This is a genomic window from Paenibacillus sp. EB106-05-06-XG162, from assembly GCF_058791655.1.
This window is the reverse complement of sequence record NZ_JBYTDT010000015.1, coordinates 1-57671: the sequence shown is the minus strand read 5'-3', so window position 1 is coordinate 57671 and position 57671 is coordinate 1. Positions and strand designations below refer to the sequence as shown.

Genomic DNA, 57671 nt, shown 5'->3' with positions numbered 1-57671 from the left:
ATTCCCAGAAGGAGTTACTCTAACGGGCAGACTGTTAATACCCTATATAACATATGCAGAAACTAAGATTGGAAAAAACATACAAGACCAATCATTTATGATCTTTAGGGCAAGAAATAATAATAGGTAAAATCCAAAAGGAACCGTTACAAAATGGCGGTTCTTTTTGTCAAGAAAATTGAACTTATTTAGGGAGTGCTATTATGCTTAGTTATAAGAACACGACAACGGAAATTTCAAATAGTGGGATTGATACAGTTGTTCTATCGGTTGGAGCAACGGAACAGTTTGGACCTAACTTGCCAATGCATTTAGATACGCTTATCGCAGAGCTATACGCCGATGCTTATGGAAGAGAATTAAATGCTTACGTGTTACCTACAATTCCGTTTAATACCTCTGAAGAACATGCCAATTTCAAAGGAACAGTTACGGTAAGCCCCAATATATTAACAACCATGCTCGAAGAAGTTATGATTTACTTGATAAGACAAGGCTTTAAGAAGTTTTTGGTCTGCACTGGACACGGTGGTTCATATTGGGAGGGAGCATTCGTCAAGCATATGAATTACAAGTACCCACAGATTATCTTAATTTCCGCAAATCATAACAATCGAAACGGCAGGGTTACAAGGCTTAACGAAATGCACGGTGGGTTATTGTCCGTTTGTACAGCGATGTGGCTTTGCCCAGAACTAGTTAAAACAATATCAATGGGTTCAGATATACCTTCAGAAAACCGTCTTTATGCAGATTACTTAGGATGGGATAAACTAACTCAGGATGGTTGTTGGGGAAAGTTTGAAGAAGGAAGTTATTCACACGAGGAACTAGCTGAGAAAGGAAAGCTATTTTGGAACACATTTATTAACAAAAGGACTCAAGGCTTGAAACAAATCCTAGATGAGGGGTACCGTCGAAAAACTCAAGCATGATACATCAGGACATGATAGTTAATCAAAACAAGGATCAGAGCGCCGCGCCATATGCTCCTTGTTTTATTAGCGAACGTGTTATAAGCGGTTTGAAATCTTAAATAAAATTATATATTAAAATATTGATTTTCTTTGTCGCTCTTTAGCATGGAACCTTTTCTAGCAGATTGATAATCCGAACTTTATTTTAAATCAACAGTATGTTAATATATAACCGACAGGCAGTCGGTCTATAGATTGGAGATGTAAAAATGAGAGTTGTAAAAGAAGCGGAGGAACGCAGGAACGAAATACTTGACGCGGCGGATGAGCTTTTCGGTCAGAAGGGCTTTGACGGCACAAGTACAAACGATATTCTCGAAAAGGTCGGAATTGCGCGGGGAACGCTTTATTACCACTTCAAGTCGAAGGAGGATATTATGGACGCGCTGATAGAGCGGTATAATGTCCGTATTTTAGGTGCGGCTCAGGAAATCGCTGTAGATAAAAGCATACCCGTAATCGAGCGCGTGATCCGCGCTGTAATGGCACTGAACATAAGTGGCGGAAGCAGCAAGGAAATTATGGACCACATTCACAAGCCACAGAACGCGCTTATGCATCAGAAAATACAAAAGGTCATCATCAACGGACTTCCGCCGATACTGACGGGAATCATCCGCGAGGGCATTGAGCAGGGAATGTTCAGCACACCGTTTCCGTATGAATGCATGGAGATGGTTGTGATCTATGCGAATACCGTTTTTGATGATGATATGGTTACAATGACGAACGAGGAGCGCGGTTCACGAATGCTAGCGTTTGTTTGCAACGTAGAAAGGCTGCTCGGTGCAGAAAGCGGAAGTCTTATGGAGACTATGCAGATGTTTGGTAGAGGTGATGGAAGCAGCGATGAATAAGTCGGGCAATGGCAGAGGAACGGGATTTCTCATTATCATCGCTGGGATGCTGTTATGTGTGACTTCGGTCATTCTGTATAACTTAAAATCGGTTAAAAAGCTTGAATACAGAGGTGACTTATGTATTTCAGAATAATTCGCAATGACATATCAAAAAGCAAACTGATCACGTTGACAACGATGATATTTGTTGCTGCCGCGGCGATGCTTGTTTCTCTCGCGGCTATACTCGTCGTCAATCTTTCGGGCGCGATAGATACGCTTATGACGAGGGCGGAAACTCCGCATTTTATGCAGATGCATTCGGGTGAAATGGATACTAATCGGCTAACGAAATTTGCGGAGCAGAACAGCAATGTCGATGAATTTCAGGTGCAAGAATTTCTCAACATGGACGGCGCGCGGATTATATTAGGCGATAGTTCGCTTGCGGATAATGTTCAGGATAACGGATTCAGCATCCAGAGCAAAAAATTCGATTATCTTCTTGATCTTGACGGAAACATCATAAATGTATCCGACGGCGAGCTTTATGTTCCAATAAATTATATGAGGGACAACACCACAAAGGTCGGCGACAAGGCAGTAATAAGCGGGAAGGAATTTACCGTTGCGGGATTTCTCCGCGATTCGCAGATGAATTCCATGCTCTCCTCCTCAAAGAGATTTCTTGTAAGTAGAAATGATTACGCGGAAATTAAAAACCTTGGAAGTACGGAGTATCTGATTGAGTTCAGATTAAAGGATTTGTCGGCACTCGGCGCATTCGAAACCGCTTATGCCTCCGCAGGACTTGAAGCGAACGGACCAACGATTACATATCCGCTTTTCAAAACGATCAACGCAATTTCCGACGGGATGATGATTGGAGTAATCCTTCTTGTTAGCGTGCTTGTCGTTGCTATCGCTTTTATGTGCATACGCTTTACGCTGCTTGCGAAGATCGAAGACGACTACCGCGAGATAGGCGTTATGAAGGCAATAGGGCTGCGTGTTTCCGACATAAAGAAGATTTATCTTGCCAAATATGCGGCTATTGCGGCGGCAGGCTGTATTCTCGGTTTTGCACTCTCGTTCGTATTCAAAGGTATGCTTCTTGAAAATATACGGCTTTATATGGGTGAAAGCGATAATTCTTCTTTTGCCGTGGCTTTCGGAATAATCGGCATACTGCTTGTATTCCTTGCAATTATTGCTTATGTAAGCGGAGTGCTGAGACGTTTTCGGAAAATATCCGCTGCGGAAGCCATACGCTTTGGCACTTCACAAGAAAAAACTGCAGGTGCAAATCGTTTTTCCCTGAGCGGAAACAGGTTGTTTAATACGAATATTTTTCTCGGTATCAAGGATGTTCTCGCAAGGAAAAGACTTTACGCCACAATGCTTGCGGTTCTGGTGATTTCGGCATTTATCATGATTGTTCCGCAGAACCTCTACAACACGATTTCCTCAAAAAGCTTCATCAACTATATGGGGATAGGAAACTATGATCTGCGCATTGACATTCAGCAGACCGATAATATATCTGAACAAGCCGCTGAAATATTAATGACGATGAAAAGCGACAGTGCCATTTCACAGTATGCCGTGCTCACGACAAAAACTTTCAAAGCAAAGACGGCAGACGGCTCGGAAGAGAATATAAAAATTGAGCTCGGCGACCATTCGATATTCCCTATAGAATATTCCCAGGGCAGAGCGCCCGCCGCAGAAGACGAAATTGCGCTTTCGGCTTTGAACGCCGATGAGTTGAGCAAAAAAGTTGGCGAAGTCATTCCTCTGGTCATTCAGGGGAAGGAGAAAAATCTCACGGTAAGCGGAATTTATTCCGACATCACTAACGGCGGGAAAACCGCAAAGGCTGTTTTCACCGACAATTCGGCCAACATGTGTGGTTTGTTATCTGCGCGGAGCTTTCGGATCCATCTCTTGTCGACGAAAAAACTTCGGAATATGCGGATAGGTTTGTTTTTGCAAAAGTTTCAGACATTGATAAATTTGTTGCACAGACATTCGGCTCGACAATAAGCTCCGTCAAAAAGGCCTCCAATGCCGCAATTGCCGTTGCGCTGATGATAACGGTACTGGTTACACTGTTGTTTATGAAAATGCTTGTCGCAAAAGACAGGTATTCCATTGCCGTCATGAAAGCGTTCGGTTTTACTAACTCGGATATTACGGCACAGTATGTTTCGCGTTCGGTATTCGTTCTGACTGTCGGAATTCTTCTCGGCACGCTTCTGGCGAACACGCTCGGAGAGATGCTCGCGGGCGCGGTCATCTCCACGTTTGGAGCGTCGACATTTCATTTTGCGGTCAATCCGCTTTCGGCGTATCTGCTTAGTCCGCTGATGATGATAGGCTCGGTACTTATCGCAACAATGATCGGCACATCGGGCGCAGGACAAATTAAAATTTCCGAAAATATAAAGGAGTAAGCATATGAAGAAGATTATTATCGGTGATCATATCATAAAATCTTTCGGCAAGGACGATGAGAAGCGGAATGTTCTCGACGGAGTGTCCATTGAAATAAACGAGGGTGAGTTCGTTGCGGTTATGGGACCTTCAGGCTCAGGAAAATCGACGCTGATGTTTGCGCTGAGCGGAACGGATGGTGTTAGTGGCGGAAAGGTCGTTTTTGATGGCAGAGATCTATCGGCGGCCTCCGAGAATGAGCTTGCAGATATACGTAGAACAAAAATGGGATTTGTTTTTCAGCAGCCAACGATGCTAAAAAATCTGAATATCCTCGACAACATCATTCTTCCATCCATGCGCGGTAACAGAAAAAACGCTGCAAAAATAACGGAAAAGGCAAGAGCGCTTATGAAAAGGACAGGCATTGCGGAGCTTGAGAAGCGCAACATTACTCAGGTGTCGGGAGGTCAGCTTCAGCGTGCGGGAATATGTCGTGCACTTATGAGCAATCCGAAAGTTATTTTCGGTGATGAGCCGACTGGCGCACTTAACTCAAAAGCTGCGCAGGAGATCATGGACATCTTTGCCGAAATCAACGCGGAAGGTACTGCGGTTATGCTTGTAACTCACGATGCAAAGATTGCAGCGCGGACAGAACGTATTATGTTTATGCGCGACGGAAAAATCGTGAGCGAAATGCGACTTCAGAAATTCAGCGGCACAGATGTTGATGACAGGATGGAAATAGTCACAGCGAAAATGCGGGAAATAGGAATATAATTTGTTGTTTCACGATCATTGCCGATTACAATCAAGGTTTGATTCCTGAGTCCGAATTTGCAAAGGCTGAAAAATTACTTAAAAAGCATCCGGAACTAAAATATAAGAATCCTAAACCTTACAAACAAGAATAAAAAACAAGTTAACACAAAAAAGGCTGCCTCAAACGTCATCTTGGATGACTTTTTGGCAACCTCCTCCTTAATCCCTTATCATTTATGGTTCTGGCATACCGTAATCACATTAAAATCATCATCACGCATGTTGAAGAAAGATACGAACTCGTTCCGGATGATCCCACCATAAATGATTTGGAATCCCAAACTTTCTATTAAAGCAGCCGCTTCATCTATATCATCAGCGGGTACAAAGCAAAGCGGCGGAGCCTTATCTGGAATTGGAACATGATTCATTCCATTGGCATCGATCATAACGTCCGTTCCGTTAGGCAAATGCAGGATATGCATGTGACCGAAACGCTCCTGCTGCTCGCTTGAAAGGTTAAATAGCCTGCTGTACTGCTCTGCCGACTTATCCAGATTTCTGGACCATAGAATTACGGAACTGATCTGACTCCGAATGGGATTCTTACTTTCTACAGGTCTCATCATTGTGGTCTTCCTCCTTGTTTTGGAATAATTTTACTTATCATGATCTCAGTATAATTTCGTCACATAGAAAGGAATCCCTGCATAATCTACATGCTTACTTGTACATAAATTAGGCCTACAATCATACTGAAGTGTTGGCTAGCTATATATTTCAATTAGTTATCAAGTAATCAGTTGAAGGAGGGTAAAGATTGAATAATAATGCCGCAAATGACAAGCTCCATGCAAAGTCTATATTATGACCTTGGCGGTTCTTTGTATGGAGCTTAATAAAAGTAACCGCATGTTTTCATTCTGATTTGTATGGTGAATACAGTTCATAGTATAGGTTTTGCTACCTTAAAATTCAATTTAATTTTAAGGAGTAGATCTATTTTGAAATATACAAGTGCTGAAGCTATTCTGCCAAAAGAATTGCTTAAGGAAATACAGAAGTATGTGGAAGGTCGAATGATATACATCCCAAACGCAGAAGGGTCTCGAAAAAAGTGGGGGGAAAAGTCAGGCAACAGAAATTACCTGATCCTCAGAAACAGCGAGATTCGCCAGCGATTCAATGATGGATCGACGATTGATCAACTCACTGAACTGTTCAGCCTTTCCCATGATAGTATCAAAAAAATTGTGTACTCAAAAAATAGCTAAAACCTAAGGTTTGTGGGGTTAAACCCGCAAGCCTTTTCTATGTGTTATACGAGTAGTAATTGTTTTTTATATAGTTTAAATGCAGTCAATTCTATACATTAAGTTTAGAGGATTGATTAAATAAATGACCCAAAATCGAAAGTAGGAGTTAAACATGGAACATATTTTTGGATTAGAAAAATTATATAGTGAAGAACCGACGATACTTGAATTACAGGATGCGATGTATAAGGGGGAAGTTACTTCAAGAGAACTTGTTATGTACTACATGTATCGGATCGCAACGTACGATCAGAGTGGACCTATGATCAACTCTATTATGGAAATGAATCCTGATGCGATTTTTGTTGCTGAAGCATTAGATCAAGAGAGAAAATTAGTAGGAGCAAGAAGTCTATTACATGGTATCCCAGTTTTATTGAAAGGAAATATTGAAACAAATGACAAGATGCATACAAGTGCAGGTGCATTAGCTTTGGAGAACCATATTAGCTCAAACGATGCTTTCCTTGTTCAAAAACTAAGGAATGCAGGTGCAATTATTCTTGGAAAAACAAATATGACAGAGTGGACAAATGGTATGTCGACATCGATGTGGGCTGGATACAGTGCAATAGGAGGACAAACAAAGAATCCATATGGGGATTATTTTCCTGGTGGTTCTAGCACGGGATCTGCTGCATCCGTTACAGCAAATTTTACTACAGTCGCCGTTGGTACAGAGACATCTGCGTCTATTTTAAGCCCATCTGTACAGAACGCAATTGTTGGTATAAAGCCAACCGTAGGTTTAATAAGTCGATCAGGAATTATTCCGTGGAGTTATTCTCAGGATACAGCTGGACCTATGGCAAGAACTGTGACAGATGCAGCGATCTTATTAGGTGCTCTTACGGGAAAAGATGAAAGTGACCCTGCTACTTGGAAGAATGAATGTTCTAATGTCGACTATACAGCATTTTTGGATAAAGATGGATTAAGCAATGCAACCATAGGTATTTTCAGGAATATTCCGCCTGAGAAATATCGTGACATTGGAGAGTATGATGAAAAATTATTTAATGATGCTGTGGCCATACTTAAAGATTCTGGCGCTAATGTAATAGAAGAAATTGAAATCCCATCGTTCAATAGAGAGTGGGAATATAACAAAATGAACATTGAATTTAAGCACGCTGTTGAACACTATTTGCAAAGTCTCCCTCCCCATTTACCCATTCATACTTTGCAAGAGTTGATTGAATGGAATGAACAGAATACGGAGAAGGCTTTGAAATATGGTCAAGATGCATTGAAGTATCGAACACAATTAGAAAACCCATTGAAGAGTCAGAATTACATTCTAGAGTCTATCAATGATTTATATTACTCGCAAAATATGGGTATAGATCATGCTTTAGAAAAGTATGGATTGGATACAATCCTGTTTCCTTCTTATGTCGGAGCTGATATATGTGCGAAAGCGGGTTATCCATCCATCGCAGTGCCGGCAGGATTCCAAGATAATGGAAGAGCATTCGGGATTACATTCGCAGGAACGGCATTTAGTGAACCGACACTCATTCGTGTTGCATTTGCATTCGAACAAAAAACGAATCACAGGAGAATGCCAGATTTAAAGCAATAAACAGATAAAGCTCTATTCTATTCTCAAATTGAGATTTCTAATAAAACTCGTTCAGACGGAACACGAGAGTTGAGGAGCTTGCCTGAGGGCAGCTCCTTTTTGATATGTTAAAGTAACGGACAGGATTTTTTTGAATTAATGTAGAAAGGGTAGGTAATAGGTAAACTAATTAAGAGATCATTCAAAACACGTGAGGTGCGATTTGAACTTAATACAAACGATCATAAGAAGATTTAACCTTAATGTTTTAAGTATAGATAATGTTCCTGAGTCCTTTAGTTCACAAGTATACAAATTGGATCTTACCAGTGGAGAAACTGTATACGCGAAGATCCCTTATAATAGGGATAAACTGTATCGTGAATATCGTATGCTTGAAATGTTGAGCGAGGTATTACCGGTTCCAAAAGTATTAGACTTCTGGAGTGGGGATGACTTCATTTCTGGTGCCTTACTTTTATCTCAGATTCAAGGAATACCGTGTACAGGTAATATTGACGATGAACTGGCATTTCAAATCGGAGTACATCATGCAAAGTTGCATGATGTTAAAATGCCGAGGTATGGTGTTGAAGGAGTAGATGGTTTTCAATTTCTTCATCAGAACAATTGGAGACTTTACATAAAAAATAACTTTGAAAAGTTGACAGAACCTTGTAAGGAAGTCCTTGAGAGAGGGCTTTTTGAAAAATGTATTAATCATTTTGAGAATGCCTTCTCCGTATTACCTCATCCTGATGGACCATGTGTCGTACATATGGATTTCCGACCAGGTAATATACTTACAAATAATAATGAAGTCGTTGGAATTATTGACTTTGAGAGTGCACGGGGAGGATCCACTGAAATAGATTTCACAAAACTTAATCGGTATGTTTGGGAAGTAAATCCTCAAAGTAGAGTTTCGTATAAAGAGGGGTATTCAACAATTCGTCCCTTAATGGAGTTGGAGACAATACTTCCCTTTTATGATTTTTACGACGCTTTTAGCGCTGTTGTCTGGTGTAAAAACAGGGGAATTGAAAAAAATAAAGCGTTCCTCCAGGAAAGTATTTCTATTTTGAAGAAATCCGTAGGTTGTTGAGCTAACGGGCAGTTTAGTGCGTTGGGAGGATTAATTAGAGGTAGGCGTATGGTATAATTTTACAAAACGGTGATTTGGGGTGTATGACGAATGAAGGAACTCATCCAATTAATATAAACAACATATTTTTATGGAGGTATAGTGTATGAAGAGTATGTTTACAAGAAGAATAGGAACGGTGAAACGTTTTACTCTATTTGTAGTCTTTTTCCTCTGCACAGCGATGTTGATACCCATCACAGCCAGTGCAGCATATTACAACACCTACACCACCGTCGCAACGCTCGACAATGCAAATAATTCTTACGCCACACAGGGATTTGCAGTGGGATCTACCTACACCTACTCCGTAAAAGTCAACAGTGACAATACTAAGGCAGTCATTTACCGTACCAAAATGAGCGACGGAACCACTACGCTCATGAAAAACGGTGATAATGGGACATCTTATACTACCTACCTGGGCCATGCCAACGATTTGGTGCTTAGCACAATCGACGGAAATTATTATATGTTCGTCGTCACCATGAACGCCGGCAGTATGAGTCTCGTGAAACTGAAGTATGTAGGAACGACATATTACAAAGTTGGTAACTACACAATCAAATACAAAGGTGTAGACAAGTCAATGTCGGGTGTGAAAATTACTAGCAAAGAGGCTAACAGCATATACTTTCTCTTCAAATCCGGTCGAACCTTATACAGGGGTTCACTCCCACTTACCGCAAACAGCGGTACAATTAATGTAACCGATGGCTTTAACCTAAATATTGAAGATGCACGGGTCAACGGCAGTACCATATCTAACATCACCTCGTATGCTTTCCAGGGTTTCGGTTATTATAACGACACAATATATGTTCCCCTGACATATAAAAACATCAGCATTGTACTTGTTTATCGTAATATATCTACTGCCTCGGGTACAAAAAATGCAGATAATAATCTGTCATTCCGCGTTACGTCCGCTGCATACCCTGACCTTTTTGAGATAGAGGGCGTCGGAATCGCCAACGGGGATAAACTCTGGTTCAACACCAATCGAAGAACAAAACCGGGTGATACCGCTCACGACGGAGTGCACTATTTCAACGATTACAGCGCCTCCTAATAATAAAATAGCCTCCCGGCATTCGCCGAGGCAGATGGTGATCGAAATATACAAACACCCTCTTTAACGGCCCTGGCATGGGTTGGGTTTATTTAACAAAAGTATCACAAGTCATGGAGATGTTGTTCAGCTAACGGAGTACGCTAGTTCAATACAACAGATTAAAACCTCTTATTAGAAGAAAACCTAGATTTAATAGGACTAATGGGAGGTTTTATTATGAATATAAGCCAATGGTGGAAACAGTATGAAGCCGATAAGCGTATAAAATGTTGGTTAATGAACTTAGCGATATCCATAATTCAGATGTTACTTTACAGCCGTTAAAGGAATATTTAGCAAAACAATCTGATCGATTGAAGCCAAGTAGTTTAGGGCATCGTATCCAAAACATATTCCGAAGTTTTTAATGGAGGAAGATGTGACCCATCTGAAGATCTTGTCTATCCATGCGGGTACGAGTTCTTCTAGGGTTCCTGTACATGACGTTTAATTCTGAAGGTGCATTCACCGGCATCCTGTTCCAATATAGCAATGTTTTGTGCGGTACGTTTCTTATCGATTACTATATATAACAGAATTATCATTGGAAATTGGTGGTACAATATTCTATGTACGATTATCATTACGGGGAGGTCAATACAGTGTTACAAATTGTCCTGCTGGTTCTACTGCTGGTTATCATTATACTGCCGCCGATCATTTTTATCGGTTATATGTATGCCTTATCCAAAAAACCGAAGCATTCCATCATTCGCTCACACCCGTTTCTTGGCTGGGTACGTTATTTGCTTGAAAAGTTGGGGCCTGAGTTCCGTCAATATTGGTTTGACAGCGATACGGAAGGGAAGCCGTTCTCGCGGGCCGACTTTGTCGGTCTCGTATATGCTGCGAAATACCGGACGGATCTTATCTCCTTCGGCGGCAGGCGCGATTATGAAAAGCCCGGCTTCTATTTATCCAATGCCATGTTCACGAAATTGACAAGCGAGCTAAGGGTGGATAACGAAGTCCTCGTACCAGGAAAGAAATATGTCATTACCGACGAAGGGCTGTTTACAAGGAAGGAAAAATACGTAGAAGAACAGGTCAAACAATGGCTTCTACATGACGATGATGTCATTATGGTCGGCGAAAAAAGTGAACACCCATGGCGGCTCAAAGGCATGTTCGGCGCTTCAGCTACTTCCTACGGAGCAGTAGGTGAGCATTATATTCAGTCTACGGGAAGCGGCGCATTCATGGCAGGCGGCTCATGGATCAATACAGGTGAAGGAGGAGTTGCGGATGTACATCTTGCCACAGACGTCGATATCGTCTCGCAAATCGGGCCAGGCTTGTTCGGCTTCCGTGATGACACTGGCCGCTTCTCCATTGAAGCATTCAAGCACAAAGCTAGCATCCCGAACATTAAGGCGTTCGAACTGAAATTTCATCAGGGTGCCAAAATACGCGGCGGGCACCTCGAAGGATCTAAGGTCACCGAAAAAGTCGCTGCAGCTCGTTTAGTGCCTATCGGGAAAACAGTGAATTCACCGAACCGGTTCGAATTTCTAACCAATCCAGAGGAAGCGCTTCGTTTCATAAGCACCTTGCAAGAAGAAGGCGGCAAACCCGTGGGCATCAAAATCGTTGTCGGCGATCCGAAGCGGCTCGAGCCGTTTTTTCAGACTATGCTTGAGCTAGAAATTTTCCCGGATTTTATTACCGTAGACGGTTCCGAGGGAGGTTCTGGAGCTACGTTCAAAGCAATGGCAGATGGCATGGGATTGCCGCTCTTTAACGCGTTGCTCATCCTTGACGACATCGCAAGGAAATTCGGCGTGCGCGAGCGTTTCAAAATCTTCGCTTCCGGCAAACTCATTACGCCTGACAAAGTGGCAATCGCCCTGGCGCTGGGCGCGGACTGCGTCAACTCTGCACGCGGCTTTATGATGGCCAACGGCTGCATCATGGCTCTGCAATGTCATACGGGCAAGTGCCCAACAGGGATTACGACTACGGATTCTAAGTATCAAGAGGCACTGGCGCCCGAAGAGAAACAGTGGCGCGTAATGAACTATATTCTTCAGATGAGGGAAGGCTTGTTTTCGCTGGCTGCCGCCTGCGGCTTAGAGAGTCCCCGCGAATTAAGGCGAGAACATGTGGTGTTTACGAACGAAAGCGGACAAAGCTTCCGAATCGTGGATTTGTTTCCTTATCCGGTGCTTGCAGAATCCGGAGATATATAGGGCGATATCCTCCACCTACTCTAGGAACACACGCTCCGATTATCCCCTACTGAAGACGGTCGGCTCGGTTATCATCTGGCCGTCGGCTCCCGTCTTCTCTGATGCCATATTTCGGATCAACGCCTCCGCCATTCTGCCTGTTAGAATCAAAATTCGCTCAAAAAGTGGAATTCCTCGTTTTTGGAAAGGACTTGTCGGTACAGTCGGAATAAAAGAAATGGAGAACAAAACGGGGAACGAGAGTTGAGGAGCTTGCTTGGAGGCAGCTCTTTTTTGCTTGTTGAAGTAATGGGCAGCATAGTTGAAAAGACATCCTCTCTTTTATTAATATGACACAAGGTGACATATTTAAGGTCTATAATAGGTGGTAGATCAACGAAAGGAGTAACCACTCATGAAACGAAAAATAATTCTAGATCTAGCAGTTACTTTAGATGGTTTTATTGAAGGGGAAAATGGAGAAGTTGATTGGTGCATTATGGACGCTGATATGGGGTTTATTGATTTCTTAAATCAAATTGACACGATTCTATATGGGCGAAAAAGCTATGATTTATGGGGACAATTTACACGAGAAATGGAACACTCTGATAATGAAAAAGAAATGTGGGGATTAGTTCATAGTAAAGAAAAATATGTGTTTTCCAGAACGCAAAAAGGGACGGATAGTAAAGCAATATTCATAAACGATAATATTCTTGAAGAAGTAATAAAATTAAAGAATAAGCCTGGTAAAGACATCTGGCTATATGGTGGAGCAAGTCTTATTACAACTTTTATCAATTTGGGGCTTGTTGATGAAATTAGATTATCTGTTCACCCTGTTGTTTTGGGAGAAGGGAAACCGCTGTTTGTGGATATAAATCAGAGGTTGAATTTAAAAATGGTTAATACAAGAACATTCTCCTCTGGCGTTGTGCAACTAATCTATCATTTGAACGGGAATAATATTGCACATTCCAATAATAAAATATGATCAGAAAATACTGGCAGTAATTGTCACTTCTTTCAGCTAACAGGACACGATAGTTCGATACATAAGGGCTGCCAAGTGGCAGCCCTATGTACCGCTAACGGGTATACCCGGATCCGCTGGCGGGATGAGGGGGCCGCTATAGCACTTACCTCTTTACGCCCCGCCACGCATCCAACTGCTTCTGCACTTCTTTCCGTACCTCTTCGATGCCTGCTTGCTTGAGCTCCTTGTTAAACTTGGGAAGGATCGTCTCAACATCGACGGTGCCAGTCATGAGGCTTGGATAGTATTTCTTCCATATCATCTCGATATTATCGGTTTGGGCGGTCAGCTTGGATAAATCGGGCGTAAAGCCGAGAATGGTGGACTTGATTACTTCAGCGTTGTATTTGCGGAATTGATCCCATTTGTCGAGGGGTTCCGGGTTATCACCGCCCATGGTTTTCAGGATAAACCAGTTGCCCAGTGTGTATTGTACTCCTGCATAGCTTGCTGGTGCATCCGAGATCGGCTCGCCGTGGCTGTCTTTGCCGGGAATTGGAGCAACTTGCCCATGTTCATCCAGTGTGTAATGCACGCCTTCAATACCATAATTAAATAAGTTTCGTATTTCAGGGTCGGTATTGAGTAGATTCAGAAACTTAATACACGCAATGGGATGCTTGGTATTGGCATTAACAGCCATGATTCCTCCACGGACTGATTCCGTGGTGACGACGCTAGGGGATACGGGATTCGATACAACCTTGTAGCCGCGATCCTTACTCCAAGTCGTCTCTGAGAGTGGGCCACCACCTGAGGACTTCCAGAACACTTTATCCCAACGCTTAAGTCCGCCAGTCTCCCGCAGCGCGGCGTCCTTGTTAATGAAGCCCTCCTTATAATAACGCCGTAATGTGTTTAATACTTGCCGTGCTTCATTTGTTTCGAAGATATTCACGACCTTAGCGTTAGGGTCCAGTGATTTCACCATTAAGGGAACTTTATGGTTCATAATATATTCGTAGCCGTAGAGAGCGAAGAAATTGTGTGAATCCCGATCCAATTCCATTGGTAAGTATGCAGGCTCATCCTGTTGAATCATCCGGAGCAACGGTTCAAGCGATTCCAGCGTATTGTATTTGGTAATATCAATATTGTACTTTTTCACGATTGAAGCAGGGTACATCCAATGATCACGCACGGCCAGCTCTTTATTGGTCGGTACACCATAAATGCCTCCATCATTCATTCGTACTCCTTGCCAAAAGGTTGGGTCAATGGTGTCGTACAAATCCTTACCCAGACTCGTAAGATAGTCATCAAGTCTCAGCCATGCGCCGCGCATAGCGGTGGTTGCATAATTGGGTGCAAAAGCAATGTCGAAAGGACTTCCTGCGGATATAAGTGTGTTCAGCCGATCTTCATACTCCTGCCAACCTACCTTGATATAGGTGATCGTCACGCCAATTTTACGAGCCATGATTTCATTGATTTTATCATTTACGAGCTGCAGATCCTTGTCAGGCTCTCCAATCGTGTAATAAATCAGATTTTCAGTGTCACCTTGATAGTTATCATTGTCGTTCTTGCTAGGCTGCCGGGAGCAACCGGTCGTATACGCTGTGAGCAGCAGTATAAGACTGATTGTTATGAAGATACATCTGTGTCTAGAGCGCTTTAGCATCGATATCATCCTCTTTCTGCCGAGTTCGTTGTTAACCTTTTCCCCGCAGATCAGAGGGAGATTTTCCGAAAAAGCTATGGAAATGCGTATAAAAATAATTGAGGTTGTTATAGCCAACGGAAAGTGCGATATAAGAAATCTTCTCGTCTGTCGATTGAATTCGTTCTTGTGCGAGGAGCATTCGGTAAGCCATGAGGTATTCTGAAAATTTCATGTTGGATTCTTTAAGAAATAATTGTCCAAGGTAGGTACTGTTCATCTGGAAGCGCTCTGCCACTGATTTTAAGGTGATATTCTGAGCATATTCCGTCTTGATCATCAGCAGAATGCGGTTGACCAGCTTGGATAAGTTGTCATAACTTACACTCAGCACCGGATCCTTGTTCATACTCTCGCTGTTCATATTTCCTATCGTACCATGGAGATCTTCAACAATAATCTTCTCAATCACATGCTGAAGCTTTGTACGTTCTACAGGCTTGAGCAGATAGTCTTTGACACCACAGCGAATGGCTTCTTGAGCATACTTGAATTCACTATAGCCGCTCATAATAACATATTTCGTAGGGATATGGAGCTCGTTGAGTCTGTGGATCGTTTCATATCCAAGATTCTCGCCAATACAGACATCAAAAATTGCGACATCTGGCAGCAGGTCTACAGCCTTGGATATGGCCACCTCCGTAGATTCGCAGGTTTCGATCCGACTGAAGCCGTATCGTTTCCAGTCCAGGATTCGCTTCATTCCCTCCAAAATCTGAGGTTCGTCATCCACAATCATCAGCTTGTACATGTTCAATCACCTCTTTTGAAATACGTACTGAAATTTTGACTCCAGCTTCCTCATTGTTCTCAATCTCTATAGAAAAGTTGTTCCCATAGAAGTAATGAAGTCGTGTGTATACGTTGCGCAGACCAATACTATTGGAAGAGGTATCATCATGGCTCAAGAATGTGCTTCGAACTGTATTTAAACGCTCGGCGTTCATTCCACGTCCATTGTCCACGAATTCCAATGCATAATGGTCTTCAGCTTCCCAGCCGTTAACGACATACAGGTTAAATTCATGACTAGCGTTAAAGCCATGAATGAAAAAATTCTCAGCCAAAGGCTGCATCCAGAATTTCACGGTAGGGATCGAGAGGAGGCCCTGCTCTACATTGACTTGATAATAAAAACGCTCTGGATACTTAAACTCCATAATCTCTAAATACTTCTGAAGTAATTCCAGCTCACTAGCAATCGAGATGATATTCTCTTTTTTGACCATATCCCGATAGAGCGCGCCCAAGGTAGCAATGGCATCAGCGGTGTCCATATCCCGGTTAACAAGAGCAGTGGAGCGGATAACCTCTAACGTATTGTAAAGAAAATGGGGGTTGATCTGATGCTGAAGCGCTTTCATTTCTGTTTCTTGCTGTTTGAGCTTAAGTAAATATTCATTACGGATATGTTTATCTAATTGTTGAATCATATCGTCTAATTCCCTTGCGATCATGCCATATTCATTTCGACGATAACGAGCAGGGCGATTAGGGGTGAAATTGGCTGTTTTCACGCGTCCAATCGATTGAATAATACGGTGTAGGAAGCGGGAATCATCCCGCAAATTGTACACAATGAGCAGCAGAACGCTAATGATGGTCGTTAATACGATTAGAAAGATGGTGATTAGCATCCTAGCATGCTGCCGAATCAGCATAGATAAATCAACGATGCTAACGAATTTGAAATTGAACTTGGTGGATGGAAAGGTGACGAAAAATATATGCTTGAAAAAACCCTTCGAAATATAACCATGACTGCGTCCATTCGCCGTCGCAAGACGGGATAGTTCCTTCAAGTCTTGGTCCGGTCCATTACCGATAAGGTATATCTCACCAGAAGCACTGACTGCAGCAGCCTTTCCTAATCGATAATTTTGTATAGATTTAAAGATTTGATCACTGCTGACCAAGAAGCGCAGCTCCCCGAATTCCTTAGGGCCCAGTGCTCCATCCGATAGTTTCTTGCGATATACGAATCCCTTTAGAATGGTATCGTGAAAAGCCTCATCTGTATTTGGAAGACCGAACATGAAGCTTGCAATTCCGTTATCGTTAAAACGTACGACATTGCCATACTGGTTGGTATGCAGACTAATCTGCGTTATTTCACCTCGCGCCCAGCTGTACAGGTAGGTTTTAATATCCTCTGGGAAGGATACCAGCGGCTGTGAGAATTGGCTGTTTTGCAGACTATTGGTTAAGTAGCCTTCAGCACTGCTGCTTAAGAAGCTGCGAGCATCAGCCATAAGACTATGATTGGAGTATATACGCTGCATATAAGCCTCAATTCGGTCGGCATCATACTGCAGCTCATTCTCTACACCAGCGAAAGCATTAGCAGCCTCTATACGGGCATCACCAACCCATTGATTCAGCAGCATTGCACAGGTCAGAAAGCCTAGCGTGAGTCCAATGGTCACGACGAAGATGACATAGGCAATAAACTTGTGACGATAAATTTTGATTTGTAAAAAAGAGCTCATACGACACCTCAATTGAAGTAGCTCGTTGAATGTAATCATATACCATACCACTGTAACATGATTAAGCAAAGCTTCATAGATAGCAAGAAAAAAGCATCCCATACTGAATGTCTCAATAAGGGATGCTCGTGAATTTAATCTTACTTAAAGTAATTATTAATTTGCTCTTGAGCAGCTTTCATAATCGTGTCCATACCTGCGGATTTTAATTCAGCTGCAATCTTCGGAACCATTTTCTCCGGATCGGATGCGCCTGTCATGAGTTCATATTTGTATTTATCCCATACAGCTTGGCAATTCGCCGCTTCGGTCTGAAGATTGCCGATGTCCAGTGCGAAACCAAGTGCGGTGGAAGATGTCGCTGCATCATTCAGCTTCTTCACCTGTTCCCATTGATCTACAGGAGCACCTTTTGTAACCGCTAGATTAAAGAATGTACCTTGGGTGTAGGCAGCTAGCGGCCAAGTATCGGATGTACGCTCGATTACCTTTTCACCATCGACGTTTTTGTAGTCTACGCCTAACTCCCCGAATGCCAGCATATTACGGAGTTTTGGATCTGTGTTGACTAATTCGAGATACTTCAATGCTTCCTTCTTGAATTTCGAATTCGCAGAAATCGCGTTAAGGGAGCCTTGGATTGTGCTCGTTGTATAAATAGGTCCATAGTGCTGAACCATATCATACTTTTGAATCGCATCATTGATTTGCCAGCTTACTTCTGCACCTGGAAATGCCTGAGCTGCAAAGAATGGTCTGCCTTTTTCGTTCTCTGTTTTAGTCGGAGCATCCGGGTTGATAATGCCATCCTGATACCATTGATGCAGGAGCTTCAGATTTGCCATAACATCAGGCTGCTCGAGAACAGAGACAACCGTGCGTGATGCATCGTCAGCTTTTACACCAACTGGAGGGAAGCCAAGTGTTAAATCGTCATACTCGTTTAAGAAACCGTTCAAGCCTTCACTTTGCGTCATTGGCAATGGGTAGAAGCTCTTGCCTTCAGCCTTCATAGCGTGCAGAGGCTTATCAAGATCCTGCAGTGTTTTGATATTGTTGATATCCATATTATACTTTTGCACATATTTATCATCGTATACCCAATACTGCGTTAGTGCTGAATCCTTATAAGTAGGAACGGAATAATACTTGCCGCCAATTTTCGTGCCTTCCCATACCTTCTGAGGAATCACTTTATATAAGTCAGGTGTTTCACTTTGAACCAGATCAGTGATATCGGCAAAAGCACCCATAGCCACTTGCTTGCTGTATTTACCACTGTTCGTGAACATAATGTCGAATGGTTCGCCAGTATTCACAATGGTGTTTATTTTTGTGTCCCATTCACCCCAGTTAGCTACCTTGATGTCAATTTTCACACCAATCTTCTCAGCTGTGTATGCATTCATGGCATCAATCGCTTTGCTGAAGTTATTAGGTACTTGGCCGCCGATGGTCCACCAGACCAAAGTCGGAATATCCTTACTGGCTGTTGGGGTGTCCTTTGATGTGTCTGGAGTCGTCGTAGCCCCATCTGTTGTAGATGCAGGCTTCGAGCCGCCGCAGGCTGCAAATGCAGTTACCATTAGTGTTAGAACACAAAGTGTAGAGATGAGCTTCAAAGATTTTTTCATTCCATTTCCCCCTTTTTGAAGTTATATCACCATAAGCGTGATACAGTGATCTATCATAAACCAAGCTTGCTTGGCTTATTTCGTTTATTAACCTTTGACAGCACCGACCGTTAGTCCAGAAATAAAATACTTCTGGAAGAACGGATAAGCGAAGGCTACAGGCAGAACAATGAGAATGGCTACAGCCATACGTGCAGATTCCTTCGGCATCGTTGCGACGAGTACTGCGTAGCTAACGCCCATACTTGCAGCATTCTTGGCAAGTGCATCCACATTGCTCATCAAGCTGTTTAGCAGTGCTTGCAGAGAATACAGGTTCTGGTTGTCGATATATAGCATCGATTGGAACCAGTCATTCCAGTATGCGAAGCATAGAAACAGTCCAATGGTTGCGATTACCGGTAAGGAGATGGGTAGGATGATTGAGAAAAAGATTCGTAGCTGGCTCGCGCCATCAATTTCAGCAGATTCAATCAGCCCATCGGGAATCGTACTTTTGAAGAATGTTTTACAAATGATAACGTTGAACGATGAGACAGCCAGCGGTAGAATAAGTGCCCAGACACTATCTTTTAGTCCTAATAGATTTGTATTGATGAAGTAGCTGGATACCAGACCGCCATTGAATATCATAGGGATGAATACGACCCAGGTCAGAAACCCCTTCAGCTTGTATGAGGGGCGAGAGAGCACATAGCCCATGGAGGTCGTAAGTAATACACCGAGTACCGTACCAACCACTGTAACGAGTACGGATACGCCGAGCGCTCGCAGGATCATGGTTCCTTGGTTGGCAATATAGGCGTAAGCCTCTCCTGACCATGCAATCGGAATCAGATGATACCCTGACTCGCGTATGGAGGCCTCACTGGAAAATGAAATGGATAGAACGACAACGACAGGGATGACACAGATCAGAGCCAAGATGATAAAAATCAGGTTGAAAAGGATATTTACGACTTTGCTTGTACGGTTAAACTTCTCAAGGCCCGTGGTATAAGCAATTCTTGTTGCCATCGTCTTACCTCCTTACATCATCGCGCTATCAGGATCAATTTTGCGAACAATCCAGTTAGCGATTAGAATTGTTGCACAGCCCAGGACGGACTGCACAAATGCTGCAGCAGATGCCATGCCTACTGTAGCGGACTTAAGTTGTTTAAACACCATGACATCGATGGTGGTAGAGACGTTGAACAGAGAATTGGAATCTCGCGTGACCTGATAGAACAAGCCGAAATCGGTGTAGAATATGCGTCCAACTGCTAAAATGAACAGCATGACAATAACTAGCTTGAGCATGGGCAATGTAATAAATCTTGTCTGCTGCCAAATGGAAGCGCCATCAATAACAGCTGCTTCATAATATGTGCTGTCAAGGCTAGTGATGGTTGCCAGATAAATGACCATACCATAGCCGAGGCCTTTCCAGATATTTAATAGAATCAGTAAGTATGGCCAGTATTCCGGTGCCATATACCAGTTAATAGGATCGCCGCCCATACTGACGAGCATTTGATTGACAATCCCTTTATCAAAGCTTAGGAACGCCCAGCCTACAGCAGATACGACAACCCAAGAGAGGAAATAGGGGAGGAACATCATCGTCTGATAGACTTTACTTGCTTTGCGGCTGTGGAGTAGTCCGATCATAATCGCGAATAGAACGGGCAGCACAATGCCTAGAACGATAAAAATAATATTGTATCCAATGGTGTTTCGAATAATAATCCAAGCGTCATTCGACTTGAATAAGAACTCAAAGTTTTTGAAGCCTACCCATGGACTGTTAAACACATTGCTCAAGAAGCCGCCGCTAATTTTGAAGTTTTTGAAGGCAATGATGATCCCGAACATTGGTAAGAAACAAAACAGTATGTACCAAATCGTCGTCGGCAATGCCAAGAGGGTTAGTTCCGTATCCTGCTTACGCCAACGAACTTGTAAGCGCTTACGTTTAACTTTTTGTTCAGCCTTAGAACTCATGTCTGTCACTCCTTCCGGTGGTTATTGCACTTGTTAAGTTCATTGTATTATAGGAGGATTCGATGCAACTAGATAACAAACTTGATACTATAGTCAACAAACGTTAGATTCGTAAAATTAAGAATGGGAGACGAGAGATACAAGAACCCATAAGAAGGAATAAATTAACTATTGACTACTCCATCAAGACTGTGTAATATGAAGTTAACTTCACGTGAAATAAACTTCACATTGTGAGATGTTAGGGGTGAATTGCTTGAAAAATAAATTTACAGAGCTATATTTATGCTCACTAGCCCTTCTCATCATGGGGTTATTTGAAATCATTTGGAATCACACGAAAGCTAATACAACAGAAGGATTGGTTTCCGGGATTTCAATATTGTTGGTAGGAGTAGGACTTTTAACTTTCGCTATAACTTCTCAGGTTAAATATAAGGCGAATAGAAAACAGTTGGATCGAGAGATGTCCAAAGAATATGACGAACGAGATGATATCATCGAAGGAAAAGCTTCACAATTTACGATGAGACTAATCATGTTGGTGACGCTCCTGATGATGTTTCTTTCAAATTGGCTTGCAATCCCAACGAATACTGCCTTAATTGTGATTATCGTATTGTGTGCGGGTACGAACTTATTAGCCAAAAAATATTATAATCATGTTCTTTAATTAGGAGTAGGCTATGAAAAATAGAATAAAGGAGTTACGTATAGAACGTGGTATCAAACAACAAGAACTAGCAGATAAAGTAAGTGTTTCTTCAAGAACAATTATATCTTTAGAGAAACAGCAATATAATCCATCTGTCTTACTAGCTTATCGAATATCTTCAGTTTTTAACTTATCGATCGAAGAGGTTTTTATATTTGAGGAAGATGACTGATCATCGTATACAAATATAATTAGTGGGAAAAATTCAATATAGAAATCATACATCATGGGGGTCAAAAAAATGGCATTAAAATTATTGTTTATCCTATTTGGAGTAGTCTTAGTATTATGGGGCATCTATAGAATGAAAACGGATGATGCGTTTGTCGGAAAGAATCAGAAGAGAAAAAATTTATTTAATCTATTAATACTTGGACAAGCCTCAGGGATTGGACAGTTCTTAAGTGGGATTTTATGCATAATATTAGGGATTGTATCCTTTTTCATTAAATAATGATACACATTCGTGCCCTCGGGCTGTCGAGAATTTGAGATTATCCCCTTTAAGTAGACACATACAAAGTAAGGATGTATGGTGTTCACTTAAGGGGGATTTTTTATTTTAAGGATATAAGTTATTCTCCAATATTTCATGGAAATACATGTTAAAAAAATCATTTACAATTCGGAACATACGTTCTAATATGGAGTGGTGATCATATTACATAGGAGGTTCATGATATGATAAACCGGATTTCAACACCATTTAGCTACTCAGCAGCTGTTTCGGCAGGAGATTATGTGTTTCTTGGATTACATAGAGGCTTTGGACAAACCTTTACTGAGCAAATACATGATACTTTATCACATTTAAAAGACACACTTAATCAACTTGATGTACCACTTCAAAACCTTGTAAAAGTTAATGTCTACCTCAAAAGTATTAAGGATCTACCCGAAATGGAACAAGTATTTTTTGATTATTTTGAAAAGGATAATTTCCCTGCAAGAATGACATCCACAACAGAGTTCATTGATTCAGACTGTCTTATGATGATTGACGGTATAGCATACCAAGGATTGGGACGGAAAACGATGGATTGAAGGTTCGAGGATACCCTTCATCCCGATAGCACGTTAATAAACTTTTACGTTTTGGAGCAGCGTCATTAAGGTGAGCAATGTTCCATAAACAGAACCGAAGCCTGTTGCGATGCCGTGTATTAGGAAATAAATCCTTTCTGCTTCAGCAAATCTTCTGTGGCCTTCCACAGCTTGTGCTGCGTAGTGGCATCCCCCCCGGGCGACACTGGTTCTATAGATTTTCCGGTTCCAACGTTAAAGTATCCGCCAGTCATTTTTTGATATTCTGGCTCCACAATTAAACGGGTGATAATACCTGCTCCTCTTCGTGGATCTCCAATACGAAGGGCTTTCAACAATCGTTCTAATACGGAAGCAAACCAAAGTTCTCGTCCTAGTCCGGTAACATTAAATCCTGGATTTAGTGCATTTACGCTGATTCCCGTACCTGCCCACCGTCGTGCCAGTTCAGCAGTGAACATAATATTAAATAATTTGGTTTTTCCATAGATGGAGGATGAGCCGCGAGCGGTAAAGGGAGTGGTATCCGTTAAATCCTCGGGGAGCTTCAAAACGCCGTGACGGTTTGAAGCTTCAGAGGCAACATTAACAACTCTGGCCTTACCTGCATTCTGCAGAGACGGTATTAGTGAATGTGTCAAAAGCCACGGCGCTAAATAATTGACAGCAATCATTTCAGGAAGCCCCTCGAGAGTGATACGGGGCTCAAAAGCATGGATTCCCGCATTGTTCAAAAGGACATCAATTTTAGGGTAAGCAGAGGCTATTTCACTCCCAACCCGTTTAACATCCTTCAATAGCGATAAATCTCCATAAAAAAAATCAATCTTGACTGATGGTGTAATCGCCTCAATCTGTTTTCTCGTAGCTTCAGCGCGTTCTTTACTCCTGGAAGTCAAGACAAGGTCAAATCCGCGTCTTCCTAATTCAATCGCGACTAGCTGTCCAAGACCGTTGGTGGCACCGGTGATGACAACAGTTGCTTTATTTGGCATCGTCATTTCTCCTTCATGTGATATAATTTTTTGAAGTAATCTATCTAAACAGCGTAAAGGCAGGGTGTTTAGTTGACATATATCCACTATAATGATTTGATTGATATATGTCAATCAATTTTGAGTTGTTTTTTGATCTAGAGAAAGGTGATTGAGGATGAAGTATAATGAATTCAAAAGTGAACCGAGGGAGAAACTGGAGATTGAATTGGGCGAGCAGCTTAACGCCCTCATCAGTGCTTCACATGCCTTGAATGTCAGAGCTGCTGCTAAATTCGATTCCTCCTTACAGCCTGCCGCCTTCCATATTGTTCGTTGGCTGTACTCCTACGGTCCAACAAATGCCGCCACTTTAGCAGAATCAACTGCGATGGATCGAAGTTCGGTCAGTCGCCTTGTCAAACAGCTCCAGACTCTGGGGTATGTGAACAGAGAAACGTCTCCTAATGATGGGCGGGAAATTGTGTTGTCTCTTACCGAGTATGGACAACAAAAAATAATTGATGCGCTTAAGGAGAAAGAGTCCGTTTTTTATGAACGACTCTCTGAATGGAAAGATGCGGAGCTTCATGAACTCATCCAAATGCTTAGGCACTTTAATGGATTCAATTGACGGATGAGAACAATTAATTAAAGCACAAGGTGTATTCAAAAAAGAATAGACCTGCGGGTGGTCGTGATATCCCACTATATGATGTGATGGTAGAACCGTAATTGGTGTATTTCATGATGGATAATAGATACTGTTTAATCACTTGAAAAGTTTAATAAAACAGCAACTTTTTAAATTTGTTGTTAAGCTTAACATTCCTGTTAGGGCTAAGAAATAGACTTTGCCAAAAAAGGAGCGCCTCGGTATGATGGGTTTGTCCACGGGTTCGAAACCCAACACCATCAAGGAGGCGCTCTTATCATGAAGTTTAAACAATCAGAAGCACAAAATCAACGAATTGAACGAATTACCACTTCTTATCTTGTAGTAGGCATCGATATGGCCAAGGAAACACATGTAGCACAGGTAACGAATTATCGTGGAATCGTGCTGACGAATCGGCATCTATCGTTTAGCAACACCATTGAGGGCTTTGAAAGGCTGCAACGTTGGATGGAAGCCATCCAGCAAAAGCACCGTTTAAGCAGCGTAATCATTGGTATGGAGCCGACAGGGCATTATTGGTGGAACTTGGCCAACTGGCTTACACATAAAGGATTGCAAATCGTCTTAGTCAATCCAGCAACGACCAAGCGCAATAAAGAAAACCGTGACAATTGCCAATCGAAGAGTGACCCAAAAGATGCACTTGTCATTGCAGATGTAGTAAGCCGTGGCTACTACTATGAACATACGAAACAGACCGACGTGTTCCAGCGGTTGCGAACCCTGATGAGCGATCGAGAATTTTGGGTTACGAATAGTGTTCGGTTACAAAATCGCATCATTCGTTGGCTGGATATCCGCTTTCCGGAGTACAGTTCAGTTTTTAAGGATTGGACCTGCAAACGTTCGATGGCCACACTGAAGGAGTTTCCTACGCCTCATGATCTTGCAGGGCGGTCTATACCGGAGATCATTGCGATATGGAGAAAACATATGCAGCGAGCAGGCGGTTCTTCAGGCACACAAAAGGCGGCTGAGCTCATTGCATATGCTAAGCGGAGTGTAGGGGACGTTACAGCTTTAACCGAAGCAAAGCAAGATTTTGTACGTCTAATCACGGAGTTCGAACGAATCACGGATATGTTAGTAGACATCGAAAAGCAACTCCGCGCATTGCTAGAGGAGATTCCCATGGCCGTCCAGCTCCGTTCTATTAAAGGTCTTGGTCCGATCTTTGTCGCGGCCATCTTAGCAGGTGCAGGTGACCTTAGACAGTATGAACATGGACGTCAGTTACTGCGCAAAGCCGGTCTAAATCTCGCAGAAAGTACATCGGGGAAAAGGAAAGGACAGATCATCATCTCTAAACGAGGAGACTCCAGCCTAAGGAAATATCTATACTTAGCGACCATTCAACTCATCGGAAATAATCCGATCTTTCAAGAATTACATCAGCACAATGTTCAAGTAAAACACATGAAAAAGCAACAGTCTGTCTTCAAGCTTGTGGGTAAAGTAGCACGAATTCTGATCGGTATGGTCCATCGAGCAGAAACATTCTCTCCCGAAAAAGCCAGCTATCTCGTTTCACAAGCAGCTTAAGGTATTGAGCCGTCACGTATATTGATTCGTTCGCGGGATTTTGACAAAGAAAGCACGGAGAACCGAGTTACTGCCCAAAAAGGGCTTAGACCCGTCCGCTAAACGCAATCGGTCTCCACACCTTGGATAAGTATGACGATGGAATGTAAGGGCATAGACCCGTCGAGTCATGGGATGGTAAACACCAGGGCAATTTGTGGAGTTTGCGTGCAGTAGAGTGAAGCGAAAAGGAATGGCTGAAGCGATTCCTCTGTTCCCGCATGCCCAAATACTGGACTGACGGCTCTCGCCTCCAGCTTTCCCCACCTTTAATACTAATCCATGGTGATGAAATCCTGCGAATGAGTGAGTATACGTGAGATAACCCCTTAAAACTGAGGGACGGGCAGTATAGTTTAATACAAAATTACATTACTCTTAATCATGGATATTATAATATTGTTTTGTTATGATAAGTTGTACCCATTATTTGGTAGTCGATTAACAAGGAGGTTATTCCATTTGTATAAGGCATTTCTTAATGAGGATACATACATTTCTATCTTAGAAGAGGGATCATTAAAAGAGGTTTTGAATCAATGAATAGCAATATTATTTGGGGGATAGTATTATTAGCGCTGAGTTTGTTTCTTAAGCCATTATTGGCGATTGTGGGGCTGAATGAAAGGTTGTTCGGATTGCACTGGCAAGGTGAAACTGTGTTTTCATTGAGTCCATTCTTAGTTCGGATTATTCTAGCAGTAATTGGGATTATCATGCTTATCATCGGCGGTATGCAAGTTGCAAAGCAGAAGAATAAATAGTTGAAAGGATAGAGAGCACAACAATTGATCTTGCTACAATATTGAACATTTATAACCAAGGTATTGAAGACCGCAAAAAATTATTATAATCCCCAAACGGGGATTTTTTAATGTTCGTAGAACAAAAGGAGCCAGTAAGGCTCCTTTTGTTTGTAGTTATCACGATTTACGAAATGTGATCTCGATATAAAAAAAATGTCGTGTGACAAAAACATAGTAACATTGGAAGCCGCTAATCATGCGGCTTATTATTTTTATGATATCAAGTTCTTGTCAAAACGCAATGACAAGAACTTGATATCATTCCCGACTGATGATAAGAACTTTGTTACATTCCCGATATGATTTTATCGGAAGCAAGCAAGTTGGAGCTGTCATTTTTGTTAAACTAAAGGGCAGGTTAGTTGAATCAAGCATACTCTACGACGTTGGAACAATTAGCCTTAAGATATCGTCATCATAAGATAAGAAGTTGAAAGGATTTGGAAAAAACAAGCTGGTTTAATGGATAAGGGGCGGGGATCAAGATGGACAATGCACGCGGATACAGGTTCGTTGTCAACGGAAACGGGCTACAAGGCACAATAGAGGTGGAGTGGGCGATAGAGTGAAAATTCTCATACCGCCACTGGTGAATGGATACGAATTAATTTCGATCCAGACAGAACAATGAAGGGGGATTAGTCATGCAGTTAAAAATAATATTAAGTGTGTTCTTCATTTTGTTATGTGTTGGTTGCGAAGAGCAAAATATTACTGACGATACTACTCCGGAGTCGCCAGTGTCAGTTGAGAAAAAACAGGACTCAATTCTTGTTGAGAACAATAACGATGGAATGTCCCGTCGCAACCTAGAGTACGACTCGCAGGTGAAAGGTAAACTTGTGGTTGATCCGAACTATTTTAATCAAAATGAATTGAAACGTGGTGAAGTTGTATATTACAAAACGCCCAAAATTGATAAGAAAATATATCCGCTCTTAAATCCTCCTGAACATAATATCTCGAGGGTAATCGCTATCCCTGGTGAAGTTGTGCAAATAAAAAAAGGTCAAATTTATGTGAATGGAAAAAAGTTAAATACGTTTTATGGAAAGGCTCTAAGCTGGGGATTAGATGAAGAAGAGTATTTTAAGACAGTCAATCAGCCAGGATCGGCAGTATGTAACGAATCATGCCAGAAAAACATGAAGGAATACTTTAACATGGATATGGAGAAGTTTAAAGTACCAGACAGTCATCTATTTGTCATGGGTGATACATGGTGGAGAAGTATAGACAGTCAGATCTATGGTCCTCTTCCCATTAGTAATATTATAGGCAAAGTTCTGGGGTATGAAAAAAAATAATGGATTGTACTAATTTGCTGAGCTAACGGGACACGATAGTTTAATAAATATCTAAAACACGGCTGCCGGCATAGATAGGTAGCCGTGTTGCGCTAACGTGCTGAAATCGATAACAAAATTCCATAATCTTATAACAATTTTCCATTTATATCCTATTGAAAAAAGGATATATTGTTTTCAAACAATAAGATATTAGGATGGTGATGTAAATGGAAAATTGCCTTATTTGTAATCGAATCAACATGAGAAAGAAGGTACGAATAAGTATTTTGTAGCAGAATTAGAAACAGGGTACGTAGTAATCGGAGAACACCAATATTTCGAGGGTTATACACTATTTCTATGCAAAGATCATAAGTGTGAACTTCACGAACTAAATAAAGAATTTAAGGAAAAGTATCTTGTTGAAATGAGTATAGTATCTGAAGCTGTATTTAATGCTTTCAAACCAAATAAGTTAAATTATGAACTTCTTGGCAATGGCGATTCTCATATGCATTGGCACACTTTCCCGAGAAGACTGACTGAACCAACCCCCAAGTTTCCTGTTTGGTGGACACCTAGAGAAATCATGTATGCAGATGATGTTAAACCGAGCGATGAAGCTTTGGAGGCGATGAAGAAAAAATTATTAGACGAGTTGTCATTAACTAATGGGAGATTATTGCAGTAGAAGATAGCTAAATAAATAACTAAGACGCGGCTTTCGGCATTGATCGGCAGTCGCGTTTGTACTAACGGGCAGATTAACGTTGTGGCTGATTCATGATAGAATTCCTCTAATAGGTCATGGTGTTTTATAGATAATATGGGATTTGCAGTTTGGGAAATCGTTAAGGATTAAAAAATGGAGGTTACCCAATTGAAATACTTTATAATTACTGGATCATCGCGTGGTATTGGAAGAACTTTGTCTGAAAAGCTTTTGTCACCAAACCACCATCTATTTTGTATATCAAGAGAAGTAAATAATGAGTTACTTTCTTTAGCAGAATCCAACAATGTTTCAATGGATTACTTTGATGTTGATTTAAAGGATGTCCATAAGCTCGACGATTTAATGAATCAAATTATCCAAAAAATTGATGCATCTATTATTGAGTCCATCTACTTAGTTAATAATGCTGCAGTGGTTAAGCCAGTTGAATTCATAAGCCAGAGTGAACCTAATGGGATCATAGATCATATGAATATAAACTTAATTGCTCCTATGCTCTTAACGTCAAGCTTCATAAAGTATACTAAAACATTAAAGGTAGACAAGCGTGTCATGAATATCTCTTCTGGACTATCATTTAATTTGAAACCAATGTTAAGTTGTTACTCAACATCTAAAGCAGGTCTCGAAACATTTGTGAAATCAATTGGAGTAGAACAAGGTGATGTTAAAATTATGGGTGTTAGACCTGGGGCAACAGATACACAGATGTATGAAGAATCAGTGGTAACTGATGAACGTGCGAGTGAAATCAAGTTAGCTAAAACAAATTATGCTGCGGAAAGAATACTAACATTCCTATTGGATAGATTCGAACATGGGAAAGTAGTAAAAGCATGGTGATTATCATTTTGGATAAGTGATTCAACTAACGAGACACGATAGTTCTGATTTTCCTTCCTCTACGGATAAGTGATTTCCTCAATAGGTTCACCAAAACTAGCAATCGAAAAGAAATCACGCATTTCTTTTTTTGGTGTATAATGAATGAGGTTATCCAAATTATTCCAAAGGAGATGTTAAATGATGTCAATCAGTTTGAACCCGTATTTGATTTTTGACGGCAACACGAAAGAAGCGGTCCATTTTTACGAGAAAGCGCTGGGCGGGAAAGTGATTAGCATCATGACGTACGGAGATATGCCGGCGGACCCGAATCATCCGTTGACGGATGACATGAAGGATTGCGTTATGCATGCGCACTTGAAAGTCGGCGACGCGGATCTCATGTTCACCGATAACTTCCCAGGCACGCCTTATCAGCCAGGCGATACGGTTCAGATTGCCATCCATCCCAGAGAAGAGGCAAGAGCGAGAGAAATCTTCGCCGCTTTGGAAGACGGCGGACAAGTCGTCTTGCCCATTCAGAAGATGGATTGGAGCCCCTTGTACGGGATCGTAAAGGACAAGTTCGGGGTTACTTTCCAAGTGAATGTCCCAGGAGAGCAGCCACAGTAATACCACACAAACTTCCGCTCCACCTTGTTGCGCTAACGGGTCACGATAGTTGAATAACAAACCATTGTTGAGCAGGCTTCCGCAGTCTGCTCATTTTATTAAGTTAACTCCAGCGAACTAACGTTCTGTATAATGAGAGGGGAGAAAAATGAATCCAAATAATAATATATTTAGCACTTTAGACGAGTATACGGAGAAAATTCAAAATCGAATTGCTGCATCAGCAGGAGCATTATGCGTAATTAAGGATAACAAAATCATACATGAATGGTATTCCGGGTTTCATCACTTCCATAAAGGTGCGAGAAAAACGGGAGCAGAATCACAGTTTAATGTTTATTCAACGAGGGTTACATACGTGGGTCTTGCTGCCGCAATCGCGCTTTATGATGGTTATATTAAAAGCTTGGATAGTTTGTTAAGCGAGTATCTTGTTGGTTTTGATAACGATATTCTTGGTAACACGACACTAAGGCATTTAGTCACACGCACAACAGGTCTGCAATTTAAAGGGAAAAGTGTAGTAAAAGGCTTTGTATCGGGTACAGCATTCGAAGGAAAAAAACCTGAAATCCTTGCCGCTATTGTTAAGAATGCAACTGGAAAAACGGTTTCTGAAATCATAAATGAAAGAGTCTTTAAACCTATGAATTTTACACGGACTGAATGGAGGACAGAGGGAAAAGAAACTTTAGTATGCGATATTAATGATCCCCACAGTTTCCCTTCTTTGAGATTAGAATCTAATGAGGGTAGTGACCGTAATCTTTACGTAAGTGCGAGAGAACTAGCTCATTGGGGAAATTTACATTTAAACAAGGGGATGTATGAAGGTAAACAACTGCTTCCGGAAAAAGTATTCGATATTGTTACATCGGTTCAGACCCCAGATTCATTGCCAGTTCATTTACCCAGACTTGGCTTCTTCTGGTGGATTCAAAATTCAATGGTGGAGAATTGTGAAATTGGACCAAGTTTACCGGAACAAACTTTTCAGATTCTCGGGGCATCGGGATGTTCATGTACAGTGATTCCGAAACATAATGCGGTGGTAGTAAGGATGACAAATAGCCTTTGGACTTTTGGTGGAAAAAAAATTATGATTATCTTTCGGATATTCAGGAATTTGGTAATCTTGCCGAAGATGCATTAAGAAAATGGTCATAGTTCAACAAATACATGGAGCAGTTTGCCGGTGGCAGCTGCTCCATGTATTTGTTGATGGTATTATGCGCGGTGACGGAAAGAAATTACCACCGGCTGCTATCATTTCTTAATCTACTAATAGTAAGTTTAAGCGAGTAATAACCGACTATTCAACTAACCTTTAAATTCCCTAAAGATTGTTAGCTGCGCGAACATTACGAGATAATAGGCATCGGAATGATAGATATGAGACGACGAGTAGTATAGAGACGATTATAAATAATACAGCGCCACTTGTCTGGATGAATACGTTACCGCCTATATAAGGTCCAATGGAACGAGATATATCCCAATGTGTTCCATGAATTGAGAAGTATAGCCCTCGATTCGTAACTGGTGCAATACCAGCGACGTACTGATGAAGCCTGGTAAGTCCTAAGCTTTCTCCGATTGTCATCGTCAATTGAGCCACCAGTAAAGGCCACAACACGGAGGAGAACCCGTATAAAAGTGATGTCATGGTATAACAGAGACAAGTGATTAACATGATGGTTATGAGCGACACATGCTCCGTTTTTTTGATAAGCCAGACTTGCAGTCCAACAGATAGGCAAGCTTTTACGGTAGCCAGAATAGCGATCACAGACAAGTGATTGGTAAAGATAGCTTGCACATGTATACGAAAAGTTGTTTCTGTCTGTGCATAAAAGAAACTGATTGGTAATGTACACAACATAAGAAGGATTACATGCTGATGAAGGAATACGAACTGTTTTGTTCGTCTGAATACAGATCGTGACTTATCTATAGAACGATCGGTCTGAGAATCTTGAACAACGACCGTTGCCAAAGGTTCATTCAGGTGATTTAGCGGTGCAGTCTCATGGGTGGTCTTCCAAAATACAAGCACGTAGATGAGGAGCGAACATGCTTGCAAACCGAATACGAGAGCGGGCTCCAAGACAAATACCAGCAAACCGAGTACGGGACCAAGTCCTTGCCCGATATACCCCAAGGTGTTTAATACACCATATACTTCCGCACGCTTCTCATCCGGGACGATATCGGCAATCTGAGCCCGTTCTGCCGGAATGTAGAAGGACTGACCAATTCCATTCAGGATATATAAAAATGCGAATAACCAAACTGAATCTGCAAGCATAAATCCGGTCATCGCTCCTATTTGTAAGAACAAGGCAAATATGATGATGGGCTTTCTCCCGTAACGATCCGTAATACTGCCGCCTGCGATCGTAACTACAATCTCTGCTAAAGGTTGCAATCCGACGATAATCAAAGGCAACAGAACGGAACCGTCCAACTTCTCGTATAAGTACAAGAGTAGAAAGGGCGCCAGCATCGAACCAGTTAGACTTGTTAGCAACTCTCCAAACATTCTGACTTGCAGCGTGGTATGATAGTTTTGCACGATATAGTTCCAGGTGTGTTTCAGCTTATTCATGAGTAGTCCCCCTTTTGTTTTTACATTGTAAAGCGGGTGAATAAACGTAAAAAGGGAAGAGTTTACTCATGGTTTTTACAGCTTTTTTAGAAAGGAACCATGATGATGCAATTACTCGAAGATTATTATCGGATACGTACCCCCTATCAGCATATTCCTCTTCATCAAGGGATGACGATTTCTATTGATCAATTATCTGAGCTACTCTGTTGTACTGATCGCAATACCAAGCTGATTATACGCAAGTTAGTGGACCAGGGGCTGATTAGATGGGTTCCCGGCATAGGAAGAGGGAATCGCTCTCAGCTATTTTTTCTCGTGGAATTGGGAGATATCTATCAAAAGATTACAAAAGAGCTTGTCTACCAAGGAAAAATTAAAGAAGCATTAGCGCTTCATCATACCTATAAAAAAACGCTTCCTCTTGCCCATGAACAGTTCCAAAATTGGTTTGACACACAGTTTGGCTATCAGCAAGATTTGTGCAACAATAAACCGCATGATACGTTACGTTTACGTTATGACGATGTGTTTAATATTGTGGACCCCATACACATGTATCTGCGTTCAGATTGCCATATTGTTATGCAAATTACGGATACATTGCTGCACTATGAACCACGCACGATGAGTACGAGAGCTCATTTGGCTCATCATGTCGAGTCTAGTGAGGATGGACGGATCTGGACCTTCTATTTATGCAGAGGTGTGCAATTTCATGATGGAAAAGAACTTGATGCACAGGACGTCCTATATACTTTTGAGCGAGTACAGCAAGAAAATTCCCCTTATACATGGATGACAGAGATAATAGAAACAATGGACGTACTGGATGCGTACACCTTACGTATTCAGCTTGCGTACCCTTGCTACTGGTTTGATCGGTTTGTTTGTAGTCCACATTTGTCCATTATGCAAGAACAAGCTGCTAGACGATCCCAAATGAATGGCGGAAATCATTTAATTGGGACAGGCCCATTCCGTTTAGTCCGAAATGATGAATCGATGGTTGTGCTGGAGGCTTTTTCATCCTATTTTCGTGAGCGAGCTTTGCTTGATAGAGTCGAGATTTGGATCGTACCAACATACGAAGACACGATAGATAGCCAGGAGAGCACCTACGATCTGCAAAGTGTCCCATTCGTAGATCAAGATGCGTCATGTCAGGTAGGAATAGAAGGAGACAGGCGAACTGCACGTATGGAGTGTAATATTACTTTTCTCAGCTTTCAGCAGATGCGTGAAGGTGTTCTATCCTCTCCGTATTTCAGACAAGCTCTTTCTCTGATTCTTGATGCCAAGCATTTGATTTTAGAGGTAGGGGGAGAACGTGCAGAGACCACGGATCGTTTCTTCGCACATGAACTCCTTGGGATGGATGGGAGCGAAGTGGGTCGTGTAATGGGCGGAAATATGGAGGAGATGGCAGAGCTAGCACAACCCGTAAGACATTTGCTTTTACAAAGCAATTATCAAGGCGAAACGCTTCGTCTGTACACGTTTAAGGAAGAAGATCATCGACAGGATGGTGAGTGGATAAAAGCCAGGTGTGCAAAGTATGGTATTAAGCTGGAAGTATTCCACTTTTCCACTGAAGAATTACTAACGCCAGAACGGATGAAGGAAGCAGATCTGATCCATGATAGTGCCACGATCGGGGAAGATGTGGAGCTGTCCTTGTTACAACTTCTTTTGTCTGGGAATAGCTTTCTCCATCAGCATTTTAATGAAGAACAACGTGAATTCATCCAACAGACTGCTCAGAAGTTATACGCGACTAAAGATAGAAGAGAACGATATGAAATTTGGGAAGAGGCAGAAGGCCATTTATTGACTACGTATGGGTACCTGCCCTTATATCGTAATTTAATTACGATGCGCTCACAGCCTGCGTTAACAGGTGTAACAATCAATGCGCAAGGGTGGGTAGATTATTATAAGCTTTGGATGAAAAAAATGTAGTTGAATAGCGAAACGGCAATTAGAACGGGAAGTATAGGTTCTGACTTCCGTTTTTCCATCACCTTAATTATTAGTCATTTCTAGAGATCGGCTGCCTTTTCTCAACTAACGGAGACACGATAGTTCAACAACATGAATAAGATAACCATAGGGGATTCGGCTATTCTGGCGGTGCTGGTTAGTCAAATAGTCGAATAAATGCAACAGTCAAGGGAGTTCAGGATCTAGGCAAGAAGCCAGATTCTGGACTCCCTTTATAATTCTGGGGAAGGTAGATTAAAACGTCTTCCGGACAATAGTCTCAAAAAAGTCACAACATATTCATAGGTCCATCATAAGCAGGCTGTATCTTTATAACATCATCAAGAAGATATGGAGTGTTCCTATGATAGAAATTAGAAATGTAAGCAAAACCTATTATCCGGAAAAATCAACCCCGATCCCGGCTTTGAAAAATGTAGATTTCGTGTTACATAACGGTGAGTTCGTCGCGATCGTCGGAGCTTCGGGTTCGGGAAAATCTACACTTCTCAACATACTTGGAGGTCTGGATAAGCCCGATTCAGGAGAGGTGTATATCAACGAAAGCCCCATGTCAACGTTTGACGATGACAAGTTTTCAGATTATCGGAAAGATCACGTCGGATTTATATTTCAACATTTCCATCTCATGCCTCACCTGACCGTGTTGGAAAATGTAGAGTTGGCTTTAGCCATGAGCTCGTATGAGAAAAATGAAGCACACCAGAAATGCGTACAAGCCATTCAAGAAGTCGGTCTGGAGAATGTGATTCACCATAAGGCTGGCGAGTTGTCGGGAGGACAACAGCAAAGAGTTGCCATTGCTAGAGCGTTGGTCAAGTCGCCAAACATCATATTGGCCGATGAACCGACAGGTGCATTGGATTCTCATACTTCACAAGAAATCATTGAATTGTTGAAAAGAATTTCCGAACAAGGCCGATTAGTTGTTGTCGTCACCCACGATGAATCGGTTGCTAAGCAAGCCTCGAGAATCGTTCGCGTCAAAGATGGAGAGATCATCGAGGACCTGAAACAAAGCGGCGGTGACTTCGTTCAAACAGTGGAAGCTCCCGAGTCTCCCCGGAAACGTTCGTTCCAACTGAAATCCGCATTCAGGCTTTCTTATCATAGGATCAAGGAAAAGAGGTGGCGATATTTCCTTGTATCGATAGGCATTTCCATGGGGATATGCGGATTTTTCCTGGCTATGGCGTTCGGGAGCGGAATCGACAATTATATGCAGTATTCATCCGATAAAGTGATTGACAGTAAAAAGCTGGATTTTAAAAAAGAACAAGATTATATGATCAGCGACGATTATTATGCAATCAAGAAAAATAAACATGTCAAATTGGTGCAGCCTGAATTCGATATATCGGCAAGAATCGAGAAAAAGCCGGACATCATAAGCTTTGACGTCAAACCTTTGCATAAAGAAAAAAACAGAAGCGAATACGCATCGCCGAAGGTGATGTACGGTCAACTTCCAAAAGATGAGGAGCATGGAATTGCCTTGTCAGAAAGTACAGCCCAAAAACTGCTGAAAGAAGGGGAGAAACTAGAAGACTTAATCGGCAAAGAGATCACAATCAAATTTCTGTCCATGGACGAAGTTACGAACTATCCCTCTCGATGGGACACGCAAACCATGAAGATCTCAGCCATTACAGAACGATCATTTATCGGCAAAGAATATTCATACATTCCCTATGATTTCCACACCGACGTTGTCAAACGTTCCAGATTTATCGGAAAAGACTCGGAAATCACGACCAACAACTATGAAGTGTACTTGGACGATAAAAGTTCGATCCAATCGGTCGTGGATCAGTTCAAATCAAGCTATACCATCACAACGCCTGAAAACGTATTGAAAGAGTTAACTTCAACATTCAAAAATATACAGCTTGCTATGACGGGGGTCTCCATTCTGATCCTGTTGATCTCTTCCATCATGGTAGGAATCATTTTATTTATCAGCGTATTGGAGCGGAGAAAAGAAATCGGCTTGTTCAAAGCAATCGGCGGAAGGAAAAGAGAAGTTCGCTGGATTTTCTTCTCGGAAGCAATTCTGCTCGGAGGCATGGCTTCTATTAATGGGACCTTGCTCGGCATCATCGTACAGATTGTATTAAATCAGGCGCTGGAACCGAAGATTCATTTCCAGTTATTAAATATTAACGTATTTACGATACTTATATCGATAGGTTTTGGTATCTTGATTAATGTCGTGGCAGGTACGATCCCTGCGAACCAAGCGGCAAAGTTAAATCCGATTCAACTACTTAAACAGGAATAATAAATTTAAAGAACAGGGTGATAGTCATGAAAAAAATAGCGTATTTGCTGCTCATCATTTCGATCTTAACCGTATTCACTGCATGCGGTAAAAATAATTCGGGACCGACGGACAAGCCTGCAACATCTCAAACGATGCAAGAAAACACGAAGGTTGAAGAAAACGAGAAACCGGACGAGAAACCTCAAGGGAATCCGATGGAAAGCAACCCGATTGAAAATAGTAAAAAAGTAAGAGAAATGATGCCCAGATTAGTAAAAGATATTAAAAAGATAATGATAGATGATGCAAGCAAACTATGGCCATCGTTCAATAATGTGGACAAGCAGATCTTATTGTTGAATCCTTCGAACAAAATGGCCTATCTCATCAACAATCAGAAATCTGACATTGGGCCTAAGGATCAAGTAATCGAGTACAGTACGGATTCCATAAAGGATGTCCAATTGTTGGTTATGCCGTTTCAACTCACGACATTCAATGATCATCCTACCTATGTATTTAACGTTGAATTTGCTGCAGAGGTTTTCTCTAGAGCAGGTGATAAAGCATATGAAGAGATGTTTAAGTTTGTCGTACATGAGGGGATTCATATGCTGCTGCAGAGTGGAGAATCCGTAGAAGGCCTAGGCGCAAGAGCGGAAACCTATCCGGAAGATATCGACAGCAGATATTACCGAAATGAAATGTATCAGTACCTGAAAGCAGCTTCTTTATCTAAGAACAAAGATGAGAAGCTCGATCAGATTCAGCAAGCGGTATATTTTTATGAATTGTATTTAAATAGTAACAAAAAGAATAAGCAGCAAGATGGTTATGATAATATCGAAGGAATGGCCACGTATTTACAGGAAAAAGCCTATCAGCTGCTTATTCATCCCAATGCGACTGCAAAAGAGTTGAACGATCTGACTGCACAAAGTATTATCAGTAATGTTATTTCGACAGATAAAGATAAGTTGCTCTTAAACAAAGGTAGAGAGTGGTATGACATTGGATCCCTGGCGATCGCTGCCGCCGTGGATTTGGAGCTTAATAATAAAGCTATATTCACAACTTCACCTTTAGGATTGTTGAAATCCAAATTCGGCAGCAAAAAAGCAGAAGGCCACGAAAACATAAAAAAGGCTAACAATGATTATTACATTTCATATAATAATCGGTTAAAATCATACGTAGATGATATCGCGTCCAAACAGAAGGATAACAATTATGCCGCAGTCAGAATCCCCGTGACAATCGCAAACTCTTCGTTCACACTCGAGGATATGACCGTGGAATACGAATATAAAGGTAAACCGGCGGAAATACAGACAGCAACAAGGGAAATCGTACTTGGAGATACCCGGATTAAGCTCAACCGAATGAAATCCTTGTTCATAGAGGAACCAATGAAAGCTCCGAAAGCTCCGACGAAGATGGATCCCAACATGGTGTTTGGCTATACGATTGTATATGTTCCTAAAAAGGACATCGAAATCAGCAAGGATAAGCTGCTGACGATCCAGAGAGACGATCTTCTCGTTTTTGACGCCAAATATGAGGAAAAAGACGGAGAGTATCAAGTATTGATAAAATAACAAATCCATGTATTGGAGCAGGCATCTTCATTCGTACGGTATGCACTTTACTGTGAAGATGCCTGCTTTATTAAACGAGGGGACAATAGATGAGACGAACGATATTAATCATAGAAGATGAAGAGAAAATCGCGAATATTATCGCTGACTATTTTACAATGAATGAATACAGAACCCTAATCGCGACGGATGGGAAGGCTGGTCTACAAGCCTTTGAGGAGGAAGCTGTCGATTTGATTATTCTCGATATAATGCTACCGGAAATAGATGGATTCTCCGTATGCAGAAGAATTAGAAAAAAATCGGATGTGCCTATCATCATGCTGACAGCACGCTCGGAAGTAGAGGACCAGTTGATGGGATACGAATTTAGAGCCGACGATTATGTGACCAAGCCGTTCAATCCTGAGATTCTTGTGGCTAAATCTAAAGTTCTTCTGGAAAGAATCCATACTGCCAAAAAAGAAGATGTTGGAAGCAAAGAGACCTTAACGTTAAAAGGAGTTACCATCAATAAACTTACCCGGGAAGTATGGATCCAGAGTACGACTATTGAATTGGAGCCGAAGCAGTTTGATCTTTTGCTGTATTTGATGGAAAACAAACATATTGTCTTGTCCAGAGATCAAATCCTAAATGAAGTATGGGGGTATGATTATTTTGGAAACGGAAGAGTGGTTGACGCCCAAGTCAAAAAACTTAGAAAAAACCTGCAGCATAAAGCCTACCTAATCAAAACCGTATTTGGTTTAGGGTATAAATTCGAGGTGGAGTAATGCGGATGAGAGGGATCGCCTATAAGCTTTTTTTGCTGCATGTCGTCTTATTTGCCGCCATATTTATCATCCAAATCGTCTTTCAATCCATGTATTTCGAACCCTACTATGTACATACGAAAAAGCAAAATATGAAAGAGATCGCACGTACAATCGAATCGAAAATTAAAAATCATGAGCAGACTGACGTGATCAATAAGTATATTACCCAAATGTCGGAGAATAACAACGCTATCATTTCGGTAATGGATTCCGGCCTGCAGCCTCGCTACGGATCACGATTAGACAATAATTACTCGCAATTTGTAGTAAGGACCAAAGACAACAGGGAGTATAAAATCATTGATGACTTTTATACAATCTCATATAAAGAAATAAACGAAGAAGAAAACATCTCCATCGACGGTCTTCTATTGGATGATAAAGAATCTTTGGTTCTCCCGAATAAAATCCGCCTCGGCACACGAATCCTGGAACCATCCCAGATATCCTCGATATTTTTCGAAGGAATCGCTGAAAGTGATCACGACATGATGAATGAGCAGCCGAAGCCCATTGTAATTGAAGGGAAAGTGGTTTCCAAACCAGCGGAAAATAAATCCTTCACAGCGCAAAAGAATGTCCTCATCAAAGAAATGATCAACATGACCAGCAGAAATGAAGGGCAACCGATACCCGATCAAATACATACGGTTCGAGACACTCAGACGTACATTAATAATTTGGTGTTAGTCGAAAATATGGACGGAACAGATCTAGTATTGCTGGCGGTCACTTCTCTCCAATCCGTAGATGAAGTTATCGGCAATTTAAACCAGTACTATATCATATTATTTGTTTTTACATTGATGATTGTTATTATGATCGCTATTATTTTTTCCAAGACATTATCTAAGCCTCTGGTTAACATGAGCGTCATCGCAAATCAGATCGCAAATCAAAATTTCAGTGAAAAATATATCGTCAAGTCCAAGGACGAGTTAGGACAAATGGGCGAAGCTTTAAACAAAATATCTACAAACCTGGAACAGAAAATTAACGAATTAGTCCATGCTAATGATAAACTGGCACAAGATTATGAAATGGAGATGGAATTGAAGGAAAAAGAAAAAGAGTTTGTTGCCAATGTATCTCATGAGTTAAAGACACCTTTAACGGTAATCAACGGCTATGTCAAAGGCATAAAGAACGGGATTTATGAGCAAAATGCTTCGAAATATTATGATGTAATCTTGGATGAAGTCGACCGAATGACAGAAATGATACAAGAAATGCTAGATATTTCGAGACTGGAGTCGCCTACCTATCAACTCACGGAGAGCACGTTTGACTTATGGCACGTCTTTTTGAAGGTTTATGACAAATTTAAAGCGATGGCTGAAGAGAAAGGATTGAAAATCCATTTTGAAATCGATGAGGAAGCTTATGTAACAGGGGATATCAAAAGGATCGAGCAGGTTATCACCAACTTATTTGTGAATGCCGTAAAATATACACAAAGGTACAGCCAAATCAACATCAACATCATCTATGATGACAGTACTCAAAAATATATGTTCAAAATTGAAAATGAAAATACCCGTATCGCAGGTGAAGAAATCGACCGGATTTGGGATCCGTTCTACAGAATCGAGAAATCTAGAAATAAAGAATTCGGCGGGTCAGGCTTGGGCCTGGCGATCGTAAGTCAGATATTGGATCTTCATCATAGCAGTTACGGTGTTCATAACACTGAAAAAGGTGTCGAATTTTACTTTGATTTGTATGCAGTGAATATGGAGTTTTAGGCTATAATGTAAGCCATCAAAATAAGTCATACTATGATACCATTCTTAAGATTGATGACTTGTTGAAAACTTAACTAACGGGTCTCACATTAGCATAATAAATACCTAAGACGCGGCTGTTCTTTATTTGCGGGAGGGGCATTTTCAAGCTCGAGTGGAGGATTGCCCGATCCGGCAATAAACGCCGTCAGGAAGCCATGGTCAAAAACGACAATAAACGCTTCCTTGTAGAGGGCCGTAAGCTGGCGCTATTAAATAAAAATACATTTTTGGTCTTGTGTCATGATCGGAATCGCATTATCACTTGACAACCCCCATGCTTTTCAAAGTGATTTTGGTTGTGACGTTTACTTTTGCTTCAGCGAACGCTTTGCCCCAATCATCCTCCACCTTTTCATACGATTTGAATTGAAATGCTCGCGCGTACAATCCAAGACCGATCGGATCAATTTGATGCTTTTGAAATTTTTCGATTAGCTGTTTGAATTGAACATTCATCTGTTCTTCTATCAGCCGATCCAGCTTGTCTGATTCTTTTCTCATATCGAATGGAAATAGCCGTTCCGACAAAAGGATCCCGACGCCGACTTGCGTCCCGTGAATGAGAAAAATGTACTGCATGAGCGTGATATCGTTATAAGCGTATTTCTTCATTGATCGTCACCTTCAAGCCGATTCGAGCCCTGTCTTTTTGATTGCACCGCCCTTGAGCTAAAAGGACGTTTTTTCATTTTCCAGAGAGGCAGCCGAATGAATGTATCTTTCCAATCCGCCAATCGGACCGGCGCCAGCGGGCTTCCATAAGGGGTTCCGAGCGATTCGAGTGAAACAAGGTGTACCAGTAATGTCATCAGTCCGATCGTGAGGCCGACTATCCCAAACAGAGAGGCTATGATCATCATAGGAAAGCGAAGCAAACGGATAGCCGCGGACATATCATAGTTCGGAATAATGAAAGACGCGATAGCGGTCGCAGCCACGACAATAATCATCAGATTGCTTACGATTCCTGCCTGTACGGCAGCCTGACCGACGACAATCGCTCCCACGACGCCTACGGATTGTCCAACGGGTGCCGGGAGGCGAACTCCTGCCTCTCTAATCATTTCCAGCGTAATCTCCATAATAAGCGCCTCCATGATCGAAGGGAACGGTACTTGCGCTCTGTACTCTCCGATATTAAATAAAAGCTTCAATGGAATCACTTCATAGTTGAACGAAATCAATGAAATATAGGCAGCCGGCAAAAAGACGGCAAGGAAAAAGCCGAAAAATCTCAACAGACGTAAAAACGATGAAACGAGCCAGCGAGTACTGTAATCGTCAACAGTTTGAAAAAATGCGGTAAATCCGGCCGGTGCGATTAAAACGCTTGGCGAACGATCTACCACAACGGCGAATCTCCCTTGTAAAATCTGCGATGCGACTGCGTCAGGCCGTTCCGTTAAAATGAATTGCGGAAACGGGGTGTACGGGTTGTCTTCAATGAGTTCCGCCAATTCCCCTGTATTGATGATCGCATCGACATCCAATTGGCGGATTCGATCTTCCAATTCCCGCAAGACTTCAGGATGAGCGACGTCTGCCAAATATAATATCGAAACCGCGCACGCCGCCCTGCTGCCAACCATGAGTCGTCTGATCTTGAGCTCCCGGTTCGGTATGTAACGACGAATTAACGCAATGCTTTGGCTGGACGTTTCCACGAATCCTTGATGTGCCCCTCGTAAAGAGGCTTCAAGCTGAGGGTCTTCAATTGCCCTCTGCGGCCATCCTTGGCTGTCAATGATGAGAGCGTTGCTGCTGCCATCGACGAACAGAATGCTTTTGCCATGTAAAATAGCGTTTTCGACTTCCGTCCATTCATTCGTTTCACTTATTTGGCCTGCCGTTACGGACAGATCGGAAACTGTGTTGCCGTATCCCTCTTTATGTTTCAGAGGATCTATCACATTGTTGTTTAGGGAGGTCTTATCTACGAGTCCATCCAGATATACGAGCGCAGCCAGACGTTTTAACTGTTTGACTTCAAGCTGCCTAATCACGAGATCGGGGGTCTCCGTAAAAGCTGCAAGAAGTTCGTCAAGGTTGGTTTTTAAATCGGAACTCAAAGAACGATCGATCCAGATATTTCCGGCATACGGGGGCTTCTTTTGGTTCGTTTTCGGATATTTCCTAAACCACATCATGATTTCACCTCCGTCAGCGCTAACTCCATTATAGCCAAACAAAAAATCGTTTAATCGTGATCAGCTCGAAAGCGAAATGCCGGCAATTGGACGGTCGGTGAAAAGTTAGAAAATGAATAAATAATATAGAATGCTTTACAATGAACGGATTTAATAAATACCTGAATACTTAGGTAGATAATTTTAATCTGACAGACTTAACAAGACCGCCCATAGTAGAAACTATGAGCGGTCTTGTTAATGTAGCTAGTATTGGTGGATTTATATTTATCATTTGCAATCACAAAATAATATCGAAAAACGTCGGCGAATTTTCCGAAAACAAAATCTAACTCTATTCCACCTACCCCATGGAATCCAAATGATAATAACCCATCTTCGGAGTAAGTGCATTGGCCTGTAGGAAGCTGGCCTCATGTGGGAACCCCAATGGGCTATGTCGTTGATGTAAATACACCGGGTCAATTAATTGCATCTCTTAAGAAACAATAAGGACAAAAAACCAACAAGCCTAATAGGTCCTGTTGGTTTTTTGTTTTGTTGGGGAGAGGTGTTACATTTTATTAGGCACTTTTTGAATAATATCGGAGTAAATCTTTATTGGACTCGTAAAGCTTCCTTTTGTAACCATATCCTCAATATAAGATGTTGTTGTTACTTGATCTACTTTATAGAAATGTACATAGGTATTTGGATAAGGCGCTAATGATGGATCGGTATTTTCTACAACGGTACCTGCTACATGAGTAGTACCGCCCTTATCATCGGTGACAAACTGTCCTACCAGAGCTGCTTTTCCGTCTTTGATTTCAACGACTGAAGTAGTATGACCATCGTTGAAAAGATAAGTTGTTGCTTTTCCTGCAGGGAAGTAGTAACTATGATTTTTGTAAGTACTAAAAGGAAGTGTTTTAAAACTTGATGTCACAGGAAGCGATATTGATGCTTTTCGTGCAACTTGAAGGTCATCTTGCTCGAGACGACTTACATCGAAGGTATACTCGCTTGATGCTATGAAAACGATTTTCCGTGTTGTTTCATATTGCACATGATAATCTAGGGATTCTGAAACGAAACGAATTGGAACGAGCACACGGCCATCTTTGTTTTTAGCAGGGGCGTCCATTTTTATAGGCTTTTCATTTTTATAAGCTGTTGAGCTGTTCACCTCAATGTTTAAGTAATCCCCGTTCTTGTTCTGTATGGTCGTAATATGAGTATTAGGATTCCAAGCATAAGATAAGCCTAAGGATGCAAGCGTCCGAATAGGTACAAATAGTCTATTATCTTCTTGTATCGGGTGAACATCCATTTGAATAAAATCTCCATTCACATTCACCTCAACCTGACTAAGATTGCTCTTAGGAGTTGGAGCTGCACCCGCTTCAGATGTCAGTGGATGACTTAATAATCCCAATCCCAATCCTAAGGCTAATACCGACAATACTTTCTTCATATCAAAAGATCCACCTACAATTTTGAGTTAAATGCGGTAGTTTACATTTAATGGTTAGACGCACGTTGTAAACATTAAGTTGCGCCGTTGCAATAAGGATCCAAGTTAAAAAGGGAAGACGAATGATTGTCTGCTCTATTCATTTACGTCTTATACCCGATAACCTCAATATCATGTGTGTTACTTGGTGTAAGTAAACGTATTCGCAGTGAGTAAGTACTTCTCGCCTTTTATTTGAATAGAATCTTCTGTTATATTTTCGATTTTCCCGCCTCCAATCAATTGCCCACCAGAGAAGACAAGGATAGGCCACTCTTCGAGTGCTGCCGTATAGAAATGAATCGTAGACGAAAGTGATGAGAACCCTGTATGTCCGAAATTGAAGTTGTATTTCATTAATTTCACCTCAATTTGTATATTCTTCATAATAGATGAAAATTCCTATGTGTATGATGATGGTTTATTGACGACTTAAGTAGGGAGTAATATCAGAATCATCGTTGAGTGAGGAAATAGAGAAATTAACTAAATTAATTGAAATGGATCTAAGCTAGTTTTCTAAAGTGACGTTTTCATAGTTTTTTTAAAATTTTAAAAAATATTCTATATATACATTAGAAAGTTTTCCAAAGCAAATTCCGATATAGTAAGTAGTAAAATTCTTGAGGAGTTGTTAGTGTTGGAGAGTTACAAGGAATTAGATCTTCTATTTGAAGGTCTCAATAGACTAACTGGTGTTCGGGACATTGCCTATCATCGCTTTGGAGAAGGCCGCATTAATCCAGTCTTAAAGACGAATACAGACATCCTAGGAATTGAAAAATGGAAAAATGCGCATGCAAATAACCCGGTATACATCCAACATGATCAGCTGCTTAGTGATATCTGCAGAGAACCGAGGACACTGGTTGTACAGGATGTAAAAAATGATCCTCGTTCGGCAGATGAATTTTTTCTTTTCGGTATTGACAGCATCATGATTATTCCAGTGTTAGTTCAAGACGATTTAAAAGGGATCGTAGTAGTTGCCTCTATCGGGGAACTCCACTTCTTTGATGATGAGGAGATCGAAAAGTCAGAACAAATTGTTGAGCAGTACATAAACATCTTCTAACAAGATATAGAGGTAATGGATGGGAGCGTGGGCTTTGTGAAGATAGCAGAAGCAATTTTGAATTATCTAAAAGCTGCTGAAGTCGAATATCTGTTTGGGATTCCGGCAGGGATCATTGGACCGATTTATGATTCTTTAATTGAAGCCGATATCACACCAATCATTACGAAAAATGAAGCTGGAGCAGCATTTATGGCTGCACGCTACTCTAGTACTTCGGGTAAGCTTTCCGTTTGCGCTGGAGCAGGTGCCGTGGGCGTTAGCAATATGATGAATGGGATTGCCGATGCGCGTCGTGCTAAAGCGCCTATGCTCATAATTGCTGGCTATATCAATCGATGGCAGATGGGTAAAGGAGCTATTCAAGAGCTTGATGGGGAGCAAATGGTTAAACCTGTAACCAAATACAGTAAAACGGTATTGAATGAGAGCGACGTTATTGCTGAACTGGATAAAGCGGTACGCATAGCTTTGACTCCACCATATGGCCCGGTTTACCTCTCAATTCCAATTGATGTTCAACGAGCTGAGTTCACTGGTATTATACCCAATCCACCTGTCCAAGGGGAACTTCAAGGGTTAAAATCGAATGCTGAAAATTTGATTCAAGCTGCTGAATTGATAAACAGTACTACCAAAGGGTTAATTATGGTCGGGCGAGGCGGTCGTGGATTCTCAGCAGAGATTATGCAACTCAGCCAAAAACTCCAGTGGCCTATCATTACAACACCAGCAGGAAAAGGGGTTATTCCTAGCGATTACCCTTTGAATCTAGGGAATTACGGATTTTCCAGTACCGATACTGCCTTGGAATATGTAAATTCGGATGACGCTTCTTGTGTTCTTATATTAGGGACGAGTCTGGGTGAAGCTTCAACGCTTAACTTTAATGAAGTGCTGGTGAAGAACAGAAAGGTAATTCATATTGATCGGGATGTCAAAGAACTCGGAAAGGTTTATAAAACTGACCTCTCCATCCATGACGATCTGATGAATGCGTTACCGTTTCTGATTAATAACACTAAAACTTTATCATCAATATTCACGAGAAGTCTGTCTTTGAACGAACCATATGTGAAGAATCATACTGGGTTGTCACTCCGTTTATTCTTAGAAAAGCTAAAATCAATAATGCCATCAGATATGAGGTATGTCTGTGACATTGGTGAGTTCACGAACTTTGTCTTGAAATATCTCGAAATTCCGACAGGTGGCGATTTCGAGATTAATCTAGATTATGGTGCAATGGGTTCTGCTATTGCTGGGGCCTCCGGATTATACGCTGCGGACCCTACTCGCCCTGTTGCGGTCTTCGCTGGGGATGGCTGCTTTTTCATGAATGGTATGGAGATATTCACTGCTAAGGAATATGGAATTCCTGTAATATTTATCATTATCAATAATGCCATGCTCTCATATGTAGAACGAGGGCAACAGTATTTGTACAAACGTTCAATCCCTGATTACAAGCAAGAGAGAATTTCTATTGCTTCTATGTTGGAAGTAGCCGGTATTCGTTCAATTTCAATTAATCAACTTGAAGACGTCGAAAGTATCCCATCGTTTTTACAAAATCTAACTGGGCCTGGTGTTATTGAAGTTAATACGGATGGAAGTGAACCAGCTCCTATTTTGGATCGTCTTAAGGCACTTGTGAAATAATCATCACTCTAACAATAACAATACGAATATGAAACTATTGGAGGAATAATATCATGGGAAGCTTTAATATTCAAATTAATAAACCGAACAAAATTTTTAACGCCGAGGTAGAGGGTACTTTCTCGCCTGAAGATGGTATGAAATCAATCGAGGCCTATCAGAAGGGAATTTCAACTATTACTCCGAGTGAATACGAAATCCACATTGACTGCACAAAACTGAATGTCTCTCATCCGGATACAATGCCGATACTGGAAGGATGCTTCCAGCTATATAAGAAAGACGGATTCAAAGTAATTAAACTTACGATTTCTAAAAACCCTATTCTGAGCATGCAGCTTAAACGAGTTGGCCGTAAGGTTGAACTGACAAATCTCGAAATTATTGAAGCCTAATCTATTACATTAATTACTCAGAGGAGTGGTTTACCTGACAGCGGTACAAATTCGTGATATTGCGATTTACCATCCGGAAAACGAAGTGTCCAACGATTATTACATTGAGAAATTCCAAAAACAAGGATCAGACGTTACCGGTTTACTCAAAGCGCTAGGGCGTAACAAGCGGTTCATTATCGACAATCCTACTGAAAACTCACTGACCATGGCAGAAGAGGCAGCTAAAAAAGTGCTGCTGAGTTCCGGACTTACTGGTCCGGACCTGGATTTAATTATTTTCACATCCCAAACTCCGGAGTATTTATTACCTAGTAATGCATTAAAGCTACATAATGCTCTTGGTGGGGATTTAAACACGACTTGTTTTGATATCAATGCAAATTGCGCAGGTATGCTTGTAGCTGTGGAACAAGCGGCCCGATATATGATCAGTAACCCTCGAATCGAACGGGCTTTAGTCGTTGGAGCAGATCATTTTTCAGTGCATACACCGGATAATGCGGTGTATCATTCCAACTTCGCTGACTCAGCAGTAGCGGTTTTATTAGACCGTACTACAGGTTCGAAAGGATTTATTGATTCTGTTTATCAGACGGATACATCCGTGATTAACAACTCGTTGTTCCCGGGTAATGGCCTTTCGAATCTGTACCGCGAAGAGTTTTCAGCAAAGGACGCACAAGTTCAATTCATACCGTTTGATGACTCTGTATGTGTTAATTCTGCATTGGATTCGATTCAAACTTTGCTTAGGCGCAATGAGGTAAGCAAGGAGGAGATAAGTGCTTTCTTGTTCTCCCAGTTCTCTTTGGGTAATGTGAAGTTATTATCCGACCGGCTAGAACTTCATATGTCTAAAATACCTTACATCGGTGACAAGTATGGGTATACTGCTACGAATAGCCCGTTCTTGGCTTTATATGATGAAATAAAAGCAGGTAAGATAAAACGAGGCGACTATTTGTTGTTCTGGACTGTTGGAGCAGGTTGGCAAAACGTTTCAATTCTAATCCAATATTAAAATAGAAAAATACCACCCACTATCAAGAACTTAGTAAGGGGTGGTATTTTTCTTTAAAAGTATCATAGGTGTGTAATACAACGTAAAAGGGGGCATTATTGTTTCAATTGTGAGGGGAACTTTGTGTCGACAGACAGATGTCGGGTGACAAGAACATAGTAACATTCCCGATGAGTGACAAGAACTTTGTAACATTCCCGACGAAGTGCAAAAAGCGCTGGAAATCATTTGAGAGCATTTCAGTTCTTCTCATCAGTTCAGTAGGGAATGAGATTAGGCATTTTTGGGGACTTTCATCATGGCGTGACCGTCAATTCAAATCCTCGGCATTTTCGGAAATTGTATGTTAATCGAACCTCAAAGTTTGAAAGAAATATTTGTTACTGTTGTGTCGGAGATAAGCACTGGTTTATTATTTTGTAGGGGTTAGTTTTATTAAGGCTGTACAGATGGCAGTGCTTATAACCATGGTACATATCTTAATCCTTCTCATAGACAGCTATTACAAGAGAAAAGAGAGACGTAAGGGACGTAGCTAAGGGGAGCAGTATTTCCTTTTTCATTACGCTCCCTCAGAGAAAAAGGATTTCCTCACGAATGCTCGCTCATTCGTAGAGCGATCCCTCGAAAACTGACAGCGCGGGCCACGTGTATTTCTTGAGCGATATCTACGCCGATGACCAGATGATGAACGGTAATGTTTTCAATGAGTTGATTTTGCTTATCTTGTGCTTTAAACTTCATAGTAGAGCGACCTCCTGATGGGCTTTTTGAGGCTTTTGACCTCGTGCGTAACCCCATCTTACAGAGGCGCTCGTTTTTGTTCAAACTCCAAATTATTCGTATTATAGGAATTCTAACGGGACATGATAGTCCAATTAAAAAGCAGAAGGCAATTGGCATCTAAGTGGGGAAGTGTGTATTCTCAGCAGATTGTTATAACCAGGCTGCCGCTAGATCGGCAGCCTGCAGTTCACTAAACCCTTCGTTCTTAACTTTCGATAATCTTATCTAACGAGGTTTGTGCATCACGGTTTGCCACTTTAGCAATTTCACGATCCGTTTTACTTCCTCCTTGGATGGTATCCGTTGCATTTGCCTGCTGGTTCAATTGCTCTTCAACTTGTCCTATCCCATGCGCCCCTTGATGATTCCGGCTTGTAGGCATAATTATCACCTCCGTTAACATTTTTGAAAATTCCCAAACTTATTTTTTTGTCAGCTTTACTTCGAATTATTTTGTATTCTAGATCTTCCTTGATCGTTCGGGTCGTTTGATCGTGATGGGCTATGCTTTGGTTTGTTTTTTTTGGGGTTGGTTTTAGTGCTCATTTTATAGTTCACCTCCTCTGTAATCCATAAAGAGTATTTCTCCAAACCGTTATCTTTATTAGAATATTAGGTGCTAAACTAACGGGATAGCGTATGCGGGCCATCCGCCGGCACAGCTTCGCTATATATTTCAACGAGTGGAGAAACAATGATTATAAGAGATTTCTACCCAAATAATCTGGGATATTGTGGTACGATAATCGTAATAGCCGGCATAAACTGTACGTTGGTAGAATGGGTAGAGGGAGAGCAAAAACAAATTGTGCCATCCGTTAAGGAGGCAGGGTACGTAGGTGAAATGATTGGGAAGTTACATAAACAATCATCATCTTGGATGGTCCCGTCATCATTTACCCGCCCCATTTTTGATCATTCGAGAATTGTACAATCAGTAGAAAAACTCAAACATCTTGCTAATAGGGATGAACTCGATATAAATGATGTGGAAATTGTGCAATCAGCTGGAGAACGTGCAATTTCTATGATGAACGGCATTGAAAGAACATCCGGCAATTGGGGAGTCATTCACGCAGATTTGATTCCAAGCAATTTTCTTTTTCATGAACAAGAAGTAAGAGCCATTGATTTTGACGCTTGCGGGCTTGGCTATTTTTTATTCGATTTAGGTTGGACATTTTCATATATTCACCCCGCCTTCAGAAGTCATTTGCTTGAAGCTTATACCAAACACTTCGAATTGCCTCATAATTATGTTGAACAACTGGAAGGCTTCTTTGTAGTAGCCCAACTCGAAACCATGCATTTTTGGATTGGGCTGCCTGAATCTAAAGAATGGTTACCAGGTCATATTAGTAAAATAGCGAGTCGTGAATTTAAGTCCTATTTGAATAAAGAGGAATTTCTGTTTAGCGGTACTCCATACTGGGAGTAGTTTGTTTAATTAACAGGCAGTAGAGCGAGGTGAAAGGAGTCGTATTATCACTTGCTCAAACCTGCGTTTAGATATTGGCAAACATGATATTTCTGTGCAAGAATTGCAAGGCTCCATTTCGTACCATTACTTATAATTATACTTGAAAGAAGGATCTGAATGGATTGGCTAGCCCGCATGAATAACGCAATGGAATATATCGAAACACACCTGTCTGAAGCAATCGATTACGACCAAGTGGCTAGATTAGCCTGCTGCTCAACTTACCATTTTCAGCGGATGTTCTCGTTCATCACAAATGTTACGCTGGCGGAGTATATTCGGCGCAGGCGGCTTACCTTTGCCGCATTTGAGTTGCAAAACACTAGTGTCAAGGTCATCGATATTGCATTGAAGTATGGTTACGAATCACCCGAGGCATTTTCCAGAGCGTTCAAAAAAATGCACGGCGTGGCGCCGATGTCCGCGCGCGACAAAGGTGTTTCACTTAAGGCCTATCCTCGGCTATCCTTTCATATTTCGATTCGAGGAGATGTGGAGATGAATTACAAAATCCAGGAAAAACAAGGTTTTGAAATGTTCGGCGTTTCAACTTTGGTCAATGCCGATGACGTGAATCCGTATATTGAAATACCTCAATTTTGGGAGAGGTGCATTTCCGACGGAACAGTAAAGCGAATTCGTGCCGCCGCAGGTTTGGGGGAACATGGCCAGATCCCACAACCGGAATCAATCCCGATGGACAGAATGATATTCATGGATTGTGGAAGCGTATCTGGGGCGAGTGGTTTCCGAGTTCTAATTACGAATTTGCAAATGGCCCTGAGCTTGAAATGACCTATGATCGAGGCAACGGCATGTACGAAATGGAAGTTTGGATCCCTGTCGTTAAAAAAAGTGAGTCGTAGGCATAGTACTATATCATTATCTTAGTGTTAGGGGCGATTTCCTTTGGAAGGTGTGAACAGAATGGATAATGCAATCATTGCGCAACATGCGCTGACGCAGTACGATATTAACGTTGTATCCGTATCACCAGTAGCTCAAAGCGGCGCTGCGGTTTTCAAAATTGAAGATAATTGTGGATTGCTCTACAGCCTCCGTGTTCACAAATCTAAAATCAGTACGCTTGAAAAGATGTGGACGCGCCCAGATGTGCTGAATTCTGAGCTGGTATGGCTGGATGCGCTTAATCGCGATACGAGTCTCACCCTCCCTGTGCCAAAACGCAATAAGCAAGGGTCATATGTTACACAAGTGGACGATATAAATTGCACGATGCTCAGTTGGGTGGAAGGCGAGCAAAAACAATACTTTACCAGCGAACAAGAATTGAAATCCACCGCTGAAATGACGGCAGCTTTGCACCATCATGCCAGTAAGTGGCAGCCCCCTTCATCTTTTATCCGTCCAACGGTTAATCGTGCACGCATACAGAATGCTCTGGACTTGCTCAAGCAGCCCGTGCGGGAAGGGTTATTAGATGCACACGATGTTCAGATCCTTGAAGCCGCTGGGGAAAAAGCGATGGTCCTGCTCGACACTCTCCCTAAAAATAAGTTGACTTGGGGCGTATTGCACGGTGATATCGTTCCTCCCAATATCGTGTTTGTAGATGGGGTTGCAAATCCCATTGACTTTGGCGCGTGTGGATTCGGTCCTTTTCTCACTGACTTGGCCATCACATTTACCTTTATTCATCCCAATGCCAGACAGCAATACATTGATTGGTATGGAAAGCACTTTCCGCTACCAAATGATTATGTGGCGCAAATAGAAGCATTATTTATTTCGCTAGTGCTAATCGGGATGAGGAACGCTCTTGGTATACCTGAATCGAACAATTGGCTGCCGACGCATGTGAAAAAGTGTGCATCTCGTGAATTTGGCAGGTATGCAAATGGGGAAGGGTTTTTATTTACAGGCACACCATGTTGGGAATGATAAGCAATTATATTTATTAAGAAAAAGATCACTTGATTTTGCTTACTGAAAACAATAGTTGAAATAACGTGAGTTCAAGAGAGGGCCATCCCCACAAAGGATGGCCTTAAAACTTGCCATTACAGCCAGCGCGGAGAACCGTATCAGTACGGATCATTGAACTAACTGGGAACGATAGTTCAACGATGATCAACTAAGACAAAGCATATGCTCCCTGTTCGCGTTAACTTATTATTTATTCATATTTGTAACATTTTCCAGAGCATAAACGTCTAGGGGAGAATAAATGATATACGGAGGGAAACAAGATGAGAAATGTAATGATAAAACCACTGATGCTGCTTATGTTAATCGCCATCTTCAGCATGGGCATTAGCGGTTCCGCTTTTGCTCATAAAGGGAACAATGAGAGTAAACAAGACAGGAAGGACAGCTTGAACGCGGCAACAGCAGTGACCATGATCGTAAAAGGCTTGGATTTAAACATCGACAATATTAAATTTATCAAGCAACCGGAGGCGAGCGACTATTTTACGAAGGTTAAAAACGACGCTTCATACGCGGAATACTTCATCATTGCTCAAATAAACGGGCTAGCAATTCCGAAAGACATTAATCCTTCCGCTAAAGTCACCCGGGAGCAATTCGCCAAATGGCTGTTTAGCGCATTAAGCCATAAGGGAGATTATGCATGGATCGAAATTTTCCAAAGCGTTTCGGATGCCGACCAAGTGACAAACGGGTACATGGACAGTATTCAGAAGTTGCTCATTGCCAAGATCGTATCCCTAGACAGCAAGCAACGCTTCTATCCTAAGAGCTATATCACTCGCGCAGAAGCTGCCGATATGATCAGTAAAACGTTAAAATTCATTCAAAACACAAAATCGGAAACACCTGATCCTTCTCTCGGCCAAGTAAAAATCACTTCATATAAAGAAACAGATTCTGTCACCCGAGTTACGTTATCCACTCTGGCTCCTCATTCTGGATATGGACTCGAGATTACGGGCATCCAATTCTCGAAAGGCATAGCTACGATTCAATATAGACTCGTGCAGCCTGATCCTGACAAAATGTACACCCAAGTCATCACGGAGTTGAAAGCCGTGACTTATATCCCTTCGGACCACAAAGCTGTACTAGGGGCAGTACAACCCACAGCTCCATTCCAAGACTAGTCTTTGTCGGTTAAGGTGGTTCGCAATCAAAACACGATAGTTGAATAAAACATAATGAGCAGGCTGTGGCAGCCTGCTCATTTTATTAAGTGAACGGGCAGTAAAACACATACTTACAGAACTTTAAAATATACACTTCAAACGTAGGTAAAGTACTTTTTAAAATGTATTATCTATATATTTCTTTAACAACCTTGATTATGATTACATTCGAAGACCAAGTATTTACTTGGTAGGAAGCGCTATCAATTAATCCGAATTGAGGAGAATAATGAAAACATCTATCCATACTGAAGTAAGTGAAAAGTTAAATACTTACATGAATACATTAGAGGATCAAGGATATTTCAATGGAGCGGTACTGGTTGCTCAGGAAAACCAGATATTATTGAGTAAAGGTTTCGGTATGACCAATTTTGAGCATGATATACGAAATACTTCAACAACGAAGTTTCGTCTCGGTGCAATAACCAAGAGTTTTACAGCAATAGCTATCATCCAGTTACAGGATCAAGGATTACTTAACGTCAATGATCCAATCGGTTTGTACATATCGAACTATCCAAATGGAGATATCATAACCATAGATCATTTACTTACCAACGCATCAGGAATTCAAGATTATCCAAATTTTCCTTATTATTGGGAAAAGACAATGAGGCTTTATTCGACTATAGAGCAAACAATTGAATCGTTTAAAGATAAACCGCTGCAATTTGCTCCAGGGGAAGGCTACAATTACACAAGCTCGCCCTTCATTTTGTTAAGTTACATCATCGAGAAGATCTCAGGGATGTCGTATCAAAAATATATAACAGATAATATCTTAATTCCTTTGAATATGAGAAATACGGGGGTTGATGATGGCAGAACACTCCTGAAACATTACGCTTCGGGTTACTCAATATGTAAGGGAATTATCCCAACCGAGTATGTAGATATGTCATTGCATGCAGGAGCCGGAGGGATGTATTCCACAGTCGAGGATCTTTATCTCTGGGACCAGGCTTTATCTAGGAACGGAATTCTCAGTCAGCAGCAATGGGAGCAATTATTCGGGAGTAATACCTCGCCATTTGGCAGCTACGGTTGGGTAGTCACAGAACAATTCATCAACAACAAGCCAAGAAAACGGGTATGGCACAGTGGGACCATGAATGGTTTTTATTCGGAGTTTAATCGCTATATAGATGAGAATATCACTATTATAGTATTGAGCAATGTGAACCTTACACCTGTAGATGTCATCTGCGAGTGTTTAGCGAAAATAGTGATGGGTGAAGAAGTCCTTCCACCAAATCCCGTATCTCGGATAAGTATAGCCTCCAATGAATTAAGGAAATTTGCTGGAATTTATAACATTGGTGAAGAGGAGACAACTAGTAAAGACTTCGCAAGGGCAACTGAGTTAAGGGAAGCCTTGGATAAACTATCAAGTATCGATAAGCCTAAATTCGCCGTCGGATTGTTTTATGAAATATTTTACCAGCACGGCATCGACCCTTCAAAAACCGTTGTAGTAACCTATGAAGATGATACCATTTACTTGTTTATGCAAAAAAATAAAGGTGCATGGTTTAAATACGAAATCGTTCCGATCTCAAAACAAGATAACTTCCTAGTATGTACTACGTTGCACGTAAAAGAACAGATAGAGTTCCGAATTGAACCAAACGGACAACTAAGGTTAATTCATATAGATCCGCATGGTCATCGTACTGATGCGATTAATGTATTTCCGATGGGGCAGGATAATTCAAATAATTAAAGAATTATTACAAAGTAGAACTTTTCAATCATCTGATATTTTGCTGCATGAAAAGTCAGGCGACTTGATCTACCCCATGATATGCTCCTATTGAAAGGAGGGATCGCCGTGGATTGGCTTCAACGTATGAACCATGCTATTGACTATATTGAGGACAACTTAGAAAATAATATTGATTATGAACAGATTGCTAGAATTGCTTTATGTTCTGTTTATCAATTTCAACGTATGTTTTCATTTGTACTTGAAATACCTTTATCAGAATATATCAGGCGCAGAAGGCTTACGCTTGCCGCCTTTGATTTACAAAACAAAACGAATAAAGTGATTGATGTAGCCTTGAAATATGGATATGAAACGCCAGAATCATTTTCGCGAGCATTTCAAAATATGCATGGCATGACTCCTACATCAGCGCGCAATGCCGGAAGTCAGCTAAAAGCCTATCCTCGCATCTCCTTTCAAATTATATTAAAAGGAGTTGTAGGGATGAATTATCGAATTGAGAAACGGGATGCTTTTCAAGTTTTTGGATTAGAGGATATATACAATATAGACGATATTGCGAACCAACAAGGCGTATCGATCCCGGAGGTCTGGCAAAACATATGTAAGAATGGCGAGTTTGACAGATTACGCCAGTCGGTATCTGGGGATTGGTGGCGTGAAGGCAATTTCAGCAAGGAAATTGGAGCAGTTTTTGCATACGATTCTTACAAATTCACAAGTAATACCACTTTCCCTTATCTTATCGGGTGTTACAAATCGGAGAATAGTAAGGTCGATGGATATACCGTTGTTGATGTTCCAGCATCGACTTGGGCGGTATTTTCAACATTAGATGATGGAAATGGCAGCGGCAACTATGATTTGCGCTCATTAAAAAATCGGATATTTTCTGAATGGCTTCAAACATCAAAGTTTAATGTTTTAGATGGCGGCAATTTCGAAATGTATTGTACAAACGAAGACGGTTTTGAGTATTGTGAGTTATGGTATCGAATTGAGGAAAAGCAAATAGGATAACCACAAAGCTCGCTCCGCTAATGAAGCACGATAGTTCAATGCTTAAAGGCTGCCATATGGCAGCCTATTCTTATCTAACGGGCAGCATTCCTATTATGAAGAAATATGAGATTTGAGAAATAAAAAGACTCCTTGGTATGATGTTTATGGGTCCCTGATGCTGGCCAGCGTCGGATCCAAAAACAAACCAAGGAGAGACTACAAGATGCATTCTACTCAAAATGAACGAATTA

51 protein-coding genes and 3 pseudogenes are annotated in these 57671 nt (G+C 41.4%); 38 read left to right on the top strand and 16 right to left on the bottom strand.

Going from position 1 to position 57671, the window contains the following annotated elements:
* The first annotated feature begins 203 nt into the window (after positions 1–203).
* From AC3WU2_RS24290 to AC3WU2_RS24275, 4 genes and pseudogenes are all read left to right on the top strand, one after another.
* Positions 204–935 carry a creatininase family protein gene (locus AC3WU2_RS24290; RefSeq protein ID WP_492457568.1) on the top strand — a complete coding sequence of 244 codons (732 nt, stop codon included), beginning with the start codon at positions 204–206 and terminating at the stop codon, positions 933–935.
* Positions 936–1186: 251 nt separating this feature from the next.
* Positions 1187–1834, top strand: coding sequence for a TetR/AcrR family transcriptional regulator (locus AC3WU2_RS24285; RefSeq protein WP_018755491.1), 648 nt, complete (start codon positions 1187–1189; stop codon positions 1832–1834).
* A 120-nt stretch (positions 1835–1954) separates the two neighbouring features.
* Positions 1955–4272, top strand: a pseudogene (locus AC3WU2_RS24280) (ABC transporter permease).
* 4 nt (positions 4273–4276) lie between these two features.
* Positions 4277–5035: an ABC transporter ATP-binding protein gene (locus tag AC3WU2_RS24275; RefSeq protein WP_492457567.1), complete on the top strand. Its 759-nt coding sequence runs from the start codon at positions 4277–4279 to the stop codon at positions 5033–5035.
* A 212-nt stretch (positions 5036–5247) separates the two neighbouring features.
* Here AC3WU2_RS24275 and AC3WU2_RS24270 read toward each other — a convergent pair whose 3' ends face one another.
* The gene (locus AC3WU2_RS24270; protein WP_492457566.1) at positions 5248–5646 is read right to left on the bottom strand and encodes a VOC family protein; all 399 of its coding nucleotides are present in this window, start codon (positions 5644–5646) and stop codon (positions 5248–5250) included.
* Positions 5647–6021: 375 nt separating this feature from the next.
* On the opposite strand from AC3WU2_RS24270, the gene AC3WU2_RS24265 reads away from it, so the two are divergent.
* The 6 genes from AC3WU2_RS24265 (at position 6022) to AC3WU2_RS24240 (ending at position 13320) form a co-directional block, all read left to right on the top strand.
* A complete protein-coding gene (locus tag AC3WU2_RS24265) occupies positions 6022–6291 on the top strand; it encodes a CD3324 family protein (protein ID WP_492457565.1) in 270 nt (89 codons plus the stop codon).
* 154 nt (positions 6292–6445) lie between these two features.
* Complete coding sequence (locus AC3WU2_RS24260; protein WP_492457564.1) at positions 6446–7918, top strand: amidase family protein; 1473 nt, start codon at positions 6446–6448, stop codon at positions 7916–7918.
* A gap of 202 nt (positions 7919–8120) precedes the next feature.
* Positions 8121–9002 carry a phosphotransferase family protein gene (locus AC3WU2_RS24255; RefSeq protein ID WP_492457563.1) on the top strand — a complete coding sequence of 294 codons (882 nt, stop codon included), beginning with the start codon at positions 8121–8123 and terminating at the stop codon, positions 9000–9002.
* Positions 9003–9147: 145 nt separating this feature from the next.
* Positions 9148–10113 (top strand): hypothetical protein, encoded by a 966-nt coding sequence (locus AC3WU2_RS24250; protein WP_492457562.1) that lies wholly within the window; start codon positions 9148–9150, stop codon positions 10111–10113.
* 611 nt (positions 10114–10724) lie between these two features.
* Positions 10725–12344 (top strand): glutamate synthase-related protein, encoded by a 1620-nt coding sequence (locus tag AC3WU2_RS24245; protein ID WP_492457561.1) that lies wholly within the window; start codon positions 10725–10727, stop codon positions 12342–12344.
* Between the two features lie 394 nt (positions 12345–12738).
* Positions 12739–13320: a dihydrofolate reductase family protein gene (locus AC3WU2_RS24240; protein ID WP_492457560.1), complete on the top strand. Its 582-nt coding sequence runs from the start codon at positions 12739–12741 to the stop codon at positions 13318–13320.
* A 145-nt stretch (positions 13321–13465) separates the two neighbouring features.
* On the opposite strand, the gene AC3WU2_RS24235 is transcribed toward AC3WU2_RS24240, so the two are convergent.
* The 6 genes from AC3WU2_RS24235 to AC3WU2_RS24210 form a co-directional block, all read right to left on the bottom strand.
* A complete protein-coding gene (locus tag AC3WU2_RS24235; RefSeq protein ID WP_492457559.1) occupies positions 13466–14986 on the bottom strand; it encodes an ABC transporter substrate-binding protein in 1521 nt (506 codons plus the stop codon).
* Positions 14987–15017: 31 nt separating this feature from the next.
* A complete protein-coding gene (locus AC3WU2_RS24230; protein ID WP_492457558.1) occupies positions 15018–15779 on the bottom strand; it encodes a response regulator transcription factor in 762 nt (253 codons plus the stop codon).
* Complete coding sequence (locus tag AC3WU2_RS24225) at positions 15754–17517, bottom strand: sensor histidine kinase (protein WP_492457557.1); 1764 nt, start codon at positions 17515–17517, stop codon at positions 15754–15756. Before AC3WU2_RS24225 ends, AC3WU2_RS24230 begins: the two co-directional genes overlap by 26 nt.
* A gap of 140 nt (positions 17518–17657) precedes the next feature.
* Positions 17658–19151 carry an ABC transporter substrate-binding protein gene (locus AC3WU2_RS24220; protein ID WP_492457556.1) on the bottom strand — a complete coding sequence of 498 codons (1494 nt, stop codon included), beginning with the start codon at positions 19149–19151 and terminating at the stop codon, positions 17658–17660.
* 87 nt (positions 19152–19238) lie between these two features.
* A complete protein-coding gene (locus tag AC3WU2_RS24215; protein WP_492457555.1) occupies positions 19239–20168 on the bottom strand; it encodes a carbohydrate ABC transporter permease in 930 nt (309 codons plus the stop codon).
* 12 nt (positions 20169–20180) lie between these two features.
* Positions 20181–21137, bottom strand: a complete 957-nt coding sequence (locus AC3WU2_RS24210; protein WP_492457554.1) for an ABC transporter permease — start codon at positions 21135–21137, stop codon at positions 20181–20183.
* A 256-nt stretch (positions 21138–21393) separates the two neighbouring features.
* Between AC3WU2_RS24210 and AC3WU2_RS24205 the strand changes: the two genes are divergently transcribed.
* From AC3WU2_RS24205 to AC3WU2_RS24190, 4 genes are all read left to right on the top strand, one after another.
* Positions 21394–21810 carry a DUF2178 domain-containing protein gene (locus AC3WU2_RS24205; RefSeq protein ID WP_492457553.1) on the top strand — a complete coding sequence of 139 codons (417 nt, stop codon included), beginning with the start codon at positions 21394–21396 and terminating at the stop codon, positions 21808–21810.
* Positions 21811–21823: 13 nt separating this feature from the next.
* The gene (locus AC3WU2_RS24200; protein ID WP_475812842.1) at positions 21824–22024 is read left to right on the top strand and encodes a helix-turn-helix transcriptional regulator; all 201 of its coding nucleotides are present in this window, start codon (positions 21824–21826) and stop codon (positions 22022–22024) included.
* 69 nt (positions 22025–22093) lie between these two features.
* On the top strand, positions 22094–22306 hold the full coding sequence (locus tag AC3WU2_RS24195) for a hypothetical protein (protein ID WP_492457552.1): 213 nt from the start codon (positions 22094–22096) through the stop codon (positions 22304–22306).
* A gap of 227 nt (positions 22307–22533) precedes the next feature.
* Complete coding sequence (locus AC3WU2_RS24190; protein ID WP_492457551.1) at positions 22534–22896, top strand: RidA family protein; 363 nt, start codon at positions 22534–22536, stop codon at positions 22894–22896.
* A gap of 119 nt (positions 22897–23015) precedes the next feature.
* On the opposite strand, the gene AC3WU2_RS24185 is transcribed toward AC3WU2_RS24190, so the two are convergent.
* Entirely contained in the window at positions 23016–23891 is an 876-nt protein-coding gene (locus AC3WU2_RS24185) for an SDR family NAD(P)-dependent oxidoreductase (RefSeq protein WP_492457549.1), read from the bottom strand.
* 157 nt (positions 23892–24048) lie between these two features.
* Between AC3WU2_RS24185 and AC3WU2_RS24180 the strand changes: the two genes are divergently transcribed.
* From AC3WU2_RS24180 to AC3WU2_RS24145, 8 genes are all read left to right on the top strand, one after another.
* Positions 24049–24504, top strand: coding sequence for a MarR family winged helix-turn-helix transcriptional regulator (locus AC3WU2_RS24180; protein WP_492457548.1), 456 nt, complete (start codon positions 24049–24051; stop codon positions 24502–24504).
* A 300-nt stretch (positions 24505–24804) separates the two neighbouring features.
* A complete protein-coding gene (locus AC3WU2_RS24175) occupies positions 24805–26091 on the top strand; it encodes an IS110 family RNA-guided transposase (protein WP_492457547.1) in 1287 nt (428 codons plus the stop codon).
* A 578-nt stretch (positions 26092–26669) separates the two neighbouring features.
* Positions 26670–26894 carry a hypothetical protein gene (locus tag AC3WU2_RS24170; protein WP_044876916.1) on the top strand — a complete coding sequence of 75 codons (225 nt, stop codon included), beginning with the start codon at positions 26670–26672 and terminating at the stop codon, positions 26892–26894.
* A gap of 686 nt (positions 26895–27580) precedes the next feature.
* Positions 27581–28243: a signal peptidase I gene (lepB, locus tag AC3WU2_RS24165; RefSeq protein ID WP_492457546.1), complete on the top strand. Its 663-nt coding sequence runs from the start codon at positions 27581–27583 to the stop codon at positions 28241–28243.
* Positions 28244–28652: 409 nt separating this feature from the next.
* A complete protein-coding gene (locus tag AC3WU2_RS24160; RefSeq protein ID WP_492457545.1) occupies positions 28653–28916 on the top strand; it encodes an HIT family protein in 264 nt (87 codons plus the stop codon).
* 189 nt (positions 28917–29105) lie between these two features.
* Positions 29106–29804, top strand: coding sequence for an SDR family NAD(P)-dependent oxidoreductase (locus AC3WU2_RS24155; protein ID WP_492457544.1), 699 nt, complete (start codon positions 29106–29108; stop codon positions 29802–29804).
* A gap of 183 nt (positions 29805–29987) precedes the next feature.
* The gene (locus tag AC3WU2_RS24150) at positions 29988–30419 is read left to right on the top strand and encodes a VOC family protein (protein ID WP_018755512.1); all 432 of its coding nucleotides are present in this window, start codon (positions 29988–29990) and stop codon (positions 30417–30419) included.
* Positions 30420–30567: 148 nt separating this feature from the next.
* On the top strand, positions 30568–31572 hold the full coding sequence (locus AC3WU2_RS24145; RefSeq protein WP_492457543.1) for a serine hydrolase domain-containing protein: 1005 nt from the start codon (positions 30568–30570) through the stop codon (positions 31570–31572).
* Positions 31573–31755: 183 nt separating this feature from the next.
* Here the strand turns inward: AC3WU2_RS24145 and AC3WU2_RS24140 are convergent, their stop codons facing one another.
* Positions 31756–33027, bottom strand: coding sequence for an MDR family MFS transporter (locus tag AC3WU2_RS24140; RefSeq protein WP_492457542.1), 1272 nt, complete (start codon positions 33025–33027; stop codon positions 31756–31758).
* Between the two features lie 99 nt (positions 33028–33126).
* Between AC3WU2_RS24140 and AC3WU2_RS24135 the strand changes: the two genes are divergently transcribed.
* The 5 genes from AC3WU2_RS24135 (at position 33127) to AC3WU2_RS24115 (ending at position 41455) form a co-directional block, all read left to right on the top strand.
* Entirely contained in the window at positions 33127–34989 is a 1863-nt protein-coding gene (locus tag AC3WU2_RS24135) for an ABC transporter substrate-binding protein (RefSeq protein WP_492457541.1), read from the top strand.
* A 385-nt stretch (positions 34990–35374) separates the two neighbouring features.
* On the top strand, positions 35375–37312 hold the full coding sequence (locus AC3WU2_RS24130; RefSeq protein WP_492457540.1) for an ABC transporter ATP-binding protein/permease: 1938 nt from the start codon (positions 35375–35377) through the stop codon (positions 37310–37312).
* Positions 37313–37338: 26 nt separating this feature from the next.
* Positions 37339–38892 (top strand): hypothetical protein, encoded by a 1554-nt coding sequence (locus tag AC3WU2_RS24125; protein ID WP_492457539.1) that lies wholly within the window; start codon positions 37339–37341, stop codon positions 38890–38892.
* 89 nt (positions 38893–38981) lie between these two features.
* Positions 38982–39668 carry a response regulator transcription factor gene (locus tag AC3WU2_RS24120; protein ID WP_492457537.1) on the top strand — a complete coding sequence of 229 codons (687 nt, stop codon included), beginning with the start codon at positions 38982–38984 and terminating at the stop codon, positions 39666–39668.
* Positions 39669–39799: 131 nt separating this feature from the next.
* Complete coding sequence (locus AC3WU2_RS24115) at positions 39800–41455, top strand: HAMP domain-containing sensor histidine kinase (RefSeq protein WP_492457536.1); 1656 nt, start codon at positions 39800–39802, stop codon at positions 41453–41455.
* Between the two features lie 300 nt (positions 41456–41755).
* Here the strand turns inward: AC3WU2_RS24115 and AC3WU2_RS24110 are convergent, their stop codons facing one another.
* From AC3WU2_RS24110 to AC3WU2_RS24090, 5 genes and pseudogenes are all read right to left on the bottom strand, one after another.
* Positions 41756–41998: a Ger(x)C family spore germination C-terminal domain-containing protein gene (locus AC3WU2_RS24110; RefSeq protein ID WP_492457646.1), complete on the bottom strand. Its 243-nt coding sequence runs from the start codon at positions 41996–41998 to the stop codon at positions 41756–41758.
* A gap of 12 nt (positions 41999–42010) precedes the next feature.
* A pseudogene (locus tag AC3WU2_RS24105) lies at positions 42011–42109 on the bottom strand (GerAB/ArcD/ProY family transporter); the annotation flags it as partial.
* On the bottom strand, positions 42106–43644 hold the full coding sequence (locus tag AC3WU2_RS24100) for a spore germination protein (protein WP_492457535.1): 1539 nt from the start codon (positions 43642–43644) through the stop codon (positions 42106–42108). The gene AC3WU2_RS24100 and the pseudogene AC3WU2_RS24105, both read right to left, overlap by 4 nt.
* Before the next feature lie 553 nt (positions 43645–44197).
* Entirely contained in the window at positions 44198–45100 is a 903-nt protein-coding gene (locus AC3WU2_RS24095) for a copper amine oxidase N-terminal domain-containing protein (RefSeq protein WP_492457534.1), read from the bottom strand.
* Positions 45101–45280: 180 nt separating this feature from the next.
* Positions 45281–45526: a hypothetical protein gene (locus AC3WU2_RS24090; protein WP_492457533.1), complete on the bottom strand. Its 246-nt coding sequence runs from the start codon at positions 45524–45526 to the stop codon at positions 45281–45283.
* A 253-nt stretch (positions 45527–45779) separates the two neighbouring features.
* Between AC3WU2_RS24090 and AC3WU2_RS24085 the strand changes: the two genes are divergently transcribed.
* From AC3WU2_RS24085 to AC3WU2_RS24070, 4 genes are read left to right on the top strand one after another with little or no spacing between them, the layout of a single operon-like run.
* The gene (locus AC3WU2_RS24085; protein ID WP_492457532.1) at positions 45780–46214 is read left to right on the top strand and encodes a GAF domain-containing protein; all 435 of its coding nucleotides are present in this window, start codon (positions 45780–45782) and stop codon (positions 46212–46214) included.
* Between the two features lie 36 nt (positions 46215–46250).
* Positions 46251–47876: a thiamine pyrophosphate-binding protein gene (locus AC3WU2_RS24080; RefSeq protein ID WP_492457531.1), complete on the top strand. Its 1626-nt coding sequence runs from the start codon at positions 46251–46253 to the stop codon at positions 47874–47876.
* A 53-nt stretch (positions 47877–47929) separates the two neighbouring features.
* A complete protein-coding gene (locus AC3WU2_RS24075) occupies positions 47930–48271 on the top strand; it encodes a hypothetical protein (RefSeq protein ID WP_492457530.1) in 342 nt (113 codons plus the stop codon).
* A 25-nt stretch (positions 48272–48296) separates the two neighbouring features.
* Entirely contained in the window at positions 48297–49295 is a 999-nt protein-coding gene (locus AC3WU2_RS24070; protein ID WP_492457529.1) for a ketoacyl-ACP synthase III, read from the top strand.
* Positions 49296–49907: 612 nt separating this feature from the next.
* Here AC3WU2_RS24070 and AC3WU2_RS24065 read toward each other — a convergent pair.
* Both AC3WU2_RS24065 and AC3WU2_RS24060 read right to left on the bottom strand, forming a co-directional pair.
* Positions 49908–50039: pseudogene (locus tag AC3WU2_RS24065) on the bottom strand (IS110 family RNA-guided transposase); the annotation flags it as partial.
* 247 nt (positions 50040–50286) lie between these two features.
* Positions 50287–50463, bottom strand: coding sequence for a hypothetical protein (locus AC3WU2_RS24060; RefSeq protein ID WP_492457528.1), 177 nt, complete (start codon positions 50461–50463; stop codon positions 50287–50289).
* A 312-nt stretch (positions 50464–50775) separates the two neighbouring features.
* Between AC3WU2_RS24060 and AC3WU2_RS24055 the strand changes: the two genes are divergently transcribed.
* From AC3WU2_RS24055 to AC3WU2_RS24025, 7 genes are all read left to right on the top strand, one after another.
* Entirely contained in the window at positions 50776–51519 is a 744-nt protein-coding gene (locus AC3WU2_RS24055; protein ID WP_492457527.1) for a phosphotransferase enzyme family protein, read from the top strand.
* Between the two features lie 159 nt (positions 51520–51678).
* Positions 51679–52356 (top strand): helix-turn-helix transcriptional regulator, encoded by a 678-nt coding sequence (locus AC3WU2_RS24050; RefSeq protein ID WP_492457526.1) that lies wholly within the window; start codon positions 51679–51681, stop codon positions 52354–52356.
* A complete protein-coding gene (locus tag AC3WU2_RS24045) occupies positions 52293–52427 on the top strand; it encodes a GyrI-like domain-containing protein (protein WP_492457645.1) in 135 nt (44 codons plus the stop codon). Before AC3WU2_RS24050 ends, AC3WU2_RS24045 begins: the two co-directional genes overlap by 64 nt.
* A gap of 61 nt (positions 52428–52488) precedes the next feature.
* Positions 52489–53463 (top strand): phosphotransferase enzyme family protein, encoded by a 975-nt coding sequence (locus AC3WU2_RS24040; protein ID WP_492457525.1) that lies wholly within the window; start codon positions 52489–52491, stop codon positions 53461–53463.
* A gap of 308 nt (positions 53464–53771) precedes the next feature.
* Entirely contained in the window at positions 53772–54644 is an 873-nt protein-coding gene (locus AC3WU2_RS24035) for an S-layer homology domain-containing protein (RefSeq protein WP_492457524.1), read from the top strand.
* A gap of 271 nt (positions 54645–54915) precedes the next feature.
* Positions 54916–56412, top strand: coding sequence for a serine hydrolase domain-containing protein (locus AC3WU2_RS24030; RefSeq protein ID WP_492457523.1), 1497 nt, complete (start codon positions 54916–54918; stop codon positions 56410–56412).
* 108 nt (positions 56413–56520) lie between these two features.
* Positions 56521–57438 (top strand): AraC family transcriptional regulator, encoded by a 918-nt coding sequence (locus AC3WU2_RS24025; protein ID WP_492457522.1) that lies wholly within the window; start codon positions 56521–56523, stop codon positions 57436–57438.
* Positions 57439–57671 lie beyond the last annotated feature (233 nt).

Coding starts and splice junctions, on each gene's coding strand:
- AC3WU2_RS24110 (WP_492457646.1), bottom strand. CDS start 41,998: ATGAGAAAAGAATCAGACAAGCTGGATCGGCTGATAGAAGAACAGATG.
- AC3WU2_RS24120 (WP_492457537.1), top strand. CDS start 38,982: ATGAGACGAACGATATTAATCATAGAAGATGAAGAGAAAATCGCGAAT.
- AC3WU2_RS24130 (WP_492457540.1), top strand. CDS start 35,375: ATGATAGAAATTAGAAATGTAAGCAAAACCTATTATCCGGAAAAATCA.
- AC3WU2_RS24030 (WP_492457523.1), top strand. CDS start 54,916: ATGAAAACATCTATCCATACTGAAGTAAGTGAAAAGTTAAATACTTAC.
- AC3WU2_RS24115 (WP_492457536.1), top strand. CDS start 39,800: ATGAAAGAGATCGCACGTACAATCGAATCGAAAATTAAAAATCATGAG.
- AC3WU2_RS24195 (WP_492457552.1), top strand. CDS start 22,094: ATGGCATTAAAATTATTGTTTATCCTATTTGGAGTAGTCTTAGTATTA.
- AC3WU2_RS24270 (WP_492457566.1), bottom strand. CDS start 5,646: ATGATGAGACCTGTAGAAAGTAAGAATCCCATTCGGAGTCAGATCAGT.
- AC3WU2_RS24215 (WP_492457555.1), bottom strand. CDS start 20,168: ATGGCAACAAGAATTGCTTATACCACGGGCCTTGAGAAGTTTAACCGT.
- AC3WU2_RS24055 (WP_492457527.1), top strand. CDS start 50,776: ATGATTATAAGAGATTTCTACCCAAATAATCTGGGATATTGTGGTACG.
- AC3WU2_RS24050 (WP_492457526.1), top strand. CDS start 51,679: ATGGATTGGCTAGCCCGCATGAATAACGCAATGGAATATATCGAAACA.
- AC3WU2_RS24245 (WP_492457561.1), top strand. CDS start 10,725: ATGTACGATTATCATTACGGGGAGGTCAATACAGTGTTACAAATTGTC.
- AC3WU2_RS24230 (WP_492457558.1), bottom strand. CDS start 15,779: ATGTACAAGCTGATGATTGTGGATGACGAACCTCAGATTTTGGAGGGA.
- AC3WU2_RS24175 (WP_492457547.1), top strand. CDS start 24,805: ATGAAGTTTAAACAATCAGAAGCACAAAATCAACGAATTGAACGAATT.
- AC3WU2_RS24190 (WP_492457551.1), top strand. CDS start 22,534: ATGATAAACCGGATTTCAACACCATTTAGCTACTCAGCAGCTGTTTCG.
- AC3WU2_RS24100 (WP_492457535.1), bottom strand. CDS start 43,644: ATGATGTGGTTTAGGAAATATCCGAAAACGAACCAAAAGAAGCCCCCG.
- AC3WU2_RS24060 (WP_492457528.1), bottom strand. CDS start 50,463: ATGCCTACAAGCCGGAATCATCAAGGGGCGCATGGGATAGGACAAGTT.
- AC3WU2_RS24250 (WP_492457562.1), top strand. CDS start 9,148: ATGAAGAGTATGTTTACAAGAAGAATAGGAACGGTGAAACGTTTTACT.
- AC3WU2_RS24090 (WP_492457533.1), bottom strand. CDS start 45,526: ATGAAGAATATACAAATTGAGGTGAAATTAATGAAATACAACTTCAAT.
- AC3WU2_RS24220 (WP_492457556.1), bottom strand. CDS start 19,151: ATGAAAAAATCTTTGAAGCTCATCTCTACACTTTGTGTTCTAACACTA.
- AC3WU2_RS24135 (WP_492457541.1), top strand. CDS start 33,127: ATGATGATGCAATTACTCGAAGATTATTATCGGATACGTACCCCCTAT.
- lepB (WP_492457546.1), top strand. CDS start 27,581: ATGCAGTTAAAAATAATATTAAGTGTGTTCTTCATTTTGTTATGTGTT.
- AC3WU2_RS24200 (WP_475812842.1), top strand. CDS start 21,824: ATGAAAAATAGAATAAAGGAGTTACGTATAGAACGTGGTATCAAACAA.
- AC3WU2_RS24150 (WP_018755512.1), top strand. CDS start 29,988: ATGTCAATCAGTTTGAACCCGTATTTGATTTTTGACGGCAACACGAAA.
- AC3WU2_RS24095 (WP_492457534.1), bottom strand. CDS start 45,100: ATGAAGAAAGTATTGTCGGTATTAGCCTTAGGATTGGGATTGGGATTA.
- AC3WU2_RS24210 (WP_492457554.1), bottom strand. CDS start 21,137: ATGAGTTCTAAGGCTGAACAAAAAGTTAAACGTAAGCGCTTACAAGTT.
- AC3WU2_RS24075 (WP_492457530.1), top strand. CDS start 47,930: ATGGGAAGCTTTAATATTCAAATTAATAAACCGAACAAAATTTTTAAC.
- AC3WU2_RS24035 (WP_492457524.1), top strand. CDS start 53,772: ATGAGAAATGTAATGATAAAACCACTGATGCTGCTTATGTTAATCGCC.
- AC3WU2_RS24140 (WP_492457542.1), bottom strand. CDS start 33,027: ATGAATAAGCTGAAACACACCTGGAACTATATCGTGCAAAACTATCAT.
- AC3WU2_RS24225 (WP_492457557.1), bottom strand. CDS start 17,517: ATGAGCTCTTTTTTACAAATCAAAATTTATCGTCACAAGTTTATTGCC.
- AC3WU2_RS24275 (WP_492457567.1), top strand. CDS start 4,277: ATGAAGAAGATTATTATCGGTGATCATATCATAAAATCTTTCGGCAAG.
- AC3WU2_RS24290 (WP_492457568.1), top strand. CDS start 204: ATGCTTAGTTATAAGAACACGACAACGGAAATTTCAAATAGTGGGATT.
- AC3WU2_RS24260 (WP_492457564.1), top strand. CDS start 6,446: ATGGAACATATTTTTGGATTAGAAAAATTATATAGTGAAGAACCGACG.
- AC3WU2_RS24125 (WP_492457539.1), top strand. CDS start 37,339: ATGAAAAAAATAGCGTATTTGCTGCTCATCATTTCGATCTTAACCGTA.
- AC3WU2_RS24160 (WP_492457545.1), top strand. CDS start 28,653: ATGAGTATAGTATCTGAAGCTGTATTTAATGCTTTCAAACCAAATAAG.
- AC3WU2_RS24180 (WP_492457548.1), top strand. CDS start 24,049: ATGAAGTATAATGAATTCAAAAGTGAACCGAGGGAGAAACTGGAGATT.
- AC3WU2_RS24145 (WP_492457543.1), top strand. CDS start 30,568: ATGAATCCAAATAATAATATATTTAGCACTTTAGACGAGTATACGGAG.
- AC3WU2_RS24040 (WP_492457525.1), top strand. CDS start 52,489: ATGGATAATGCAATCATTGCGCAACATGCGCTGACGCAGTACGATATT.
- AC3WU2_RS24235 (WP_492457559.1), bottom strand. CDS start 14,986: ATGCTAAAGCGCTCTAGACACAGATGTATCTTCATAACAATCAGTCTT.
- AC3WU2_RS24185 (WP_492457549.1), bottom strand. CDS start 23,891: ATGCCAAATAAAGCAACTGTTGTCATCACCGGTGCCACCAACGGTCTT.
- AC3WU2_RS24170 (WP_044876916.1), top strand. CDS start 26,670: ATGAATAGCAATATTATTTGGGGGATAGTATTATTAGCGCTGAGTTTG.
- AC3WU2_RS24240 (WP_492457560.1), top strand. CDS start 12,739: ATGAAACGAAAAATAATTCTAGATCTAGCAGTTACTTTAGATGGTTTT.
- AC3WU2_RS24285 (WP_018755491.1), top strand. CDS start 1,187: ATGAGAGTTGTAAAAGAAGCGGAGGAACGCAGGAACGAAATACTTGAC.